Raw genomic sequence first — 54307 nt, forward strand, 5'->3', positions numbered from 1 at the left:
CCCTCGGGCCGGCTTTTTTATTGGTCGCTACCTTCGTTCAGACAGGCGCTGCGGTATCGATCGGTACGGCGGTCGGTGGCAGGGCCCCGATTTCCCGCTGGGTCTGTTCGACCCAGGCGAAGGCGCGGTCGTTGAGTTCGGCAATGGCACGTGGACCGGTGGACTCCGCATACAGCGCGGGGCCGATCACCACCTGGATGATGCCGGGGCGCTTGCTCCAGCCCTCTTTCGGCCAGAATTCGCCGGCGTTGTGGGCGATGGGCAGGACCGGCAGGTTGGCGTTGACGGCCAGTGCCGCCCCTCCCCGGGAAAACTTGCCGATCTGTCCGGCCGGTACACGGGTACCTTCGGGGAACACCAGTACCCAGGCGCCCTGTTCCAGCCTTTCGTGGCCCTGCTTGGCAAGTTGCTTGAGGGCTGCCTTGGGATTGCTGCGATCAATGGCGATGGGGCGCAGCAGCGCCATCGCCCAGCCGAAGAATGGGACGAACAGCAGTTCGCGTTTCAGCACCTGGCTCAGAGGCTCGAAGTAACCGGAGAGGAAGAAGGTTTCCCAGGTGCTCTGATGCTTCGCCAGGATCACGCAGGGGCGCTCGGGAATGTTCTCCAGCCCTTTTATTTCATAGCGGATGCCCACCATGACGCGGGCCAGCCAGACAGCCATGCGGCACCAAGCCTGGACGATGAAGCGGTAGCGTGCACGAAACGGCAGGAAGGGCCCGATCAGGACGCTGAGAATGCCCCAGAAAAAGGCGCTGGCAGAGAGCAGGAGGTAGAACAGGAAGGTCCTGATTCGCAGGGTGAAGCTCATCTATCGGTCCTTGAGCAAGTGGTCGACCACGGCGGCGAGGTCATCGAAGACCTGGGTACCCGGGGGCAGGTTGCTTTCCAGCGTGCGCAAGCCCTTGCCGGTCTTCACCAAGTAGGGCGTGCCGCCCAGCATAAGCCCGGCGTGCAGATCGCGGTGACTGTCTCCGACCACGGGTACGCCCTGGAGATCGGGAAGTTCGAAATGCTCGGCGATGGTACGGAACATGCCGGGCTTCGGTTTGCGGCATTCGCAGCCGTCCTTGGGCCCATGGGGGCAATGCACGATCAGATCGATACGCCCGCCCTGCTCCATCACCAGCTTCTGCATCTTCAGGTGCATGTCGGTGAGCATGGTCATATCGAACAGCCCGCGCGCCACGCCGGATTGGTTGGTGGCCACTGCTATCGTCCAGCCGGCCTTGGAAAGGCGCGCAATGGCTTCGATGGAACCGGGAATGGGAATCCACTCGTCCAGGTTCTTCACAAACTCATCGGAGTCCTGGTTGATGACTCCGTCACGGTCGAGAACGATCAGTTTCATACGTATTCGTGCAACGGGGCTCCAGATCTCGAAAGACCAGAGCCCGTGCTTTCAGCCCAGTAGCGAAATATCGGCAACGCCGAGGAACAACCCACGCAGACGCGCGAGCAACGCATAGCGGTTGGCCCGCACGGCGCTGTCTTCGGCGTTGACCAAGACTGCGTCGAAGAAGGCATCTACTGGCTCGCGCAGGCTCGCCAGGCGCTCCAGGGCCTCACGGTAGCAGCGTGCCGAGGCAAGCGGTGCCACGGCTTCGTCAGCCGCCGCCAGGGCCTGGGCCAGGACCTTCTCGGCGGGCTCCTGAAGCAGCGAGCCGTCGACATTCACCGGAACCTCGCCTTCGAACTTGGCCAGCAGGTTGGATACGCGTTTGTTGGCGGCGGCCAGGGTTTCAGCTTCCGGCAACTGACGGAACACCTGCACGGCCTGTACGCGCTGGTCGAAGTCCAGCGCGGAGCCGGGCTGCAGTGCACGCACCGAGAGGTAGGCGGCAACGTCGATGCCTTCGTCTTCGTAACGGGCACGCAGACGGTCGAAGACGAAGTCCTGGACCTGGGCCACCAGGCCGTCCGACTTGACCTTGTCGGCGTATTGCCGGGCGGCGAATTCGAGGGCGTCGGCCAGATTCAGGTCGAGCTGCTTCTCGATCAGGATGCGCAGTACGCCGAGGGCGGCACGGCGCAGGGCGTAAGGGTCCTTGCTGCCGGTGGGAAGCATGCCGATGCCGAAGATGCCGACCAGCGTATCCAGCTTGTCGGCAACCGCCACGGCAGCGCCTGTCAGCGTGGTCGGCAGTTCGGCGCCGGCGCCGCGTGGCATGTACTGCTCGTTCAGAGCGAGGGCAACATCTTCCGGCTCGCCGTCGTTGAGGGCGTAGTAGTAGCCGGCGATGCCCTGCATTTCGGGGAACTCGCCGACCATCTCGGTGGCCAGGTCGCACTTGGACAGCAGGCCGGCGCGGGCTGCGCGCTCGGCATCGCCGCCAACACGCTCGGCGATGAACGCGGCGAGTTTGGAGACCCGCTCGGCTTTCTCGAACACCGAGCCCAGCTGCGCCTGGAATACCACGTTGGCCAGACGCTGATTGAAGCTTTCCAGCTTCTGTTTCTTGTCCTGCTTGAAGAAAAACTCGGCGTCGGTGAGGCGCGGACGCACGACCTTCTCGTTGCCGGATACGATCTGAGCCGGGTCCTGGCTTTCGATGTTGGCCACGGTGATGAAGCGCGGCAGCAGCTTGCCCTTGGCATCCAGCAGGCAGAAGTACTTCTGGTTGTCCTGCATGGTGGAGATCAGCGCTTCCTGTGGTACTTCGAGGAAGCGTTCCTCGAAGGAGCAGACCAGCGGTACCGGCCATTCCACCAGGGCCGTCACTTCGTCCAACAGATCAGCCGGAACGATCGCACTGCCCTGCTGCGCGGCGGCCAGTTCGGCGACACGGCCAGAGATCAGCTCGCGGCGCTCGGCGAAATCGGCCAGTACATAGGCACCTCGCAGGTCTTCCAGATAGGTGGACGGACGCGAGATATGCACCTTGCCTGGACTGTGGAAACGATGGCCACGGGACTCGCGGCCGGCCTTCTGGGCGAGGATCTCGCACTCGACGACCTGATCGCCGAACAGCATCACCAGCCACTGGGTCGGACGAACGAACTCTTCCTTGCGTGCAGCCCAGCGCATGCGCTTGGGAATCGGCAGCTCGTTCAGTGAGGCCTCGACGATACCGGGCAATAGGCCGACGGCCGGCTGGCCGGGAATGGTCTGGCTGAATTTCAGCTTGGGTCCGCTCTTGTCGATCTGCTCCAGATCGACGCCGCATTTCTTGGCGAAACCGAGCGCAGCCTGGGTCGGGTTGCCGTTGGCGTCGAACGCGGCTTGCAGCGGCGGGCCGTCGACACTGTGGCTGCGGTCCGGTTGCTGGGTAGCCAGTTGCTCGATCAGCACGGCCAGTCGGCGCGGGGCAGCGAACACACGGGCTGACGCATAGGCCAGGCCGGCGCCCTTGAGGCCCTTCTCGATCCCGGCGAGGAAGGCGTCGCCGAGGGATTTCAGGGCTTTCGGCGGCAGCTCTTCGGTGCCCAGTTCGACGAGAAAATCTTGTGCACTCATTCCGCGGCCTCCTTCAGCTTGGCCATCACTTCTTCACGCAATTCGGGGGTGGCCATGGGGAAGCCGAGGCGGGCGCGCGCCTGCAGGTAGCTCTGCGCCACCGCGCGGGCCAGGGTGCGCACGCGCAGGATATAGCGCTGTCGCTCGGTCACCGAAATGGCACGGCGTGCATCCAGCAGGTTGAAGGTGTGGGAGGCCTTCAGCACCATTTCATAGGTCGGCAACGGCAGTTGCAGCTCGATCAGGCGGTTGGCTTCCGACTCGTAGAAATCGAACAGGCGGAACAGCTCCGGCACGTTGGCATGCTCGAAGTTGTAGGTGGACTGTTCCACTTCGTTCTGGTGGAACACGTCGCCGTAAGTAACGGTACCGAACGGGCCATCGGTCCAGATCAGGTCGTAGACCGAGTCGACGCCCTGCAGGTACATGGCCAGGCGTTCCAGGCCATAGGTGATCTCGCCGGTCACCGGATAGCACTCGATGCCGCCGACTTGCTGGAAGTAGGTGAACTGGGTGACTTCCATGCCGTTCAGCCAGATCTCCCAGCCCAGGCCCCAGGCGCCGAGCGTCGGCGATTCCCAGTTGTCTTCGACGAAGCGGATGTCATGGACCAGCGGGTCGATGCCGATGGCCTTCAGCGAGCCCAGGTACAGCTCCTGGAAGTTCTCCGGGTTCGGCTTGAGCACCACCTGGAACTGGTAATAGTGCTGCAGGCGGTTGGGGTTTTCGCCATAGCGGCCGTCGGCTGGGCGACGGGAAGGCTGCACGTAGGCGGCGTTCCAGATTTCCGGGCCGATGGCGCGGAGGAAAGTGGCGGTGTGGAAGGTACCGGCGCCTACTTCCATGTCGTAGGGCTGGAGCACCACGCAGCCCTGCTCGGCCCAATACTGCTGGAGGGCCAGGATCAGGTCTTGGAAGGTGCGCACGGCGGGCGTAGTCTGGCTCACGAATTTTCACCTGTGCTGGAGCTGGGAAGCGACGGGCGTATCCCAGCCGCTTCGTCGACGTCATAAAGCGCCGAAGTATACCCGATTAAACCTCGCCTCTACCGCATGGAAAGCCTTATGCCACGCTGCTTCTGGTGTACCGATGATCCTCTCTACATGGCCTATCACGACGAGGAATGGGGCGTGCCGCAACGCGACCCCGGCAAGTTGTTCGAGTTGCTCCTGCTGGAGGGCTTCCAGGCTGGACTGTCCTGGATCACTGTGCTGAAGAAGCGCGAGCGCTATCGTGAAGTCCTGTTCGGTTTCGATCCCGCCCGTCTGGCCGCGATGAGCGATGCCGAGATCGAGGAGCGGATGCAGGACCCCGGCATCATCCGCAACCGCCTGAAACTCAATGCCGCACGGCAGAACGCCCGGGCCTGGCTGGAACTGGAAGACCCGGTCGAGCTGCTCTGGTCCTTCGTCGGTGGTGAGCCGAAGATCAACCGTTTCCGCGACCGCTCCGAAGTGCCAGCGGTGACGCCCGAAGCCGAGGCCATGAGCAAGGCATTGAAGAAAAAGGGATTTACCTTCGTCGGCCCGACCATCTGCTACGCCTACATGCAGGCGGCCGGCATGGTGATGGACCATACCCAGGATTGCGATCGCTACGCGGCACTCGGGTAGGGAGCGCGACCGGAAGCCCGTTCAGGTCGCGGACGATCCGTTACAATGGCCGCCTTTTTTCGACATCTTCCGGGAGTTCGCTGTGGAGAAGTTCAAGGGCGCGCTGGTCGTGGGTTTTCTGCGCCTCTTCGCGCTGTTGCCCTGGCGCGTGGTGCAGGCGGTCGGTGCGGCGCTCGGCTGGCTGATGTGGCGCCTGCCGAACCGGTCACGCGAGGTTGCGCGCATCAACTTGGAAAAATGCTTTCCGGAGCTGGAAAAATCCGCCTTGGAAGACCTGTTGCGCCGCAGCCTGATGGATATCGGCCGGACGCTCACCGAAAGCGCCTGCGCCTGGATCTGGCCAGCGGAAAAGTCCCTGCGCCTGGTGCGCGACGTGGAGGGGCTCGAAGTCCTGCATTCCGCGTTGGCGTCCGGCAAGGGCGTGGTCGGCATCACTAGCCACCTGGGTAATTGGGAAGTGCTGAATCACTTCTATTGCTCGCAGTGCAAACCCATCATCTTCTACCGCCCGCCGAAGCTGAAGGCGGTGGACGAATTGCTGCAGAAGCAGCGCGTGCAGATGGGTAACCGGGTCGCCCCTTCCACCAAGGAAGGCATCCTCAGCGTCATCAAGGAAGTCCGCAAGGGCGGCGCCGTGGGCATTCCCGCCGATCCGGAACCGAGCCGGTCCAGCGGTGTGTTCGTGCCCTTCTGCGCCATCCAGGCGCTGACCAGCAAATTCGTGCCCGGCATGCTTGCGGGGGGCAAGGCGGTTGGTGTGTTCCTCCATGCTGTTCGTCTGCCGGACGGCTCGGGCTATAAGGTGATCCTCGAAGCCGCGCCGGAAGCGATGTACAGCGACGACACCGAAACCGCCGTGGCGGCCATGAGCGGCGTGATCGAAAAGTACGTGCGGGCCTATCCGAGCCAGTACATGTGGACGATGAAACGTTTCAAGAAACGCCCGGACGGCGAGAAAAAGTGGTACTGAGGGCCGGCCAACCCAGGGTTGGCTAGCCTGCGCCGTGTAATTGAGGTATTAACCGCTAACTTCCACGGATGGCAGCCCAGCCATGGCCAACCAGCGACAGTTCCCCCGTACACCGATGAAATGCCGCATCAAGATCAGCCACCCGAGCTTCGGCGAGCTGATCGCCCAGACTCGTGACCTGTCGGACGGCGGTGTCTACGTCCGACACCCCGAACTCGCTGCGCTGGAACCCGGCAGCCAGGTCACCGGCCAGGTGCAGGACCTGCCCATCGAAGCACCGATCCTGCAGATGGAAGTGATGCGGGTCGACGCCGAGGGTGCCGGCCTGCGCTTTCTCGGTGCCGATGAGTCTCACTGAGCTTCGTTCACCGCGCTGAGAAAACAGCGTGTGCGATCTTCCCGGGGGTTGCCGAAAAGCTCCGCCGGTGTGCCCTGCTCATGAATGCGGCCCTGATGAAAAAAGCAGATACGATCGGCGAATTCGCGCGCGAAGCCCATCTGGTGGGTGACCATCAGCATGGTCAGGCTGTGCTCGGCACCGAGTCGGCGGATCACGCTGAGCACTTCGCCGCATAACTCCGGGTCGAGCGCCGAGGTCACTTCGTCGAACAGCATTACTTTGGGTCGCATCGCCAGCGCGCGGGCAATGGCCACGCGCTGTTGCTGGCCACCGGAGAGCTGCGAGGGGTAATGATCGTGCTTTTCGCCGAGGCCGACCATGTCCAGCAGCTCGCATGCCCGCTCGCGGGCTTCCTTCCTGTCCAGGCCGAGCACCTGCACTGGCGCTTCCATCACGTTCTGCAAGGCGCTCATGTGCGGAAAGAGGTTGAAGCTCTGGAACACCATGCCGATCTTCCCGCGTACCTTCCGCTGGTGGCGTGCGTTGGCGCGCACCAGGCGGCCGTCCCGGGCAGGCATGTGGGTGAGGGGTTCGTCATCGACGGTAATGATGCCTTCATCGATGTCCTCGAGGGTCATCAGGGCTCGCAGCAGGGTCGACTTGCCCGAGCCGCTGGGCCCGATGATGGCGACCTTTTCCCCGGCTTCCACGTCCAGGTTGAGGTTGTTCAGCACGGTCAGGTTGCCGTAGCGCTTGGTGACGTCGGTGAAGCGGACGATGGGTTGTGGCATGGCTTTCTCCCTCAACGGTCAGCAAGGTGCAGGGAAGTCGGATTCATCGGGGGGCCAGCTCCAGGCGCCCTTCCAGCCGACGTACGAACCAGGCGAGGCCGAGGCTGAGAATCAGGAAGAACAGGCCGACCATGGTGATCGGTTCCAGATAGCGGAAGCTCTCCGAACCGATGTTCTTGGCCTGTTGCATGATCTCCACCACCGTGATGGCAGACAGCACCGGCGTGTCTTTCAGCATCGCTACCAGGTAGTTGCCCAGTGCCGGCAGGATCGGGCGCAGGGCCTGCGGCAGGATGATGTCGCGGTATGCGGTCAGTGGCGCCATGTTCAAGGCGGTCACGGCTTCCCACTGGCCGCGCGGTACGGCATCCAGCCCGGCACGATAGACCTCGGCGGTATAGCAGGCGTAATGCAGGGCGATACCGAGGATGCCCGCCTGCATCGCAGTGAGGTTGAGGCCGTAGTTGGGAAAGACGTAGAACAGGAAATACACCTGGATCAGCAGCGGTGTGCTGCGGATGAACTCGATCAACCCCGCGACCGGCCAGGACAGCCACAGGTGGCGGCTGCGTCGGCCGATGGCCAGCAGCAGGCCGGCCGCGACGGCAATGGCGAAACCGAGCAGGGTGATCGTCAGGGTATTCAGGGAAGCACGCAGCAGGTCGGGCAGGATATGCCAGGCGAAGGACCAGTCGAACAGGTTCATGACAGGCCCCCTTGCATCCGGCCGCGGCTCAGGCGGCGTTCCAGCATGCGCATGCCGAGGTTGATGACCTGCGCCAGGAGGAAATACAGCAGCAGCGTCAGGGCGAAGATTTCCAGGGTCATGAAGGTCGCCTGGTCCAGTTGTCGGGCACGGAACGCCAGGTCGGACAGGGTGATGAGCGATACCAGCGAAGTATTTTTCAGCAGCTCGATGAGCAGATTGGTGCCGGGAGGAATGGCCGCCAGCAGCGCCTGCGGCAGGACGATCCGGTAGAAGCGCTTGAACGGGCTCATGTTCAACGCCTGGCAGGCCTCGTACTGCCCCTTGGCCACCGAGCGGATGGCGCCCCGCATGACTTCTGCCCCGTAGGCGCCGATGTGCAGGCCCAGGCCGAGGATGGCCACGGCGAAGGCACTCATCTCAATATTGAATGGCGGCATCGGCAGAACGAAGTAGAGCCAGAACAGTTGCACCAGCAGGGACGTGCCGCGGAACACCTCGATGTAGGTGATCGCCAGCCAGCGTAACGCGGGGACCGACGAAAGCCGGCCGAGTGCGGCGACGATGGCCGATACGATGGCCAGCAGCGAACCCCAGAACGTTACCTGGACCGTCATCCAGGCGCCTTGCAGCAGAAGGGGAATCAATTCATTCATAACGCGTACCGATCAGGGCATGGCGAGCCGCAGGGAAAGCGCCCGCGAGGGGCGCCGGTGCTTCACTGCCCGCACAGCTCGGCGGCGGTCTTGTCGGTGAGGTTGGAGCGGTCGAAGCCGAATGGCTCGACGGTTTTCAGGTGCTCCTCGCTGCCGAGCCATTTCTTCAGCTCTTCGTTGACCGCGTCGCGAAGTGCCTTGTCCTCCGGGCGGAACGCCAGGGCGCCATAGCCGGTATGGGCCGGGTCGTCCTTGAACTCGGCGATGGCCTCCACCTTGTCGCCGCCCTTCTGGGCCAAGCCCTTCATGGTCAGCTGAGTGCCCACGGCGGCATCGGCGCGACCGCTGCGCACCGCTTGCAACTGGGCGGTGGTATCCGGCACCTGGAGGATCTGCTCGTCCTTGATACCTGCCTCCCGGGCGTAGCCGAGGTTCACCGTGCCGGACATGATCGCCAGCTTCACGTCGGGGTTGCCTGCGATATCCGCGTAGCTGCCGAGCTTCTTCGGGTTGCCCTTGGCGACCAACAGGGTATCCGGCAACTGATAGTGCGGATCGGTGAACACCACCTGTTTGCAGCGTTCGGGAGTGATGTACATGCCGGCGGCGATCAGGTCGAAACGTCCGGCGCGCAGGCCGGGAATCAGCGAGCCCCATTCGGTCAGTACCGGCTCGACGGTCTTGATGCCCATGCGCTCGAACACCTTACGCACGATCTCCGGCGATTCGCCGGTCACACTGCCGTCGAGCGCGGTGTAGGCGAATGGCGTTTCGTTGGCATAGCCGATGCGGACGCTGCTGGTTTCCTTGACCTTCGCCAGGGTATCGGCCTGCGCCAGGCAGCCGGCGAAGGCAATGCCGAGCGCGCCGAGGGCGACAGTCAGGCGACGGTAGGTGGTGGGAATGACGCGGCTCATCGTGAATCTCCTGTTTTATTGTGGGCCCGCCAAAGGGCGGAACGCTGTGTTAGGAGGCAGAGTGAAAGAGCGCTGGGCGGGGATTTTGTTCTCGTTTCGTCATTGGGATTTCCCGACCCTGGGCCGAGCATACAAAAGCGGGTTTCGTCGTGGTATTGCACTAGGACAATTGAAGGAGGCCCCGGGACGCGGGATGCTGTGCGCCAGTCAAGCCACTACGGGGTGCGAGGATGCAACGCTGGAAGGAGGCCCTGTCCGCCACGCGTTATGGCGAATCGAAATACAAGCGCCTGGTGCAGGCCATCGTCACCGACATCGAAGAGGGTGTCCTCAGCGATGGCCAGCGCCTGCCGCCACAGCGCCAGGTGGCCGATTCCCTGGGCATCAGCGTGCAGACGGTGACCAATGCCTACAAGGAGTTGGAGCGCCAGGGGCATGTGCGCTGCGAGGTGGGCCGCGGCAGCTTCGTGTCCCGGCGGACCAGCGAGAAGGTCGCCAGCTCCATGCTCGATCACAACGAGCGGGCCCTGCTGGACTTTTCCATCGCCCGGATCGTCCACACTGCGGATCATGATCGCCTCTGGCAGCGCACCTGCCTGGAACTGGCCGGCGAAGCCAACCAGCCCTGGATTCGTGCGTTCCGCCCGATCGCTGGTTTCGAAACGCATCGCGAGGCCGGGGTGCGCTGGCTGCGCCGCCTCGGGCTGGAGGTGGACAGCCAGGACCTGCTGCTTACCAATGGTGCGGCCCACGGTATCTTCCTGGCCCTCGCCTCCCTGGCCGGGCCCGACGACGTGGTGCTTTGCGAGGGATTGTCGGACCACGGCGTGATCGGCAGCTCCCAGGTACTCGGCTTCACCCTCAAAGGGCTGGAAATGGACCGCCATGGCCTCGACCCGGAACACTTCGAGGACATGTGCGGCAACGAGCGGATCACCGCGTTGGTTTGCACGCCGAACCTGAACAATCCCACCAGTTGCGTAATGCCGGATGCACGCCGCCGGGAGATCGCCGAAATCGCCCGGCGCTACGGCGTCCACGTGATCGAAGACGACGTCTACGGCCCATTGCTGGCCGGTCAACAGGAGGTCCGGCCGATCAGCCATTACCTGCCCGAATTGTCGTTCTACAGCACCAGCATGACCAAGTCGGTGATGGCCGGGCTGCGCATCGGTTACCTGGCCATGCCCAAGCGGCTGGCCCTGCGCACCGAAAGCATCCTGCGGGTGAACAGTTGGATGGCCACGCCGCTGCTCGGCGAGATCGCGACACGCTGGATCGATAGCGGCGACGCCGAGGCGTTGGTGAAGCGGCAACGCGTCCTGCTGGCCAATCGTCAGGCAGCGGTCGAGAAGGAGCTGGGCGACCATCTGCTCGGTAACCATCCCTATTCGCTGAACGCCTGGTTGCGCGTACCGGAACATTGGGAAACCGACAGCCTGCTGCGTGAACTGCGCCATCGGCACGTTGCCCTGACCTTGCCCGATCCGTTCATCCCACCCGGCATGCCCCGGCCACGGGCGGTGCGCCTGTGCGTCGGGGCCGAATGCAGCGAAGCGCAGGTGTACAAGGGGCTGCGGAGCGTGCGCGAGGTGTTCGGGCAGTATCCGAAAATCCACGATTTCTGATAGGCGACCGGCTCCGAACGGTTCGCCCCTCGCCCGGAAAAATAGCGTCCTAGTACATTCGGCGGTGGGAAAACCGCCTCTTACACTCGGCCCCCATCTATCCTTCGATGGGACTCGGTTCAGATGGCCGCCATTCCACTCGACGCGCTCCATGCCGCCCGCCAGCGCATCCAGGGCCTGGTACGGCAGACGCCTCTCGATCTCTCCCCCAGCCTCAGCCGCCGGCTGGGCGTTCCGGTGTGGCTCAAGCTGGAATCGCAACAGATCACCGGCAGCTTCAAGCTGCGTGGTGCGACCAATGCCCTCGCCCAACTGAGCGACGAAGAGAAGTGGCGTGGGGTCGTCACCGCATCCACCGGCAACCATGGCCGGGCCCTGGCCCACGCGGCGAGCCAGCTGGGGGTGAAGGCCGTCGTCTGCCTGTCGGACCTGGTGCCGGCGAACAAGGTCGAGGCGATTCGCAGCCTGGGTGCCGAGGTGCGCATCGTCGGGCACAGCCAGGACGACGCCCAGGCAGAAGCCGAGCGGATCGCCCGCGACCAGGGGGCGATCTTCCTGCCCCCCTTCGATCATCCGGCGATCATTGCCGGTCAGGGCACCCTCGGTCTGGAAATCCTCGATCAATGCCCGGATGTCCGCGACGTGCTGGTGCCGCTTTCCGGCGGCGGTCTGTTCGCCGGCATCGGGTTGGCGCTCAAAGGTATCGATCCGGACATCCGCCTGCACGGCGTCAGCATGCGCCGTGGCGCAGCCATGTACGCCAGCCTCCAGGCCGGTCATCCCGTCGAGGTCGAGGAATTGCCGACGCTGGCGGATTCCCTCGGCGGTGGTATCGGCCTGGACAATCGCCACACTTTCGCCCTCACCCGAGAACTCTGCGACCGGGTGCACCTGCTCGACGAGCCTTTGATCGCCGCCGGGATTCGCCATGCCTACCGCGAGGAACGCCAAGTGCTGGAGGGTGCGGCGGCGGTGGGTATCGCGGCCCTGCTCGAGGGCGTGGTCGAACCGCGTGGCCCAACGGTGGTTGTGGTGAGTGGGCGCAATGTGGATATCGAACAGCACCTGCGGGTGCTCAACGGCGCGGATCGTTGATGCGCGTCCGTCCCTCGGAACCCTGCGGGAGGCTCTATGGCTGACACCGTTCTGCTCAGTGAAAACGATCTGCGTGCCTGTGTGGCGCTCGACCTGGAAAGCCTTGCGGCGGTGGAAAACGCCTTCCGTCTGCTCGCCACGGCAGCCGTGGCGATGCCGCCGGTCCTGCGCCTGGACATTCCCGAGCACAACGGCGAAGTGGACGTGAAGACTGCCTACCTGCCCGGCGTGCCGCGGTTCGCCATCAAGGTCAGCCCGGGCTTTTTCGACAATCCGAAACGCGGCCTGCCCAGCCTGAACGGCATGATGATGCTGCTCAGCGCCCACACCGGCCTGCTCGACGCGCTGCTGCTCGACAACGGCTACCTGACCGCCGTGCGTACTGCGGCGGCCGGGGCGGTGGCGGCGAGCTGGCTGGCACGGGAAGACGCCGCCGAGGTGGCGATCATCGGTGCCGGCGAGCAAGCCCGGCTGCAATTGCAGGCCTTGCGGCTGGTGCGGCCGCTGCGCAGGGTTCGTGTCTGGGCTAGGGATGCCGTCAAGGCGCGGGGCTTCGCCGATTGGGCCGAAAGCGCGCTGGATCTGTCGGCGACCGCCTGCGATAGCGTCGACGATGCTTTGGCCAATGCCGATATCGCCGTGACCGCCACCCCCAGCAGCGAGCCGCTGATACAGCCCCATCACCTGCGGCCGGGCCTGCACATCACCGCCATGGGTTCGGACGCCGAGCACAAGAACGAGATCGCCCCCGCCGTCCTGGGCGCTGTCGACCGCTACGTCGCCGACCGCCTGAGCCAGACCCGCGTGCTTGGCGAACTGCACCACGCCCTGGTTGCGGGAACCGTCGCCGATCTTTCCACCTGCATCGAACTGGGCCAGGTGATCGCCGGGCAACGGCCAGGCCGTACCGATGCCGGTCAGATCACCCTGTGCGACCTGACCGGCACCGGCGCCCAGGACACCGCCATCGCCAACTTCGCTTTCGAGCGGGCGCGAGCGGCGGGCAAGGGCTTCGTCTTTTCCAGCTGAACCACATTCACCTCGCGAGGGCACCGCATCATGTCCGAGATCGTCGTCAACCTCCCCTTTTCCCGAGAGGAATATGCCCAACGCCTGATCAAGGTGCGCACGGCCATGCAGGCCCGCGGTATCGAACTGCTGATCGTCACCGATCCGTCGAACATGGCCTGGCTGACCGGCTACGACGGCTGGTCGTTCTATGTCCACCAGTGCGTGCTGCTGGCGCTGGACGGCGAGCCGGTCTGGTTCGGTCGCGGGCAGGATGCCAATGGCGCGCGCCGCACGGTGTTCATGGAGCCGGCCAATATCGTTGGCTATCCCGACCACTACGTGCAGTCCACGGAGCGGCATCCGATGGACTACCTCGCGCACGAAGTGATCGCCGCGCGGGGCTGGGATGGCCTGGCCTTGGGCGTGGAAATGGACAACTACTATTTCAGTGCCGCCGCCTACCGTTCCCTGCAGCAGCACCTGCCAGGCGCACGCTTCGTCGATGCCACCGGGCTGGTCAACTGGCAGCGGGCGGTGAAGTCGAGCCAGGAAATCGCCTACATGCGCGTAGCCGCGCGCATCGTCGAGAAGATGCATGCGGCGATCTACGAGCGGATCGAGCCGGGGCTGCGCAAGAACGAACTGGTGGCCGAGATCTACCGCGTCGGCACCCTCGGTGCCGATGGATACGGCGGCGACTATCCGGCCATCGTGCCGCTGCTGCCGACCGGCGCGGACGCCAGCGCGCCGCACCTGACCTGGGACGACAGCCAGTTCCAGCCGGGCGCCGGTACCTTCTTCGAGATCGCCGGCTGCTACAAGCGCTACCACTGCCCGCTGTCGCGCACCATCTATCTGGGCAAACCGCCGCAGCACTTCCTCGATGCCGAGAAAGCCGTGGTGGAGGGCATCGCCGCCGGCCTGGATGCGGCCAAGCCCGGCAACACCACGGGTGACATCGCCCGCGCCTTCTTCGGCGTACTGCAGAAGTTCGGCATCCACAAGGACAGCCGTTGCGGCTATCCGATCGGTATCAGTTACCCGCCGGACTGGGGCGAGCGCACCATGAGCCTGCGCCCGAGCGACGACAGCGTGCTGCAGCCGGGCATGACCTTCCACTTCATGCCGGGCCTGTGGATGGACGACTGGGGCCTGGAAATCACCGAAAGCATCCTGATCACCGAGACCGGTGTGGACACCTTCTGCCAGGTACCGCGCCAACTGTTCGTGAAGGACTGAAGATGAGAGAACTGCGCGACAACCCCATCAGCCCCACGGTCGATTTCGATCGCGACGGCGTGCAGCACGGCTTCCTCAAACTGCCCTACTCCCGCGACGACTCGGCCTGGGGCGCGGTGATGATTCCGCTGACGGTGGTGAAGACCGGCACCGGCCCCACCGCTTTGCTCACGGGCGGCAACCATGGCGACGAATACGAGGGACCGCTGGCGCTGAGCAAGTTGGCCCAAGGGCTGGATGTCGATGCGGTGAGCGGACGGGTCATCATCGTGCCGTTCATGAACGCGCCGGCGGTGCGGGCCGGCACGCGCACCTCACCCATCGACAAGGGCAACCTCAACCGCAGCTTTCCCGGCAAGCCGGACGGCACGGTGACGGAAAAGATCGCCGACTACTTCCAGCGCTATTTGCTGCCCATGGCGGATGTGGTGCTGGACATCCACTCCGGTGGCAAGACGCTGGACTTCCTGCCGTTCGCCGCCTGCCACGTATTGCCGGACAAGGCCCAGCAGGCCCGCTGCGAAGCCGGCATGCGGGCGTTCTCCGCGCCCTACTGCATGCGCATGCTGGAGCTGGATGCCGTGGGCATGTACGACTGCGCCGCCGAAGAGCAAGGCAAGGTGTTCGTGACCACCGAACTCGGCGGCGGCGGTTCCAGCACGGCGAAAAGCCTGGCCATCGCCGAACGCGGTGTGCGCAACGTGCTGATCCACTTCGGCTTGCTGCGTGGCGAGGTCGATACGGCCAAGTCGGTGATGCTGGACATGCCGGATGGCGACTGCTTCGTTGCCAGCGAAGACGACGGTCTGCTGGAGATGTGCCGCGATCTTGGCGACAGCGTGATCAAAGGCGAGGTCGTCGCCCGTGTGTACAGCCTCGGGCGCACCGGCGTTCCGGCTGCGGAATACCGCGCGCAGCGCAGTGGCCTGCTGGCTGCCCGACATTTTCCGGGGCTGGTGAAGAGCGGCGATACCCTGGCGGTGATCGCCGATATCGTTGGCTGAGCGCCAGGAATGAAACCGTGCACAAGCTCGATCGCTACGACCTGAAGATCCTGCGCATCCTCGCCGAGGAAGGGCGGACCACCAAATCCGCCTTGGCCGAGGCGATCAATCTTTCGGTCACGCCGGCCTGGGAGCGTGTGCGCAAGCTGGAAGCGGCCGGTCTGATCAAGGGCTATCGCGCGCAGATCGACTGGGGAGCGCTGTTCAAGAGCCAGCAGGTGCTGGTGGAAATCACCCTGGCCCGGCATACCGCCCAGGACATGCGCCGTTTCGAAGAGCGGCTGGCGTCCGCGCCGGAGATCGCCTTCTGCTACGCCACCGGCGGCGGCGTGGATTACCTGGCGATGGTCCGCGCGCGCGACATCGATCATTACCAGCGCTTCATCGACCAGCTTTTGCTGGAAGACCTCGGCATCGAGCGCTACTTCACCTATATCGTCACCAAAACCATCAAGACAGACGAAGGCAGCGTGCCGGCGGAACTGATCGCCGACCAGTAACCTATCCCAGGAGTCAGGAAATAGTTAGAATGCGCGCCGCACGCAGCCATCCCGGTTGCGGCAATGGGTTCCCTCACCCCATGACTCAAAAAGGATGCGCTCCATGCACACGCTTTCCCCTTCGCACCGACGCGGCACCCTGGCCGGGCTGATCGCTTTCCACATCGTCATCATCATTGCCAGCAACTACCTGGTGCAGTTGCCGATGACCCTGTTCGGCTGGCAAACCACCTGGGGCGCGTTCAGCTTCCCGTTCATCTTCCTCGCCACCGATCTCACCGTACGCCTGTTGGGCAAGGCCCCGGCGCGGCAGGTCATCGCCCGGGTCATGCTGCCGGCGCTGCTGGCATCCTATGTCGTCTCGGTGCTTTTCCAGGACGGTGCCTTTCAGGGCGCCGCGTCGCTGGGCGAATTCAACAGCTTCGTCGGCCGGATTTCCCTGGCCAGCTTCCTGGCCTACGTACTGGGACAGGTGCTCGACATCCAGGTCTTTGATCGGCTCCGTCGCCTGCGCCAGTGGTGGATCGCCCCGGCGGCTTCCACCGTGCTGGGCAATTTGCTGGATACCTTCGCGTTTTTCTCCGTGGCCTTCTGGCATAGCAGCAACCCTTTCATGGCCGAGCATTGGGTGGAAATCGCCACCGTGGACTACGGCGTCAAGCTGAGCGTCAGCCTGCTGCTGTTCGTGCCGCTCTACGGGATGCTGCTGAACGGCCTGATGCGCCTGTTGCCGCAACGGCCAGCGCTGGCCTGAGCGGCGCGCATAGAAAAAAGCGGCGAGCAGGCCCGGCACAACAGAAAGAACTGCGGTCATGGCCGCCCGCTAAGGAAAAAAGCGCAGGGCGATTCTCCCTAGGATGGTTCCACGCCATCCGGCCGGAGAATCGCCATGCCCCTGACTCATCCCCTGCTGTTCAAATCGCTCTGCTACGTCGATGGCCAATGGGTCCACAGCGGCAGCGGTGCCAGCATCGCCGTGCAGAACCCGGCGACCCGCGAGACCATCGGCCATGTGCCGATGCTCGAACAGGCGCAGATCGTTGCCGCCATCGACGCGGCCGAACGCGCTTTCCCCCGCTGGCGCGACGAGCGTCTGGATATCCGTGCCGGGCTGTTGCGCCGCTGGGCCGAGTTGATCCTCGAACACGAAGAAGACCTGGCGCGCATTCTCAGCGAGGAGCAGGGCAAGCCGCTGCGTGAGGCGCGGGGCGAGATTCGCTACGCCGCGAGCTTCATTCCCTGGTTCGCCGAGGAAGCGCGCCGCCTTTACGGCCAGAACATCCCCAGCCACATCCCCGGTGCACATTTGGGGACCGTGAAGGAGCCGGTGGGGGTCTGTGCCCTGCTTACACCGTGGAATTTCCCCAGCGCGATGATCACCCGCAAGGCCGCTGCGGCGCTGGCCGCCGGCTGCACGGTGGTGGTCAAACCCGCCCACGAAACGCCCTATTCGGCCTTCGCCCTGGCCCAACTCGCCGAGGAGGCGGGTTTTCCCGCGGGTGTCTTCAATGTGGTGCTCGGCGAGCCGCAGATGGCCATGGAAACCCTGGTCGGCGATACCCGCGTCCGCGCGGTGAGCTTCACCGGTTCGACGCGGGTGGGGAAACTCGTGCTCCAGGCCGCCGCCTACGACGTGAAGAAAGTAGCGCTGGAGCTGGGTGGTAACGCGCCGTTCATCGTCTGCGCCGATGCCGATCTCGATCATGCTGTCCAGGTGGCGGTGGAAGCCAAGTTCCAGACTTCCGGGCAGGACTGCTGTGCGGCGAACCGCATCCTGGTGGAGCGCCCCGTCTACGAAGCCTTCCTGCAGCGCTTCGCCAAGGCGGTGCGGGCACTGCGTGTCGGCCCCGGGCTGGACGAGCGCAGCCAGATCGGCCCGTTGATGCACCAGGCGGCCGTCGATGCCACTGCCGCTCGTGTGCGCGATGCCCTCGACAAAGGGGCGCGGCTGCTGGCCGGCGGTGAACCCCATGGCCTGGGCGGCTGGTTCTGGCAGCCGACGTTATTGGCTGACGTCACGCCGGACATGCGCATTTATCGCGAGGAAAACTTTGCACCCATCGCCGGCGTGCTGCCGTTCGACAGCCTGGACCAGGCCGTGACCCTGGCCAACGACACCGAGTACGGCCTGGCTGCCTATGTCTGCTCGAATCGGCTGGATGTCACCTGGACGCTGCTGCGCCGGCTGGCCTTCGCCATGATCGCGGTGAACGGCACCCAATTCACCGGCCACCCGATCCCTTTCGGGGGGATGAAGGCATCCGGACTGGGCCGCGAAGGCGGCAGCGAAGGCTTCGAGCCCTTCGTCGAGACCAAGTATTTCTGCCTGCACCACCAGGGGCAGCGCTACTGAACCCCATCAGCCGACAGGCATACCACCGGGCCGAGGCCCGCCGAGGAGATCGCCATGGATAATCTGCAAACCCTGTTCGAGCAGGACCGCGCCCACTTCATGCACCCGTCCACCCACGCCCATGACCATGCCTCCGGCGCACTGCCGGGGCGGATCATTACCGGGGCGTCCGGGGTGCGCATCCGCGACCACCAGGGTCGCGAATATCTCGATGCCTTCGCCGGCCTGTACTGCGTGAACATCGGCTACGGTCGTACCGAGGTGGCCGAGGCGATCTATGAGCAGGCCAGGCAGTTGGCGTATTACCACACCTATGTGGGCCATTCGACCGAGGCGATCATCGAGCTGTCCAGCCGCATTATCGACTGGGCGCCGCAAGGCATGAAGAAGGTCTATTACGGCCTCTCCGGCTCGGATGCCAACGAAACCCAGATCAAACTGGTGCGCTACTACAACAACGTCCTCGGCCGTCCGCAGAAGAAGAAGATCATCTCGCGTCAGCGCGGCTATCACGGTTCGGGGATCATGACCGGCAGCCTGACCGGCCTTCCCAGCTTCCACCAGCATTTCGACCTGCCGGCCCCGGACATCAAGCACGCCGCCTGCCCGCACTTCTACAAGGCGCCGGCCGGCCTGGACGAGGCCGCCTTCGTCCGTTACTGCGCCGAGGACCTGGAAAAGCTAATCCTTGCCGAGGGACCGGATACCGTCGCCGCTTTCATTGGCGAACCCGTGATGGGCACCGGCGGCATCATCGTTCCGCCCAAGGGCTACTGGGAGGCGATTCAGGCGGTGCTGGCCAAGTACGACATCCTGCTGATCGCCGACGAAGTGGTCTGCGCCTTCGGCCGTCTCGGCGACAAGATGGGCAGCCAGCGCTACGGCATGCGCCCGGACCTGATCACCACCGCCAAGGGCCTGACCAGCGCCTATGCACCGCTGTCGGCGGTCATCGTCGGGGAGAAGGTCTGGAGCGTGATCGAAAAGGCTTCCGAAACCCAGGGCGCCATGGGCCACGGCTGGACCTACTCGGGCCACCCGATCTGCGCCGCCGCGGCCCTGGCCAATCTGGACATCCTGGAGAAGGAAAACATCACGGCCAATGCCGCCGACGTGGGCAGCTATCTCAACCGCCAGCTCCGGCAGACATTCGAAGGTCACCCCCTGGTGGGAGAAGTGCGCGGTGATGGCATGCTCGCGGCGATCGAGTTCATGGCCGACAAAGCGGCGCGGACACCGTTCGATCCGGCGTTGAAGGTCGGTCCGAAGGTCTCGGCCGAATGCCTGTCGCGCGGCATGATCGCCCGCGCCATGCCCCATGGCGACATCCTCGGCTTCGCCCCGCCGCTGGTGCTGACCAAGGCCGAGGCGGATGAAATCGTCGATATCGCCAAGGCGGCGGTGGATGCGGTGGCGCAACAGGTACTCTGAGCCGAGGGAGGGCGCGAATGATTTCGCGCCCGCCAAGCACAGGCCTGGCTACGGCTTGCTGCGCTTCTCCAGCTTGCGCAGGAACACGGTCATTTCCTTCTCCGCCTGCTTGTCGCCGTGGCCGCGGGCGGCCTCCAGGCCCTTCTCCCAGGCCTGACGGGCGCCGTCCGGGTCGGCCTGGGCGTCGAGCGCCTTGCCGAGCAGCTTCCAGGCGGCCGAGTAGTTCGGATCGAACTCGACGCAACGCCGCAGATGTTTGGCGGCCCGCGCCGGTTCGCCGGCGTCCAGATAGCCCTTGCCCAGGCCGAAGCGCAGCAGGGCGTTGTCCACGCCCTTGGTCAGCATCTTTTCCAGGGATTCGATCATCGGAAGATCCTTCGAGAGCTGTCAGCGGCAAGCATCGAGCGTGCCGCTAGAAGAATGTCAGTCCCACCTGGAACAACCGTTCGACGTCGCGGATGTGTTTCTTGTCCACCAGGAACAGGATTACGTGGTCGCCGGATTCGATCACGGTGTCGTCGTGGGCGATCAGCACTTCCTCGTCGCGGATGATCGCGCCGATGGTGGTGCCCGGCGGCAGGGCGATGTCCTCGATGGCACGACCGATGACCTTGCTCGACTTGGCGTCGCCGTGGGCGATGGCTTCGATAGCCTCGGCCGCGCCCCGGCGCAGCGAGTGCACGCTGACGATGTCGCCGCGCCGCACGTGGGTCAGCAGGGTGCCGATGGTGGCCAACTGCGGGCTGATGGCGATATCAATCTCGCCGCCCTGTACCAGGTCGACGTAGGCCGGGTTGTTGATGATGGTCATCACCTTCCGCGCGCCGAGACGCTTGGCCAGCAGCGAGGACATGATGTTGGCCTCGTCGTCGTTAGTCAGGGCGAGGAAGATGTCGGCGTCGTTGATGTTCTCTTCGACCAGCAGATCCTTGTCCGACGCGCTGCCCTGCAGAACGATGGTGCTGTCCAGGGCCTCCGAGAGGTAACGGCAGCGGGCCGGGTTCATCTCGATGATCTTTACTTGGTAGCGGCTCTCGATGGCCTCGGCCAGGCGCTCGCCGATGTGCCCGCCGCCGGCGATCACCACCCGCTTGTAGCTGTCCTCGAGGCGGCGCATCTCGCTCATCACCGCGCGGATGTGGCCCTTGGCGGCGATGAAGAACACCTCGTCGTCGGCCTCGATCACCGTGTCGCCCTGCGGCAGGATCGGCCGGTTGCGGCGGAAGATCGCGGCCACGCGGGTGTCCACGTTGGGCATGTGCTGGCGCAACTGGCGCAATTCCTGGCCGACCAGCGGACCGCCGTAGTAGGCGCGCACCGCCACCAACTGCGCCTTGCCTTCGGCGAAGTCGATCACCTGCAGGGCACCGGGGTATTCGATCAGGCGCTTGATGTAGTTGGTCACCACCTGTTCCGGGCTGATCAGCACATCCACCGGAATGGCTTCGTTGTCGAACAGGCCGGTACGGGTCAGGTAGGCGGCCTCACGGACCCGGGCGATCTTGGTCGGGGTATGGAACAGGGTGTAGCCGACCTGGCAGGCGACCATGTTCACTTCGTCGCTGTTGGTCACCGCGATGAGCATGTCGGCGTCGTCGGCGCCGGCCTGGCGCAGTACGGTCGGAAAGGAGCCTTTGCCTTGCACGGTGCGGATGTCGAGGCGGTCGCCGAGGTCGCGCAGGCGGTCGCCATCGGTGTCCACCACGGTGATGTCGTTGGCCTCGCTGGCCAGATGCTCGGCAAGGGTTCCGCCGACCTGGCCGGCGCCGAGGATGATGATCTTCATCGGTTCCTTTCCTCAGCCGCGGGATGACGCGGCGATCTTGATCAGTTTTGCGTAATAGAAGCCATCATGCCCGTTTTCCTGGGCCAGCAACTGGCGCCCGTGGGGCTGCTTGAGACCGAAGGTACCGGCGACGTCCAGCTCCCGCGCACCGGGCGTACGGGCAAGGAAGGCCTCGATGACCTCGGTGTTCTCGGTCGGCAAGGTGGAGCAGGTGGCGTAGAGCAGCACACCGCCGACCTCCAGCGTAGGCCAGAGCGCATCGAGCAGTTCGCCCTGGAGCATGGCCAGGGCCGGGATGTCGTCGGCCTGGCGGGTCAGCTTGATGTCAGGGTGGCGCCGGATCACGCCGGTGGCCGAACAGGGTGCGTCCAGAAGGATGCGCTGGAACGGCTTGCCGTCCCACCACGTGGCGGTATCGCGCGCATCGGCAGCGATCAGGCGAGCGTCGAGGCCAAGCCGCCCGAGGTTCTCCCGCACGCGTTCGAGCCGCTTGGCTTCCAAGTCGATACCCACCACTTCGGTAAGCTTCGGCTCCGCCTCCAACAGGTGGCAGGTCTTGCCGCCCGGTGCGCAGCAGGCGTCCAGCACGCGCTGGCCGGGGGCCAGTTCGAGCAGGTCGGCGGCCAGTTGGGCAGCTTCGTCCTGCACGCTGACGTGGCCCTCGGCGAAGCCCGGCAGGGTCGTGACATCGCGCGGCTCGTCGAGAACGATGCCGTCGCGGCTGAAGGCGCAGGCGTGGGCGGGAATCCCGGCGGACTGCAACTCCGCCAGGTAATCCTCGCGGCTGCCGTGGCGGCGATTGATCCGCAGGATCAGTGGCGGATGGGCGTTGTTTGCCGCGCAGACCGCCTCCCAATGCTCGGGCCAGTGGGCTTTCAAGGATTTCTGCAACCAGCGCGGATGCGCGGTGCGAACCACCGGATCGCGTTCCAGCCCGGCCAGCAGGGTTTCGCCTTCGCGCTGCACGCGGCGCAACACGGCGTTGAGCAGGCCCTTGGCCCAGCTTTTCTTCAACGCGTCGGCACAGCCCACGGTCTCGCCGATGGCGGCGTGGGCGGGGATACGGGTGTAGAGCAATTGGTAGAGGCCGATCAGCAGCAGTGCTTCGACATCCTTGTCGGCGGCCTTGAACGGCTTCTGTAGCAACTGTTCGGCCAGCGCCGCGAGGCGCGGCTGCCAGCGGGCGGCGCCGTAGGCGAGATCCTGGGTGAGGCTGCGGTCGCGTGGCTCGACCTTGTCCAGTTGCGCCGGCAGGCTGCTGCCCAGCGATGCCTTGCCGGACAGCACGGCGGCCAGGGCGCGGGCGGCGGCCAGACGGGGGTTGGGACTCATGCGCCCAGCACCTGGCCCGGGGCGAACTGTTCGCGGCGGCTGTTGAACAGATCGGCGAAGGCCAGCGGCTTGCCGCCGGGGAGTTGCAGGCGGGTCAGACGCAGGGCGCCTTCGCCGCAGGCGACGGTCAGGCCATCCTTGCTGGCGGCGAGGATGGTACCGGGGGCACCTCGGCCTTCGCCTGGGGCCGCAGCCAACACCTTCAGCGTTTCGCCGTTCAGGGTGGTGTGACAGACCGGCCAGGGCATGAAGGCACGGATGCGGCGCTCCAGCTCGACGGCCGGGCGGCTCCAGTCGAGACGGGCTTCGTCCTTGTTCAGCTTGTGCGCGTAGGTGGCCAGGGCATCGTCTTGCACCTCGCCCACCAGCGTGCCGGCGGCCAGGGCATCGACAGCTTCGGTCACGGCTTTCGAACCCAGGGCGGCGAGGCGGTCGTGCAGGCTGCCGCCGGTGTCGCCGGTTTCGATGGGGGTGCTCGCCTTGAGCAGCATCGGGCCGGTGTCCAGGCCGGCTTCCATGCGCATCACGGTGACCCCGCTTTCCGCATCGCCGGCTTCCACGGCGCGCTGGATCGGCGCCGCGCCACGCCAGCGCGGCAGCAGCGAGGCATGGCTGTTGATGCAGCCGAGGGGGGGAATATCCAGCACCGCCTGGGGCAGGATCAGGCCGTAGGCCACCACCACCATCAGGTCCGGCTGCAAGGCGGCCAGTTCGGCCTGGGCATCCGGGTCGCGCAGGGTCTTCGGCTGGAGGACGGGAATGTCGTGCTGAACGGCGAGCTGCTTGACCGGACTCGGCATCAGCTTCTGTCCGCGACCGGCGGGGCGGTCGGGCTGGGTATAGACGGCGACGATCCGGTGCGGGGTGTCGAGGAGGGCCTTGAGATGTTCGGCGGCAAATTCCGGGGTGCCGGCGAAGACGATGCGCAGGGGCTGGGTCATGGTCTCTCGCTGAGGGCTGAAAGAAAAAGGCTTGCCGGAGCAAGCCTTCAGTATGAGCGCATCAGGCCTGTTGCCTGTGCTGTTTCTCCAGCTTCTTGCGGATGCGATCACGCTTGAGGCTGGACAGGTAATCGACGAACAGCTTGCCGTTGAGGTGGTCGCACTCGTGCTGGATACACACCGCCAGCAGGCCTTCGCAGATCATTTCGAAGGCTTCGCCATTGCGGTCGAGGGCCTTGACCCGGACACGTTGCGGACGCTCGACGTTCTCGTAGAAGCCGGGTACCGACAGGCAGCCTTCCTGGTACTGGTCCAGTTCATCGGTGAGCGGTTCGAACTCGGGGTTGATGAACACCAGCGGCTGGGTCTTGTCCTCGCTGACGTCGATCACCACCAGGCGCTTGTGCACGTTCACCTGGGTCGCGGCCAGACCGATGCCAGGGGCGGCGTACATGGTCTCGAACATGTCGTCGATCAGTTGGCGCAGCGAGTCGTCCACCGTCTCCACCGGTTTGGCGATGGTACGCAGCCGCGGATCGGGAAATTCGAGGATGTTCAGGATCGCCATATACGTTTGTGATGCACTTATGGAATTAAGTAAAAATCCACTGCTAAGATGATGAGCAGCATTGAAAAACGGCTTCACGCCGCGTTCCCTGGGGATTTCCGCGGCGCTAGGGCGCTCCACGTGAATACACATAATAAAGGGATTCACCGCATGAGGAAATCACTACTCGCCCTGCTGCTCCTCGCCGCGGGCGGTCTGGCGCAGGCTGCGGTAGAGCTGAAGGATGGTCATCCGGACCGCTATACCGTGGTGAAGGGCGACACGCTCTGGGACATTTCCGGCAAGTTCCTCCGCGAGCCGTGGAAGTGGCCGGAAATCTGGCACGCCAACCCGCAGATCCAGAACCCTCACCTGATCTACCCGGGCGATACGCTGAGCCTGGTCTATGTCGATGGCCAGCCGCGCCTGATGCTCAACCGCGGCGAATCGCGCGGGACCATCAAGCTGTCGCCGAAGGTGCGCAGCACGCCGATGGCCGAAGCGATCCCGACCATCCCGCTGGAAAAGATCAACAGCTTCCTGCTGTCCAACCGTATCGTCGATACGCCCGAGCAGTTTGAGGGCCAACCCTACATCGTCGCCGGCAACGCCGAGCGCGTGGTGAGCGGCGCCGGTGATCGCATCTATGCCCGCGGCATCTTCGAGGAAGGCCAGCCCGTGTACGGCATCTTCCGCCAGGGCCGCATCTACACCGACCCGGATACCAAGGAATTCCTCGGCATCAACGCCGATGACATCGGTACCGGCGAAGTGGTCGCCGAGGAAGGCGACATCGCCACCATGAGCCTGCTGCGCACCACCCAGGAAGTTCGTCTGGGCGACCGCCTGTTCCCCACCGAGGAGCGTGCGGTGAACTCCACCTTCATGCCCAGCGCTCCGTCGAGCGACATCCAGGGCCTGATCCTCGATGTGCCGCGTGGTGTGACGCAGATCGGCCAGTTCGACGTGGTCACCATCAACAAGGGCAAGCGCGACGGCCTGGCCGAAGGCAACGTCCTGGCGGTGTACAAGACCGGCGAAACCGTACGCGACCGCGTGACCGGCGAATCGGTGAAGATCCCGGACGAGCGTTCCGGCCTGCTGATGGTGTTCCGCACCTACGAGAAACTCAGCTACGGCCTGGTGCTCGCCGCCAGCCGCCAGCTCGCGGTCATGGACAAGGTCCGCAACCCGTAACAGCCGAAGCCCCACCTCGCGTGGGGCTTCTTCTTTTCCCCTGCCGCATTTGCGGCGCGACAGATCAAGGATGATCGCGATGTCGCTCGCGACGACTACTTCCCTCACTCCCGCCGAACTCGAAGCCCGCCTGCGCCTGCACAGCCTGCCGGAACTCGGCCCTCGACGTTTCCGCCGCCTGCTCGATGCCTTCGAAAGCGCCTCCGCCGCCCTCAGCGCACCGGCCAGTGCCTGGCGCTCCCTGGGTTTGCCCGCCAGTTGCGCCGAGCCTCGGCGCAGTGCGGAAATCCGCGAACGTGCCGCCGCTGCCATGGCATGGCTGGAGCAGCCGGGGCATCACCTGCTGACCTGGGACGACCCACGCTACCCTGCCCTGCTTGGCGAACTGCCCGACGCGCCTCCCCTGCTGTTCGTCGAAGGCGATCCCGCCATTCTCGAACGGCCTCAACTGGCCATGGTCGGCAGCCGTCGCGCGTCCGCCCCTGGGCTGGACACTGCCCGCGCCTTCGCCCGCAGCCTGGCCGGTGCCGGGTTCGTGATCACCAGCGGGCTGGCTCTGGGGATCGACGGCGCCGCGCACCAGGGAGCGCTGGATGGCGACGGGCTGACCGTCGCGGTGCTCGGAACAGGGCTGCGCTGCCTCTATCCGCATCGGCACAAGGCGCTGGCGCAACGGATCGTCGCCCGCGGCGGTGCGCTGGTGTCGGAGCTGCCGCTGGATTGCCCGCCCCAGGCGAGCAACTTCCCCCGGCGCAACCGCATCATCAGCGGCCTGTCGCTGGGCGTGCTGGTTGTCGAGGCCAGCCCGTCCAGCGGCTCGTTGATCACGGCGAAGCTGGCGGCCGAACAAGGTCGTGAGGTCTATGCCATTCCCGGTTCCATCCACCATCCGGGCGCACGCGGTTGTCATCAGTTGATACGGGAAGGCGCCACCCTGGTGGAGACCATCGAACACATCCTCGAAGCCCTGCGCGGCTGGCAGGTCCAGGCGCCGGCTGCCGCTCCCTCCGCCCAGGCTGGGCATCCGCTGCTGGCGCTGCTGCGGGCCGCACCCCAGAGCAGCGAAAGCCTGGCGATGAACCTCGGCTGGGAGCTGCCACGGACCCTGGTCGCCCTCACCGAGCTGGAGTTGGCGGGCCAGGTGGCCTGTGAAGCCGGCTGCTGGGTGTATCGTGCTGGTTGAGCCTTGTACACTGCCGCCCAGTCAGTATTCGGGGGCCGGAACATGGTCAGCAGTTGGCGTGCGCAGTACGTGGCGCGTGTAGTGCGGGAGGGGGGCGTAGTGGCTTATCCGACCGAGGCGGTGTGGGGACTGGGTTGCGATCCCTGGAACGGGGAAGCCGTCTATCGATTACTGGCGCTGAAGGATCGGCCCGTGGAAAAAGGCCTGATCCTAGTCGCCGACTCCATCCGCCAGTTCGATTTCCTCCTGGAGGACCTGCCGGAAGCCTGGCAGGACCGCCTGGCCAGCACCTGGCCGGGGCCGAACACCTGGCTGGTTCCCCACCAGAACCGTCTGCCCGAGTGGATCACCGGCCAGCACGACAGCGTCGCCTTGCGCGTATCCGATCATCCGCTGGTGCGCGACCTCTGCGCCCTCACCGGCCCGCTGGTGTCCACCTCGGCCAATCCGGGCGGCCGACCGGCGGCGCGCACGCGGTTGCGGGTCGAGCAGTACTTCCATGATCGCCTCGACGCCGTGCTCGGCGGCGCCTTGGGCGGTCGGAAGAACCCCAGTATCATCCGTGACTTGGTCAGTGGGCGGGTAGTAAGAGGATAAGGTGTGAGGCGTGAGGGGTAAGGAGTAAAAGCCTTTACCCCTCCCCCTCTCTCCTCACCCCTTACGGCACAAGTACCGTCGAGCCGGTGGTACGGCGGCCGGCCAGTTCCGTTTGTGCCTTGGCCGCGTCCTCGAGGGCGAAGCGCTGGCCAATTTCCACGTGGATCTTGCCGCTCTCGATCATCGAGAACAGCTCGTCGGCCATGGCCTGCAGGTGTTCCGGGGTATCGGCATAGCCAGCCAGGGTCGGTCGGGTGACGTACAGCGAACCCTTCTGCGCCAGGATGCCGAGGTTGATGCCGGTGACAGCGCCGGAGGCATTGCCGAAGCTGACCAGCAGGCCGCGCGGGGCCACGCAGTCCAGCGAGGTTTCCCAGGTGTCCTTGCCCACCGAGTCGTAGACCACCGGGCACTTCTTGCCATCGGTCAGTTCCAGCACCCGCTTCACCACATCCTCGCGGCTGTAGTCGATGGTCGCCCAGGCACCCAGGGCCTTGGCGCGTTCGGCCTTTTCCGCCGAACCCACGGTGCCGATCAATTGCACACCGAGGGCCTTGGCCCACTGGCAGGCGATGCTGCCGACACCGCCGGCGGCAGCGTGGAAAAGGATGGTCTCGCCGCCTTTCAGCGGATAGGTCTGGCGCAGCAGGTATTGCACGGTCAGGCCCTTGAGCATCACCGCTGCCGCCTGTTCGAAGCTGATCGAGTCGGGCAACCGGACCAGCTTTTCCGCCGGCAGCACGTGCAGTTCGCTGTAGGCGCCCAGCGGGCCGGTGGCATAGGCGACGCGGTCGCCCACCTTGAACTGGGTCACCTCGCTGCCCACCGCCTCGACCTCGCCGGCGCCTTCGCTGCCCAGGCCGGACGGCAGGGCCGGTGGCGCGTAGAGGCCGCTGCGGAAGTAGGTGTCGATGAAGTTGAGGCCGATGGCCTTGTTGCGCACGCGGACTTCGCGTGGACCCGGTTCCGCCGGGGTGTAATCGACGAATTCGAGGACTTCCGGCCCGCCGTGGGCCTTGAACTGGATACGCTTGGCCATCGGAAAAAGACTCCTTGATGAATGCACGCGAAGGGAGGCGCCGGTCCGCCGCCGAAAGGAATAAAGCACGGCACACCGCGCGGAAAGGGCCTATCCAAACCCCAGCGCTTGACCCGCGTCAACAACGAAAGCGCCGGCAGCGATGCTATGCTAGCGCCCCTGTTCGGCCGCCAGCCCGCATGGGCTCTGCCTCCGCCCTGTTGCAAGGTGATTCTCGTGAGTATTCAAACCGAGGCCGTGAAGGCCTATCTGCTCGATCTGCAGGACCGTATCTGCGCCGCCCTGGAAGCCGAAGACGGCGGCGCGCGTTTCAGTGAAGACGCCTGGACCCGCCCGGCCGGTGGCGGTGGTCGTACCCGGGTGATCGCCGACGGTGCCGTGATCGAAAAGGGCGGTGTGAATTTCTCCCACGTGTTCGGTGCCGGCCTGCCGCCGTCGGCCAGTGCCCATCGTCCCGAACTTGCCGGTCGCGGCTTCGAAGCCCTGGGTGTGTCCCTGGTGATCCACCCGGAAAACCCCCACGTACCGACCTCCCACGCCAACGTGCGCTTCTTCAGCGCGGAGAAGGAAGGCGAGGCGCCGGTCTGGTGGTTCGGCGGCGGCTTCGACCTGACGCCCTACTACGCCGTCGAAGAGGATTGCGTGCACTGGCACCAGGTTGCCCGCAAGGCATGCGAACCCTTCGGTGCGGATGTCTACCCGCGCTTCAAGGAATGGTGCGACCGCTATTTCCACCTCAAGCACCGCAACGAGCCGCGCGGCATCGGCGGCCTGTTCTTCGACGACCTGAACCAGTGGGATTTCGAGACCTGCTTCGCCTTCATCCGGGCTATCGGCGATGCCTACATCGAGGCGTACCTGCCCATCATCCAGCGCCGCAAGCTGACCCCCTACGGCGAGCGCGAGCGCGAGTTCCAGGCGTTCCGCCGTGGCCGCTACGTCGAGTTCAACCTGGTCTACGACCGCGGCACCCTGTTCGGCCTGCAATCCGGCGGTCGTACCGAATCGATCCTGATGTCGCTGCCGCCGCAGGTGCGCTGGGGCTACGACTGGAAGCCCGAGCCGGGTACCCCGGAGGCGCGTCTGACGGACTATTTCCTGACCGATCGCGATTGGCTCGCCGGCCAGTCGTGATGGCGGGGCGCTGAAGCACTTTCACCGAGGATTTCCATGGACCGCTACGGCGTTTTCGGCAACCCCATCGGCCACAGCAAGTCGCCGCTGATCCACCGGCTGTTCGCCGAGCAGACCGGCCAGGCGCTGACCTACGAGGCCCTGCTCGCCCCGCTGGACGATTTCACCGGGTTCGCCCGTACCTTCTTCCGCGACGGCAAGGGCGCCAACGTCACCGTGCCGTTCAAGGAAGAGGCGTTCCGCCTGGCCGACAGCCTGACCGCCCGCGCCGAACGCGCCGGGGCGGTGAATACCCTGAAGAAGCTCGACGACGGCAGCCTGCTCGGCGACAACACCGACGGTGCCGGGCTGGTGCGCGACCTGACGGTGAACGCGGGCTGCTCATTGACTGGCAAGCGCATCCTGCTGCTCGGTGCGGGTGGCGCGGTGCGTGGCGTGCTGGAGCCGTTCCTGGCGGAGCGCCCGGCCAGCCTGGTCATCGCCAACCGCACGGTGGAGAAGGCCGAGGCGCTGGCCCGGCAGTTCGCCGACCTGGGTCCGGTGGTGGCCAGCGGTTTCGACTGGATCGACGAGCCGGTGGACCTGATCGTCAACGGCACCTCCGCCAGCCTGGCCGGCGACCTGCCGCCGATCTCGCCGAGCCTGATCCGCCCGGGCCACACGCTGTGCTACGACATGATGTACGGCAAGGAACCCACCGCCTTCTGCCGCTGGGCCAGCGAACACGGCGCGGCGCGGGCGCTGGATGGCCTGGGCATGCTGGTGGAGCAGGCCGCCGAGGCATTCTTCCTCTGGCGCGGCGTGCGTCCGGACAGTGCGCCGGTGCTGGCCGAGGTTCGCAGACTGGTTCTGGCCGGCTGATCAGGTTTCGAACAGGACCGGGCAATGCTCCGGTCCTTCCAGTTTCAGCAACTCCTCCACAACCTGCGGGCGGGCTTGGCGTAGCGTCAGGCTGCGGTTCTGGCCGAGCAGGCGGCGGGCTTCCTGGTGCAGCATCTCGACCCCGGCGTAGTCGATGAAGTTGACCTGCTGCGCCTCGACGATCACCCGTGCTCCTTCGCAACGTTGCAGGCGGTGCTGCAGATAAGGGCAGGCGCCGAAGAAGATCGAACCCTCCAGGCGCAGTACGTCGTCTTCCCCTTCCCGCCATTGCTGCACCCGTGGTCGCGACGTGCGCTTGAGGTAGAAGAACAGCGACGCCAGCACCCCGGCGTAGATGGCGGTCTGCAACTCCAGCAGCAGCGTGGCGGCGAAGGTCAGGCTCATCACCAGGAATTCCGAACGGCTCACCCGCCAGAGCGCGCGAACGCCATGGATGTCCACCAACCCCCAGCAGATCAGCAGGATGCTCGCCGCCATGGCCGGCAGCGGGATGTGTTCGATCAGGCGGGCGCCGAACAGGGTGAACAGGGCGACCCAGAGCGCGGAGAACACCCCGGCCAGTGGCGAGTGGGCACCGGCCTGCTGGTTCAGCGCCGAGCGGGTGAACGAGCCCGCCGACAGCGAGGCCGAGAACCAGGCGCCGACCATGTTGGACAGGCCCTGGCCGCGCACTTCCAGGTTGGCGTTGAGCATCTGCTGCGAGCGGCCGGCCAGGGCACGGGCGATGGACAGGCTGGTGACCAGCCCGAGCATGCCGCAGGCGACGGCGGCCGGCAGCAGGCGCAGCAGGGTATCCAGATCGAACTGCAGCGGGCTGAAGGGCGGCAGCCGGCCTTCGAAGGCGCTGACCAGCGGCACGCCGCTCATCCACTGCGGCAGGGCCGCCACCAGCGCGCCACCGGCCAGGATGCCCAGCAGCAACGCCGGCCAGCGTGGCAGCAAACGCCGCACCAGCAGCGCCACGGCCAGTGCCACCAGCGCCACCAGCAGCGACGGCCAATGGATTTCGCGCAGGTGCCCGCCCAGCGCCAGCAGGCTTTGCAGCGCGGTGGCCTGGCTGGGCAGGTCGAGGCCGAACAGGTTGGGTACCTGGCCGAGGGCGATCACCACGGCTGCGCCAAGGGTGAAGCCGAGGATCACCGAGTGCGAAACGAAGTTGACCAGCGCGCCGAAGCGCAGCAGGCCGAGCAACCACTGGAACAGCCCGGCGAGGAAGGTCAGCAGCAGGACCAGCCCGACGTAATCGGCGCTGCCGGGAGCCGCCAGCGGGCTGACGCTGGTGAACAGTACGATGGAAATGGCCGCGGTCGGCCCGCCGATCAGGTGCCAGGACGAGCCCCACAGGCAGGCGACGATTACCGGCACGATGGCCGCGTAGAGGCCGTATTCCGCCGGCAGGCCGGCGATCAGTGCGTAGGCGATGGATTGCGGCAGGGCGAGGATGGCGCCGGTCAGGCCGACCAGCAGGTCCTGGCCGACGCTGGCGCGGTTCTGCCGGGGCAACCAGGCAAGGAAGGGGAGCAACGTGATCAGGTCGGGACGGTGCATGGACAATCTCGGGCACGGAAGCCGTTACCGCACCATGCCGGGCGGCGAGGGTCAAGGCATTGGAGGTGCGAATCGCGGATTAATCCGCTCCCAAGGGCTCGAGTACTGGGAGCGGGATCTTTCATCGGCCGGAGCTGCGGGCGAATGAATTCGCCCCTACAACCGTGGCCCGGCAAGCGCCGCGTAGTCCGGATTCACATCTTGGCCTTCACCGCTGCCAGGGCTTCGCCGCCGTCGCGAGTGGTCACGCCTTCCAGCCATTGGTCAAGCACCTCGGGATGCGCCGCGATCCAGGCTTTCACCGCCTCGGCGTTGCTGCCCTTCTTCTCCAGCGCGGAGGCCATGATGCTGTTCTCCATTTCCTGGGTGAAGCTCAGGTTGGCGAGCAGCCGGGCGGCGTTCGGGCAAGCCTGCCGGTAGCCCTTGCGGGTCAGGGTGTAGACGCTGCCGCTGCTGCCGAAGTAGGCCTCGCCGCCCTTCAGGTAGCGCATGTCGATCTGCACGTTCATCGGATGCGGCGTCCAGCCGAGGAAGACAATGAAGCGCTGCCGCTTCACCGCGCGGGACACCTCGGAGAGCATGGCCTGTTCCCCCGACTCCACCAGCCGCCATTTGCCCAGGTCGAACTCGTTCTTGGCGATGATCTGCTGGAGCGACTGATTGGCCGGTGCGCCCGAGCCAATGCCGTAGATCTTCTGGTTGAAGCGGTCGGCGAATTTGTTCAGGTCGGCGAAATCCTTCACCCCGGCTTCCCAGACATAGGTCGGAACCGCCAGGGTGAATTCGGTGCCCTCCAGGTTTTTCGCCAACTGCTCCACATCGCCGTTGGCGACGAATTTGTCGTGGTAGCTCTGCTGGGCCGGCATCCAGTTGCCGAGGAAGGCATCCACCAGACCGTCCTTGAGCCCGCCGAAGATGATCGGCACCGCGAGGGTATCGACCTTGGTCTGGTAGCCCATGCCGTCGAGCAGGAAGGTCGCGATGCCGTTGGTCACGGCGATGTCGCTCCAGCCCGGATCGGCCAGCTTCACCGTGGCGCAGCTGGCGTCCTCGGCCTGGGCGTGGAACGTGGCGGCCGACAGCAGACAGCCGCCGGCGAGTACTGCGTTGAGTCTTTTCATGCCTTCCTCCCCTGGTTTTTCTCGGATGGGCGATGCGCCCGTTTTGTTTTTCTACGGCCTGGGATAGCGCGCCCGGCGCTCCAGATCGTCCAGATCGATGTGATTGCGCATGTACTGCTGGCTGGCATCGACCCAAGGCTGGTGGTCCCAGCTGGTGCGCGTACCCTGCTCCAGCGCGGCGGCGACGAAGCGACGGCGGCGCTGGCTGGCCAGGGTCGCCGCATGGATTGCCGGGATGTCCCAGCGGGTGCGGGCCTCGCCGATGAAGTCGTCGAGCAGTGCGCGATAGGCCGGATAGAGCGCCAGATTGCGCTGCTCCTGCGGGTCTTCGAGCACGTCGAAGAGCAACGGCGCGTCCTGCTCCGAGTGCATGTATTTGTAGCGCCCGCGCCGGATCATCATCAGCGGGCTGGTGGTGCCTTCGGCCATGTATTCGCCGAACACTTCGTCGTGGCCGCCCTCGCCCGCCAGGTGCGGCAGCAGCGAGCGGCCATCCAGCGGCAGGTGCGGTTCCAGGCTGCCGCCGGCCAGTTCGACCAGGGTCGGCAGCAGGTCGATGGTCGATACCGCCGCGCCCACCCGATGGGCTGCGAAGCGGCGCGGCGCATGAATCAGCAGCGGTACCCGCGCGGCCATCTCGAACCAGTGCATTTTGTACCAGAGTCCCCGCTCGCCCAGCATGTCGCCATGGTCGCCGGAGAACACGATCAGGGTGTCGTCGGCCAAGCCGCAGGCTTCCAGGGTGCCGAGCAGCTTGCCGATGTTGTCGTCGATGTAGCTGCAGGCGCCGAAGTAGGCGCGGCGGGCGTCGCGGATCTTTTCTGGCGGCAGCGGCTTGTCCCAGAGGTCGATGACCTTGAGCAGGCGCTGCGAGTGCGGGTCCTGCTCGGCCTGGGGAATCGTCTGGCGCGGCAGCGGAATGTCGTCGTCCTGGTAGCGGTTCCAGTATTCGGCCGGGATGGTGTAGGGGTCGTGGGGATGGGTCATCGACACTGTCAGGCAGAACGGCCGGGTATCGTCGCCGCGTACGTGGTCGTAGAGATACTGCTGCGCCTTGAACAGCACTTCTTCATCGAAATCCAGCTGGTTGGTGCGCACGCAGGGGCCGGCCTGCAGCACCGACGACATGTTGTGGTACCAGCTCGGCCGCACCTCCGGCTCGTCCCAGTTCACCGCCCAGCCGTAGTCGGCCGGGTAGATGTCGCTGGTCAGGCGTTCCTCGTAGCCGTGCAACTGGTCCGGGCCGCAGAAGTGCATCTTGCCGGACAGCGCGGTGCGGTAGCCGAGGCGGCGCAGGTAGTGGGCATAGGTCGGCACGTCGGCCGGGAAGTCGGCGGCGTTGTCGTAGGCGCCGATCTTCGACGGCAACTGGCCGCTCACCAGGCTGAAACGCGAGGGCGCGCACAGCGGGCTGTTGCAGTAGGCGGCATCGAAGACCACGCCCTCGGCGGCGAGCCGGCCGAGGTTCGGCATCTTGATCGGCGAGGCCGGGTCGTGGATCGGCAGGATCGGCGCGGCCATCTGGTCGGCCATGATGAAGAGGATGTTCGGGCGCTTCATTGCCTGGGTTATCTCATTCACTGTAGTTATGCGATAGTGCTGGCAGCCATCATTGGCCTCTCGGCCAGTACGGGTAAACCACACACGAATGGATGACTCGGATAAGCACGGCTTATGCAAGAAACCTCTTCCGCGATGCCGCTCGACCTGCTGAGGGTGTTCGAGTCCGCCGGCCGCCAGTTGAGTTTCACCGCCGCCGCCCTGGAGCTGGGTACCACCCAGCCGGCGGTGAGCCAGCAGATCAAGCGGCTGGAAAAGCAGCTCGGCGCGCGGCTGTTCGATCGGGTTTACCGGGGTATCGAACTCACCGAAGCCGGCCGCGTCCTGCTGGAGCATGTGCAAGCCGGGCTGGCGGCCATCGAAGAAGGCATCGAGGCGGTCACCGCCCGGCCGCAGCACGAGGTGTTGCAGGTGGCCACCGACTTCGCCTTCGCCGCCTACTGGCTGATGCCGCGTCTGCCGCGCTTCCACCAGCTCCACCCGGAGATCGATGTCAGTCTGGTGACCAGCGACCGCGGGCTCAACCTGCTGCGCTCCGACATCGACGTCGCCGTGGCTTTCGGCGACGGCCGCTTCAAGCACGGCGAAGCGCAACTGCTGTTCATCGAAGAGGTGTTCCCCATCGCCAGCCCGCGCCTGCTGGAAGGCCGGCAACTGCCCCTGGCGCCGTCGGCCCTGGCAGATTTTCCGCTGCTGCATTTGAAGCCGGAAACGCGTAGTCGCTGGTTCGACTGGAGCGGCCTGTTCCGCGCCCTCGGCATCGCCCAGGCACCCGCGCCGGGTCTGCTGCGCTTCGACAACTACACCCTGCTGATCCAGGCGGCGCTCGCCGGGCAGGGCGTGGCCATCGGCTGGCGCCACTTGGTCGATGACCTGCTGGAACAGGGGCTGCTCTGTCCGCTGCTGAAAGAGCGGGTACGCTCGTCGTACGGCTATTACCTGGTGCTGCCGGAGCGCAAGCGGCGTCAGCGGTTGACCCAGCGCTTCGTCGACTGGTTACAGGCGGAGCTGGCCGAAGAGAACGCAACGTCGTCGGGAGCCGTATAGCGGATCGTAATCCGCTGGCGCAGGTGCTGCGGCGACTCCAGTTCGTCGGCCAGGGCGGCGGCGAAGCGGCGCAGGCGATACAGCTCGCTATCCGGGTCGGCATGCGCGGCATTGCGGAAATCGTCGAGGTCGAAGCGCCAGGTGATCGGCGGCGGCGTGACCAGGGTCCAGTCCAGCGGGCCGTCGAGCAGCAGATGTCGCTCGGCGTCGCCGATCAGGTCGGCCTCGATGATCAGCAACAGGTGTTTCACCCCGACCCGGGGCAGGCCGACGTTCAGCGCCGCCAGCATGTCCAGGGGAGAACCGGCACTGTTCGGCGGTCTGTCGGCGGCGCCGTCGGGCAGGTTCGGCGCCTGGTGATAGATCACCACGGCATCCATCCCGGCCACGCTCTCGCTGACGCTCAGCGGGTCGTACAGATCGCCGAGCTTGGCGCGCAGGCCGGGGTGTACGTCGATGGCGTTAAGGTCGCCGACCACCGCTACCGCTTCATGTTGACGGCTGAGCCACTCGCTCAGCAGCGCGCTGCCCAGGCTCGAATGCGCCCCGTAAAGGGCGAGTTTGAGCACACGGGTTTCAGCGTTCTTCATGCCGTCGGGCTATCCGCTCAACGCCGCGACAACATCAGGCCGACCAGGGTGGCGGCGCCGACGATCAGGCCCAGGCCGAGCACGGCGGTGGACCAGGGATGCTCGTGGGCGTACTGGTTGGCCAGTTGCCCCGCCCGGCGCGTTTGCAGCGACATGCGCTCCAGGCGCGGGGAGGAATATTCCCAGAGGTGTTCGGCCCGCGCCCGCAGGTTGTCCAGGGTGTGCCGCGATTCCTTGCTGGCGCCTTGCTTGAGTTCGTCGAGGGCGGCCATCAGGTTGTGGATTTCTCGCTCGATCTGCTCGGCCGTAGTGGGCTGGTGTGAATTGAACAGGCCCATGGCATGGTCTCCCGTGTCGATGAGTGTGGTGTTTTTGACCGCCGCTACGGCCAGAGGTGCCTCCATTCATCGTAAAACACGGGGCTCTCAGACTTCGTAGAGTTCCAGCGGCAAATGGTCCGGGTCGGCGAAGAAGGTGAAGCGCTTGCCGGTGAGCGCATCGCTACGCACCGGTTCGGTGGCCACGCCCTGGGCATTGAGTTCGGCGATTGCCGCGTCCAGGTCGTCCACCGCGAACGCCAGGTGTCGCAGCCCACGGGCCTCCGGGTAGGACGGCCGGGGCGGCGCGCCGGGGAAGGAGAACAGTTCCAGTTGGCTGTCGCCCAGGCGCAGGTCGAGCTTCCAGGAGTCGCGTTCGGCGCGGTAGGTCTCGGCGATCACTTCCAGCCCCAGCACCTGGGTGTAGAAGTGCTTCGAGCGCGGGTAGTCCGAGCAGATCAGGGCGACGTGATGGAGTTTTTTCAGCGGCATGGCGATCTCCGGGCATGGAACCGGATGGACCGGAGCGGCAGGCGAAGGTTTCGCACTTTCCGTCGGGCATGAAAAAACCGCTGCTCCCTTGGCGGGAGACAGCGGTTCGTTCGACAAGCGGTCAGCGTGCGGCGCGCACGCCTTCGGCCAGTTCGCGACACAGGCCGAGGACATCCTCGACGGCCTGCCCGGGCGTTTCCGCCTTGGCGATGCGGTCCACCAGGGCAGAACCCACCACCACGCCGTCGGCCAGACGGGCGACACTCGCCGCGTGCTCCGGGGTGCGGATGCCGAAGCCGATGCACACCGGCAGCTCGGTATGCCGGCGCAGGCGGGCGACGGCCTGCTCGACGTGCTCCAGGGTCGCCGCATTGGCGCCGGTGACGCCGGCCACCGAGACGTAATAGACGAAGCCGGAGCTGCCGTTCAGCACCTTGGGCAGGCGCTTGTCGTCGGTGGTCGGGGTGGTCAGGCGGATGAAGTCCAGCCCGGCGGCCTGGGCCGGTTCGCACAGGTCGACGTTATGCTCCGGCGGCAAATCGACCACGATCAGGCCGTCCACGCCGGCTTCCTTGGCGTCGGCGATGAAGCGCGGCACGCCGTACTTGTGGATCGGGTTGAAGTAGCCCATCAGTACCAGCGGGGTGCTCTGGTCGTCCTGGCGGAACTCGCGGACCATCCGCAGCGTCTTGACCAGGTCCTGCTTGGCCGCCAGAGCGCGGATGTTGGCGAGCTGGATCGACGGGCCGTCGGCCATCGGGTCGGTGAACGGCATGCCCAGTTCGATCACGTCGGCACCGGCTTTCGGCAGGCCCTTGAGGATCGCCAGGGAAGCGTCGTAGCCGGGATCGCCAGCGGTGACGAAGGTCACCAGGGCGGCGCGGTTCTGTTCTTTCAGTTCGGCGAAGCGCGTCTGCAGGCGGCTCATACGACGGACTCCTTCTGTTCCTGCATGTGGTGCATGACGGTCTGCATATCCTTGTCGCCGCGGCCGGACAGGTTGATCACCATCAGGTGGTCCTTGGGCAGCGTCGGCGCGCGCTTGAAGGCTTCGGCCAGGGCGTGGGACGACTCCAGCGCGGGGATGATACCCTCCAGGCGGCAGCACTGGTGGAAGGCGGCCAGGGCCTCGTGGTCGGTGATCGAGGTGTACTCGACGCGGCCGATGTCGTGCAGCCAGGCGTGTTCCGGGCCGATGCCCGGGTAGTCGAGACCGGCGGAGATCGAGTGAGCATCGATGATCTGGCCGTCTTCGTCCTGCAGCAGGAAGGTGCGGTTGCCGTGCAGTACGCCGGGCACGCCGCCGTTCAGGCTGGCCGCGTGCTTGCCGGTCTCGATGCCGTGGCCGGCGGCTTCGACGCCGACGATCTTCACGCTGGCATCGTCGAGGAACGGGTGGAACAGGCCCATGGCGTTGGAGCCGCCGCCGATGCAGGCGACCAGGCTATCGGGCAGGCGCCCTTCCTTCTCCATCAGCTGCTCGCGGGTCTCCTTGCCGATCACCGCCTGGAAGTCGCGGACCATGGCCGGGTACGGATGCGGGCCGGCGACGGTGCCGATCAGGTAGAAGGTGGTCTCGACGTTGGTCACCCAGTCGCGCAGGGCTTCGTTCATCGCGTCCTTGAGGGTGCCGGTGCCGGCGGTGACCGGGATCACCTCGGCGCCCAGCAGCTTCATGCGGAAGACGTTGGCCTGCTGGCGGTCGATGTCGGTGGTGCCCATGTAGATCACGCACTGCAGGCCGAAGCGCGCGGCCACGGTGGCGGTGGCCACGCCGTGCATGCCGGCGCCGGTCTCGGCGATGATGCGCTGCTTGCCCATGCGCCGGGCCAGGAGGATCTGGCCGATGCAGTTGTTGATCTTGTGCGCGCCGGTGTGGTTCAGCTCTTCGCGCTTGAGGTAAATCTTCGCGCCGCCGCAATGTTCGGTGAGGCGTTCGGCGAAGTACAGCGGGCTCGGCCGGCCGACGTAATCGCGCTGGAAGTAGGCGAGTTCCTCGAGGAACGCCGGATCGGTCTTGGCCTTCTCGTACTCGGCGGCCAGGTCGTGGATCAGCGGCATCAGGGTTTCGGCGACGTACTGCCCGCCGAACTGGCCGAACAGGCCGGTGGCGTCGGGGCCGGTGCGGTATGAGGTCATGGCAGCGCTCCTGCGTTGTCCCTTCCAGTGGAAAGGGCGGGTGTTAGCGATGGGGTCATTCTACCTGTGCGTGTTTGTGGGAAAAGCGATTAGAGCGCGACGATATGTCAGAAAACCTCACGAGTCAGTACTCCCTCTCTCGTCCGTAGTGAAACTAAGAAAGTGTGATTGATTTAACGCTATGCGCAGAACTTCGGTTCATGCTGGACGGTCGCAGTCACACGGCACCGGGCCGGCAACGGAGAAACGTTATGAAGCACGGAATGAAGATGGCGGGAATGACACTTGCTGTGATGGTGGGAGCGGCCCAGGCACAAACGACGGAGCTGGATGGGATCGGCGTATCCCGCGACGTTCCCTGTAACGGCCAGGACGTGAGCATCAGCGGCAACGGCAATCGGTTTCGCCTGAGTGGCGGCTGCGGCCAGGTGATAGTGCATGGCTCGGAGCAAAGGATCGAACTTGGCGACGCCAGCCGTGTGGAAATCACCGGCGTTGGAAACCAGGTACAAGCCGGAAGGATTAACCAACTGGATGTGAGCAGCACCGGGCATCGGGTGAAGGCCACTCTGCATGGTGAGGCCGAGCGGCCGGCGCAAGTCATGGTATATGGCGCGGAGAATATTCTGACCCTCGGCTTCGAGGGCCCCGCGCAGGTGGATATCAGTGGTACTGGCCAGCAGCTCGACTGGCGCGGAGACGAGCCGCAAATCTCCACCAGCGGTGTCGATCATCGGATCGAGCGACACTAGTGCCTTGGTGGCGGCTTGCTGGGAAAGCGAATAGAGTGCCCTGACCTGTCAGGAAAACTCCCATTCATATGAGCCGAGACCTACCTCCGCTGAATGCCTTGCGAGCCTTCGAGGCTGCTGCTCGCCTGCAAAGCATCAGCCGCGCCGGCGCGGAGTTGCACGTCACCCACGGGGCCATAAGCCGACAGATTCGTGCGCTGGAAGAACAACTAGGGGTCAGTCTGTTCGACAAGGATGGCCGTGGGGTGAAACTTACCGGTGCCGGCGTGCGCCTGCGTGATGCCGCGTCCGATGCATTCGAGCGGTTGCGCGGTGCTTGCGCCGAGCTGAAACGGCACCAGGCCGATGCCCCGTTCGTCCTCGGCTGTCCGGGCAGCCTGCTGGCGCGCTGGTTCATTCCGCGCCTGGACCGGCTCAACCGCGCCTTGCCGGAACTGCGCCTGCAACTCTCGTCCAGCGAAGGCGACCTCGACCCGCGCCGCCCCGGCGTGGACGCCACCCTGCTGTTCGCCGAAAAGCCCTGGCCGGCTGATATGCAGGTCTTCGAACTGGCGGCCGAATGCATCGGCCCGGTGCTCAGCCCCCGCTATGCCCGATCAGCCGAACTGAGCGGCGCGGCACCGGACGCATTGCTGAGCGAGGCCCTGCTGCACACCGCCTCGCGCCCGCAGGCCTGGCCGAACTGGGCCGCCGCCAACGGCCTGCCACCCACGGCGCTGCGCTACGGACAGGGATTCGAGCACCTGTACTACCTGCTGGAGGCGGCGGTGGCGGGCCTCGGCGTGGCCATCGCCCCCCAGCAACTGGTGGCGGACGACCTCGCCGCCGGCCGTCTGATCGCCCCCTGGGGCTTCGTCGAAACCCCGGCGCGACTGGCACTGTGGGTGCCGGCCCGGCACAACGACCCCCGTGCCGAGCGGTTGGCGGCGTGGTTGCGGGCTCAACTGAGGCCCGCTTCGGAAGCTGATCTACGGAGTAAAAAAAGGGCGCAAGATGCGCCCATGCTGCCCAAGTCGCCTTAGCTGGCCAGCGAAACCTTGACCTTCTCCGGCTTGCGGGCCGGTTCGCGGTAACCGTCCGGGTTTTGCGTCTGCCAGCGCCAGGCGTCGCTGAGCATGGCGTGCAGGTCGCGTTCGGCGCGCCAGCCCAGTTCGCGCAGGGCCTTGCCGGGGTCGGCCCAGCACTGGGCGATGTCTCCCGGCCGGCGGGCGACGAAGCGGTGCGGTAGCGGCCGGCCGATCACCTCTTCGAAGGCGCGCACCATTTGCAGCACCGAGTAGCCCTGGCCGGTGCCGAGGTTCCAGACCGAGACGCCCTGCTGGCGGTCGAGTCGTTCCAGGGCCTTGAGATGCCCCTTGGCCAGGTCCACCACATGGATGTAGTCACGCACGCCGGTGCCGTCGGCGGTGGGGTAGTCGTTGCCGTAGATGCTGAGGCGCTTCAGGCGCCCCACCGCCACTTGCAGCATGTAGGGCAGCAGGTTGTTGGGGATGCCGTTGGGGTCTTCGCCGATCCGGCCGGACGGGTGGGCGCCGATGGGGTTGAAGTAGCGCAGCAGGCCGATGGACCAGCACGGATCGGAGTTGGCCAGTCCCTTGAGGACGTTTTCCGCCATCAGCTTGGATTGGCCATAGGGGTTGGTGGGGATGCCGGTAGGGCAGTCCTCGCGGATCGGCATGCTCACCGATTCGCCGTAGACGGTCGCCGAGGAGCTGAAGACCAGCTTGTAGACCCCCGCGCTGCGCATTGCCTGGCACAGCGCGATGCTGCCGCCGACGTTGGTTTCGTAGTAGTGCAGCGGCTCGCGGACGCTCTCGCCCACCGCCTTCAGCCCGGCGAAGTGCATCACGGCTTCGATGGGATAATCGCGGAAGACGCGCTCCAGCAGGTCGCGGTCGAGGATGTCGCCGAGGACGAACTCGACCCGTTTCCCGGTCAGTTGCTCCACGCGCTCCAGCGCCAGCCGCGAGCTGTTGCACAGGTTATCCAGCACCACGACCCGGTGGCCGGCTTCGAGCAGTTCCAGCACGGTATGCGAACCGATGTAACCCGCACCCCCGGTTACCAAAATCATCGCTGCTACCCCCTTTTCGAGCAGGTCGGTCGTTCGTCATGCCCGATCGCTGCGTTCCGTCCCGGACCCGAGCCGAGCGCGTCGGCGCAAGCCGCCCCCTACCCCGTGGCGGCAGGCGCAACAGGGTGTGGCATGAGTGCCAGGGCTCGATCAGTTACAGGGATTCCGACGGGCCAAGGGCCGTTTGAGTTCCGGTGGATTCGTCTCGCAGGGGCCGTTGCGGCTTCGGATGACCGGAAGGAACCCAGGGCCGTTTCCGCCATCCACTAAGAGGCGGCTGGGTCCGACCCGATTCCCGGATGGACTCCCGATCCGGCCGCCACGTCGTTCAATCATCCGTGGACGCTGCCCACGAGGGCGGCAGGGAAGCCTTGCGTGCCGCTCGTACTACGAGGAAGAACCATGAGCTGGGCGGGGCCTTTCCAATACGACCTCGGTAAATCCCGCACGTCGAATGCCGGTGCAGCGCCGGCGCCGGACGTTCAGTACGCACCCGACGCACCGATCCTGCTGTGCCTGTCGCACTTGCGCTGGAGCTTCGTCTACCAGCGGCCGCAGCACCTGATGGCGCGTTTCGCCCGCGACTATCCGGTGCTGTTCTTCGAAGAACCCATCGCCAGCGATGAGCCCCGACCCTGGCTGGAATCCCGCCGCGAGGAAGGCGGTGTCGAGGTGCTGGTGCCGCGTCTGCCGCATGGCTGGGCAGGACGGGAGGCGGAACAGGCGCAGCGCGAACTGCTCGATGGCTTCCTTGCCGAACGCGGCCGGGAGCGGTTGATTCTCTGGTACTACACGCCGATGAGCCTGGCCTTCACCGATCACCTGAAGGCGGACGCGGTGGTCTACGACTGCATGGACGAACTGTCCGCCTTCCGCGGCGCGCCGCCGGAGCTGGTGACGCGCGAACGTGAGCTGCTGGCCCGGGCCGACCTGGTGTTCACCGGCGGCTACAGTCTGTACGAGGCCAAGCGCGAGCTGCATGCCAACGCCCACCCCTTCCCCAGCAGCGTCGACATCGCCCATTTCGGTGCGGCCCGCGATCCGCAGCCGGACCCGGCCGACCAGGCGTCGATCGGTCGTCCGCGCCTGGGCTTCTACGGGGTGATCGACGAACGCTTCGACGTCGAGCTGCTCGCCGCCGTCGCCGAGCGGCGACCGGACTGGCAGTTCGTGATGATCGGCCCGGTGGTGAAGATCGACCCGGCCAGCCTGCCGCAGCGACCCAACGTGCACTTCCTCGGCGGCAAGGTCTACGACGAGCTGCCGCAGTACCTGGCCGGCTGGGACGTGGCGTTGATGCCCTTCGCGCTGAACGAATCGACCCGTTTCATCAGCCCGACCAAGACCCCCGAATACCTCGCCGGCGGTTGTCCGGTGGTGTCCACGCCGATCACCGACGTGGTGCGTACCTACGGCGACAGCGGCGTGGTGCGCATCGCCGGGAGCGCCGACGAATTCGTCGGCGCCTGTGAAGCTGCCTTGCGCGACGCCGCCGACCGCGACCGCCTGCTGCGCACCGCCGATGCGGTGCTGGCCGACATGTCCTGGGATACCACCTGGGCCCAGATGAAGGAGAAGATCGAATGCGCGATGAACTGAACGCGGTCGGCCGCAAGGGCTTCGACTACCTGATCGTCGGCGCGGGGTTCGCCGGCAGCGTGCTCGCCGAGCGGCTGGCGGCCGGGCTGGGCAAGCGGGTCCTGCTGGTCGACCGCCGCCCGCACATCGGCGGCAACGCCTACGACCACTACAACGACGACGGCATCCTAGTGCACCGCTACGGGCCGCATATCTTCCACACCAATGCCCCGCGCATCGTCGAATACCTTTCGCGCTTCACCGAATGGCGTCCCTACGAGCACCGGGTGCTGGCGGAGGTGGACGGCCAGCAGGTACCGATCCCGATCAACCTCACCACCCTCAACCGCCTCTACGGCCTCGATCTCGACGAGGCTGGCGCGGAGCGTTTCCTCGCCAGCCGTGCCGAGCCGGTGGCGGATATCCGCACCTCCGAGGACGTGGTGATCAACCAGATCGGCCGCGAGCTGTACGAGAAATTCTTCCGAGGCTATACCCGCAAGCAGTGGGGCCTGGATCCCTCGCAACTGGACAAGTCGGTGACCTCGCGGGTGCCGACCCGCACCAACGCCGACGACCGCTACTTCGGCGACAGCTTCCAGATGATGCCCCTGCACGGCTACACGCGGATGTTCGAGAAAATGCTCGACCATCCCAACATCAAGGTGATGGTCAACACCGACTTCAAGGAAATCCGCGACGAGGTGCAGTACGACCACCTGGTGTACTGCGGGCCCATCGACGAATACTTCGGCTACTGCTACGGCAAGCTGCCCTACCGCTCGCTGCGGTTCCAGCACGAGACCGTCGACCGGGAGCGCTTCCAGCCGGTGGCGGTGGTCAACTACCCCGCCGAGGATGTGCCTTACACCCGCATCACCGAGTACAAGCACCTCACCGGCCAGCAGCACCACAAGACCAGCCTGACCTACGAATACCCCTCCGCCGAGGGCGATCCCTACTACCCGATCCCGCGCCCCGAGAATGCCGAGCTGTACAAGCGCTACCAGGCTCTCGCCGACGCCACGCCGGGGGTGACCTTCCTCGGCCGGTTGGGCACCTATCGTTACTACAACATGGACCAGGTGGTCGGCCAGGCGCTGGCGCTGTACAAGCGCATCGAGGAGGCGGAGCACCCTCAGGCCGAGGTCGAGCTGGAAGAGCCCTTGGCCCGGCAGGCCACCTGACGGAATCGCGAAACAGGCAGGAGAGACGATGTACCTACCCTCCCTATTCGACAGCTTCTTCATGGGCGGCTTCGAATGCTCTACTCACCGGCGCCATGATGGTCGCCGGCTCGACCTGATCGCCGCCACCGGCCACGACCGCCATGCACCGGCGGACTACGCCGCCCTGCGCCGCCAGGGCCTGCGCAGCGTGCGCGATGGGGTGCGCTGGCATCTGATCGAGACGGCACCCGGACGCTATGAGTGGTCGAGCCTGCTGTCCATGCTGCGTGCCACCCGCGAGCAGCGGGTACAGGTGATCTGGGACCTCTGCCACTACGGCTGGCCGGACGACCTCGACATCTGGCAGCCGGCCTTCGTCGAGCGCTTCGCCCGTTTCGCCGGTGCCGTGGCGCGACTGGTGCGCGATGAGGGCATCGAGGTGCCCTTCTATGCGCCGGTCAACGAGATTTCCTACTGGGCCTGGGCCGGTGGCGACCAGGCGCACTTCAACCCCATGGCCCAGGGGCGTGGGCAGGAACTCAAGCACCAACTGGTGCGCGCCAGCATCGCCGCCATCGAGGCGATCCGCGCCGAGGCGCCGAAGGCACGCTTCGTCCAGATCGACCCGGTGATCCATGTGGCGCCTGCCAGCGACCGTCCCGACGACCAGGCCGCCGCCGAGGCCTATCGCCAGGCCCAGTACGAAGCCTGGGACCTGCTCACCGGGCGCGCCTGGCCGGGACTCGGCGGGCGGCCGGAGTACCTCGACATCCTCGGCATGAACTACTACTCGGACAACCAGTGGTTCCACGGTGGCGCGACCATCCCGCCCGGGCATCCGGCCTACCGCCCGTTCCAGGGCATCCTCGCCGAGGTCTACCAGCGCTATCGGCGGCCGCTGCTGGTGGCCGAAACCGGAGCCGAGGGCGAGGCGCGCGGTCCCTGGCTGCGCTACGTCGCCGAGCAGGTGATGGCGGCCCTGGAGCGTGGCGTGCCGGTGGAGGGCATCTGCCTGTATCCGGTGCTCGACTATCCCGGCTGGACCAACGAACGCCACTGCCCGGCGGGCCTGCTCGGCTATCCCGATGCGGACGGCACACGGCCGGTCTGTGCGGAGCTGGAGCAGGAGCTGCGTCGTCAACAAGCGCGCCTGGAGAGGCTGCGCGAAGAACGGGGCCGGCTGGCCTCGGCGTTGTCGTGAACATCATGGCCCGCCCGCTCGGCCGGCGCGAGCAAGTGCTGCCGAGCCGGCCGATCCCGTTCCTCTGGCGCTACGTGCGCCTGCGCCCCTGGCATTTCGGCGTGCTCGCCGCGGTGATCGTCGGTGCTGCCGCCAGCGCGGTGGCGGTGCAGTACGGCATGAAGCTGCTGGTGGATGCCATGGCGGCCGGAGGCGAGCGCCGCAGCGCCGATGTGTGGACGCCGCTGGCGCTGTTCCTCGGCCTGATCGTGCTGGAAAACGCCCTCTGGCGGACGGGTGGCTGGCTCGGCTGCCGGACCGTGGTGGCGAGCTGCGTGGACCTGCGCATCGACCTGTTCAAGTACCTGACCGGCCACCCGATGCGCTACTTCAACGAGCATTTCGCCGGTGCCCTGGGCAACCGCATTACCGCCACCGGTACGGCGGCGGGTTCGATCTACGGTGGCCTGGCCTGGAAGATCACCCCGCCGGTGGTGGACTTCCTCGGTGCCGTGGTGGTGCTGTTCACCGTCGATTGGCGCATGGCCGTGGCGCTGATCGGCTTCGTGCTGCTGGTGGCGCTGCTGATCACCGGTTTCGGCATCCGTGGCCGCTCCCGACACCAACGCTACGCGGCGCAGGCGGCGCACGTCGGCGGCGAGCTGGTGGATGCGGTGTCCAACGTCTGGACCATCAAGGCGTTCTCCGCCCGTGACCGCGAGAGCGAGCGGCTGGCCCAGGAGATCGGCATCGAGGCCCGCGCCCATCGGCGCAGTTGGATGTACCTGGAAAAAGCGCGGGTGATCCACGACCTCTGCTTGGCGGTGATGGCCGGCGGCATGCTGCTCTGGGCCATCGTGCTCTGGCGCGCCGGACGGGTGACGCCCGGCGACGTGGTGCTGGTCAGCGCCCTCACCTTCCGCATCCTCCACGGCTCGCGCGACCTGGCCCTGGCCCTGGTGGACGCGACCCAGCAGCTCGGCGCCATCGCCGACACCCTGCGGGTGATCGTCCAGCCCCACGCGCTGGACGACCCCGACCGGCCGCTGGAGGCTGCCGACGGTACCCTCGATCTGATCGACGTGCGTTTCAGCTACCCGGACGGCCGCGAGGTTTTCCGTGGCCTCGACCTGCACATCCCGGCCGGGCAGAAGGTGGGGATCGTCGGCCCATCCGGCGCCGGCAAATCGACCCTGGTGCACCTGATCCAGCGTCTCGACGATGTCGGCGGCGGGCGCATCCTCATCGACGGCCACGACATCCGCGCGGTCAGCCAGGACAGCCTGCGCGCTATGATCGCCGTGGTGCCGCAGGAGACCGCGCTGTTCAACCGCAGCATCCGCGAGAACATCCGCTACGGCCGCCCGGCCGCCAGCGACGCGGAGGTGGAAGAGGCCGCGCGGATGGCCTTCTGCGACAGCTTCATCCGCGACCTGCCGGAGGGCTACGACACCCTGGTGGGCGAGCGCGGGGTGATGCTCTCCGGCGGCCAGCGGCAGCGCCTCGGCATCGCCCGGGCCTTCCTCAAGGACGCGCCGATCCTGATCCTCGACGAGGCCACCTCGGCGCTGGATACCCATTCCGAGGCCGAGATCCAGGTCGCCCTGGCCGGGCTGGTGCGGGGCCGCACGGTGCTGGCGGTGGCGCACCGCTTGTCCACGGTGGCCAACTTCGACCGCATCCTGGTGCTGCACGACGGCCGCATCGTCGAAGACGGCCCGCCGGGTCGTCTGCTGGAGCAGGGCGGGCTGTACGCGACCCTGTGGCGGATGCAGGTGGAAGGCTTCCGCCGGGATGCCGGGCCGGAGTGAGGCCATGCAGCGCGCCCGGGTCAACTCCTCCAGCCTGCGCTCGGTCGGCTACGACCCCGAGCGGCGCGTGCTGGAGGTGGAGTTCAGCAACGGCAGCCTCTACCAGTACGAGGGCGTTCCGGGGGAGATCGTCCGCGAGCTGCTTGCCGCCGACTCCCTCGGGACCTACTTCAACCAGGTCTTCAAATCCTGCGACTTCCCCTATCGGCGGCTAGAGTGAAAACCAGGCTCCGGCGCCGCCGGTCCCGTGTATCCACCCATGAGGAGACGGCCATGTCCGACCATCACACCTACAAGAAGATCGAACTGGTGGGGTCTTCCACCACCAGCATCGAAGACGCCATCAACAACGCCCTGGCCGAAGCTTCGAAGAGCCTGCAGCTCCTCGAATGGTTCGAAGTGACCGAGACCCGTGGACACATCCGCAACGGCGCGGTGGCGCACTTCCAGGTGACCGTGAAGGTGGGTTTCCGCATCGCCGACAGTTGAAACATCTACCCGAGGCAGAACCAACCGGAGCCGGCCCTGTCTGTGCTTAAGCGCCTTGTGGCGTTTTGCTGGCGCGGTCCTGTAAGGGCCGTCGTGTTCATGGAGCGAAGGAGCGTTATCGATGAAAAAACTGATAGGGGTGTTGGCGCTGTCCAGCCTGGCCGGTACGGCGCTGGCTGCCGGTAAGCCATGCGACGAACTGAAGGCGGAAATCGACGCGAAACTCCAGGCCAAGGGTGTCAGCGCCTACAGCCTGGAGGTCGTGGACAAAGGCAGCGCGACCGACAAGCAGGTGGTCGGCAGTTGTGAAGGCGGTACCAAGGAGATCGTCTACCAGCGCGGGTGAGGCAGCGGACGGTGGGAGCGAATTCATTCGCGAATGGGTTCGCTCTCACTGTTTCGGTTGAGAGTCGTCTGGGTGACCTGGGGTTTTGCTGCTGGGTTGATGGGTGGAAGGTACAGCGCACATTTCAAACGCCGTGCTGACCCTACCTCCGCCCCCTCACCCTGGCCTCCCCAAAGGGGCGAGGGGGAAATGTCCCCGCATCTGCGAGCCCACACGAATCACCCCTTCGTCCCTTGGGACAGGTGATCTCTAGCAGCAAAGAGATCAGGTCTACTCCGAACTTGCGAGCCCACACGAACTACCCCCTCGCCCCTCTGGGGAGAGGGCTGGGGTGAGGGGGCGATCTACCAGGCACCCAATCAGCCCACGATCAAACACCCCACCCTGCCCTTCAATGACCCCTCACCTCAACCCCGCCAGAATCTCGAAACTACGCCGACGATGCTCCTGCTCGTACAGATCGCAGGTAAAGATCAGCTCATCCGCCCGGGTCTGCTCCAGCAGGATGTCCAGCCGCGCCCGCACCTTCTCCGGCCCGCCGATCACCGCCATGCCGAGGAAACTGCCCACCGCATCCTGCTCGTGGGGTAGCCACAGGCCCTGCATGCTCCGCACTGGCGGGCGCAGCACCAGGCTTTCCCCGCGCAGCAGCGCCAGCACCCGCTGGAACGCGGTGGTCGCCAGGTATTCGGCTTCTTCGTCGGTGGGGGCGGCGACCAGCGGTACGCCGAGCATCACGTAGGGCTTGTCGAGTACATCCGATGGCTGGAAGTTCTCCCGGTACAGGCGGATCGCCTCGTGCATGTAGCGCGGCGCGAAGTGCGAGGCGAAGGCATACGGCAGGCCCTTGGCTGCCGCCAACTGGGCGCTGAACAGGCTGGAGCCGAGCAGCCAGATCGGCACCTGGCTGTCCACGCCCGGCATGGCGATCACCCGCTGGCCGGGTTGGCGCGGGCCGAGCAGGTGCTGCAACTCTTCGACATCCTTCGGGAAATCGTCGGCCGTGCCGAGCCGGTCGCGGCGCAGGGCGTGGGCGGTGTACTGATCGGCGCCGGGCGCGCGGCCGAGCCCCAGGTCGATCCGCCCCGGATAGAGCGCCGCCAGGGTGCCGAACTGCTCGGCGATCACCAGAGGCGAATGGTTGGGCAGCATCACCCCGCCGGCGCCGAGGCGGATGCGCGAGGTGCCGGCCGCCAGGTAGCCGATCAGCACGGCCGTGGCGGAGCTGGCGATGCCCTCCATGTTGTGGTGCTCGGCGACCCAGAAACGGGTGAAGCCGAGCTGCTCCACATGCCGGGCCAGGGCCAGCGAATGGTGCAGGGCCTGGGCGGCGTCGCCATCGTCTCGCACCGGCGCCAGGTCGAGGATGGAAATCGAGATATCGGACAGTCGGCTCATGGGCTTCCCCTTGCATGAGTCAGGGATGTGCGGGCGGCGATGGGCAAACACAAGGGCAACCCGTCGCCCACCTCATTCGCGCGGCTTGGCGCATTCCGGCAACGAGGGCCCGTTGCGCCGCTCGTAGCGTTCCAGCAGCGGCTGGGTGCTCAGCCCATGGACCAGGATGCTCAGCGCCACCACCGACAAGGTCAGGCCGACCACCTCGGTGGTGGCCGGGTCGTGCAGGCCGTGGGTCAGCGCGTAGGCGAGGTAATACAGGCTACCGATGCCGCGGATGCCGAACCAGCCGATCAGCCGGCGCTGCTCGGCGCTCACCACCGAGGCGGGCATCAGCAGACGCACCCCCAGCGGACGGATGACGCAGAACAGGGCAAGGCCGAGCCACAGCGCGCGGCTATCCCAGTGGGCAGGCAGGAGCACGCCGAGCAGGGTAACCAACAGCACCTCCAGGCTGCGCTCCAGCAGGTTGCCGAAGGTCAGGATGTCGCCGATCAGCACCCCGGCGGCGATCTTCGGCTCGGCGATGCGCTGGCCGTCGATGGGCGCGGCTTCGCCGGACGCGCGCGGCACCGAGTGCAGGGTCAGCTCCTCGGCTGGTACCGGCGAGCGGCCGGAAGAGTCCACCTCGGCGCGACGCAGGCCGACGCCGGCGGCGAAAGTGGAAAGGAAGCCCCAGGCGCCGATCATCTCGGCGCCGGCGTAGGACAGGGCGATCAGCGCCAGGGCGAGGAAATCGTTCGGCGACATGGCGGTGTCCGCATGCCGGGCGCGCAGGTAGATCGCCAGCCGGCCCACCACCCGGCCGAGGAAGAAGCCCAGCAGCAGGCCCGCCGGAATCGCCCAGAGCAAGCGGTGCAGCGTCCACTGCCCGAGCCAGTCGGCGGTCAGCCGGTCATGCTCGATTACCAGCAAGGCCAGCACCACGAAGGGGAAGGCCATGCCGTCGTTCAGCCCGGCCTCGCCGGTCAGTCCGTAGCGCACCCGGTCGCAGTCGCGGGCGTGGTTCACCTGCACCAGGCTGGCCAGTACCGGATCGGTGGGTGCCAGCAGCGCGCCGATCAGCAGCGACACGCCCCAATCCAGGCCGAACAGGTAGCGACAGCACAGGCACACGCCGAGGATGCTGACCAGCATCACCGGCCCGGTCAGCAGGGCGGCGCCGACCCATGCGGGATCGCGAAAGCGCAGGCGCAGCTTGAGCCCGCTGAAGAACAGCGAGACCAGCACGGCGACTTCGGTGAGGTGCTCCAGCCAGGGCGTCACGGCGAAGAAATCCACTTGCCAGAGGCCGACGCCCATCTGGCTGATCAGCAGGCCGAAGCCGAGGTAGATCACCGAGGTGGTGACCGGCAGCCAGCGCAGGTATGCGGACGCCAGGGCAAGGATAAGCAACAGCGTGCCCAGTACCGTCATCCATTCGAGGAAATTCATGCGCCTGCCTTGGAAGCGAGCGGAAAGCAGCGCTTGCACGCGCGGTAATCGTCACGTGCAAGCGCGGGACCCTCGCAAGCGACGGCCCTGTTCATTCGAGTGAAGGCGTTCGCGTAGGTTCAGTGCGATCAGAACGTCCCGCAGCGCAACACCTTGCCCCGGGCCAGCACGTTGCGCTGGTCGTCGTACAGCCAGGCCTGGGCCTTCATGATCATGGGGCGTGCCTCCAGGCGATAGCGTTTTCCGGCAACGAAATTGTCGTAGCGGATTTGCAGTTCACAGGTCATCTGCATGGGTTCGCTGACATTCGACAAGGCGCCCCCTCCGGCCACCTCGAAGCGCAGAGTGACCTCCAGCTCGTGGGCGCCGGGGCTGACTTGGAAATAGCGACCGTCGCCCCAGCGCTTGTCATCCAGGCGCTGGGCCATCAGCAGGTTGTCGGCGGTGGTGTAGAGGTCGATCCAGGCCTGTTGCGGGTCATGGCGCGGCAGCGGGCTGGCGCAGGCGGTCAGCAGGGTGGGCAGGAACAGGGCGGGCAGCAGGCGCATGGCGATCTCGAGGCGGTGGTGGCGGGTTTTTCCAGCATAGCGTTTCAGACCCCGCCGCAGCGCATCTCCTGCCCTCGTGCCAGCAGGCGGTCGTCCTGATCGTAGAGCTTCACCCAGGCGCGGAAGCCCACCTGGCCAGCCTGCAGGCGATAGCGCTGGCCGGCGCCGAAACTGTCGTAGCGCAGACGCAGGCGGCAATCGCGCTGGTGCGGCTGGCTGTCCAGGCCGATATCGTCGCCGCTGACCTCGAACTGGTAGCGCATGCCCAGCTCATGGGCACCGGGCGGTACCTGGAAATAGCGGCGGTCGTCCCAGGGCCGCTCGTCCACTTCGGCGGCGTGCAGGCGGCTGGCGTGGGCGGGATCGAGATCGACCCAGGCCTGGTTGGGATCGGGGCGCGGCATCAACAGGCCGCAGCCGGAGAGCGCGAGCAGGCCGATGAGAATGAAAGAGACAGAAAAACCACGCATGCTGAACTCCGCAGAGGCAGTGAGGATCAGGTATGGACATTCGCCACGCGGAGCGCTCAGGCTTGCGCTGCCGCGTCGCTCTTCGAGCATGGCAAAGACCTGTTTGGACTCAAGGACCGCAGATGCCGCGCCTTCCAGCCCCCTCTCTCGACCGTTTCGCCCGGCCCTGGGTTCCCTTGCTGCTCGTCGTCTGGCTGAACGGTTGTTCCAGCGTCGCCTACTACGGCCAGTTGCTGGAAGGCCAGCTCGACCTGCTGAGCCGTCGCGAACCGATCGCCGGGCTGGTGAGGGACGACAGCCGCGACGCCCGCCTGCGCCAGCGCCTGGCCCTGGCGCTCCAGGCCCGTACCTTCGCCAGTGCCGAACTGGGCCTGCCGGACAACGACAGCTACCGCCTCTACGCCGATATCGGCCGGCCCTACGTGGTGTGGAACGTCTTCGCCACACCGGAGCTGTCCCTGGAACCGCTGACCCACTGTTTCCCGGTCGCTGGCTGTGTCGCCTACCGCGGCTACTATCGCCAGGGTACGGCCCGCGGTGCGGCGGCCGTGTTGCAGCAAGACGGCTGGGACACCTACGTCGCCGGCATCCCGGCCTACTCCACCCTCGGCTGGTTCGACGACCCGATCCTCAACTCCATGCTGCACTGGGACGACGACCGCCTCGCCGCGACGATCTTCCATGAACTGGCGCACCAGATGTTCTACGTGCGTGACGACACCGCCTTCAACGAATCCTTCGCCAGCTTCGTCGAGCGCGAAGGCCTGCGCCAATGGGGCGCCCACCGCGGCCTGCCTCCGGCCGACCCGGCCGCGCTGCGCCAGCGTGAACAATTCACCGCCCTCGTCCTCGCCACCCGCGAAGCACTGCAACGGCTCTACGCCAGCGACCTGCCGGACGCCGAGAAGCGCCAACGCAAGGCCGCCACCTTCGAACGCCTGCGCCAGGACTATCGCCACCTGCGCGACAGCCAATGGCACGGCGACCGCCGCTACGACACCTGGATCGAAAGCCCTCTCAACAACGCCAAACTCCTCCCCTTCGGCCTCTACGACCGCTGGGTCTCCGCCTTCGCCGCACTGTTCGAACGGGAGGGGAAGGACTGGCAGAGGTTCTACGGGGCGGTGGAGCGGTTGGGGAGGTTGTCGGCGGAAGAGCGGCAGCGGAGACTGCAGCAACTGGAGGCCGGCGGGGAAACGCCGGCCTCGGCAACAGCCGACTGAACAACGAGGAGCCGTTCATGCCCCGCTACCCCCTTGCCCTGACCCTCAGCCTCCTGGCCACGCCGCTGCTGGCCGCGCCCAAGCCCTGTGAGGCGTTGAAGGAAGAGATCGAAGTGAAGATTCAGGCCGCGGGCGTCACGACCTACACCTTGGAGATCGTGCCCAACGACGAGGTGGAGGATCAGAGCATGGTGGTGGGCAGTTGCGACAACGGCACCCGGAAGATCATTTACCAGAGGAACGGCTGACGGCGCGCCGCCAGCCATCCCGCCTCACCCCTGATACCCCTCCACCAGGTGCTGGTCCTTCAGCCGTACGTAGTTGTCGGCGCTGTAGCGGAAGTAGCTGCGTTCCTTGTCGGTGAGCGGGCGGGCCTGTTTGGCGGGGCTGCCGACGTAGAGGTAGCCGCTTTCCAGGCGCTTGCCCGGCGGGACGAGGCTGCCGGCACCGAGGACGACTTCGTCTTCGATCACCACGCCGTCCATGACGATGCTGCCCATGCCGATCAGCACGCGGCTGCCGATGCTGCAACCGTGGAGGATGACCTTGTGGCCGATGGTCACGTCGTCGCCGATGGTGAGGGGGTAGCCGCCGGGGTTGAAGGGGCCGGCGTGGGTGATGTGCAGCACGCTGCCGTCCTGCACGCTGGTGCGTTCGCCGATGCGGATGCTG

The 54307-nt window shown here is 65.9% G+C and carries 57 protein-coding genes (1 of these 57 cut by a window edge); 29 read left to right on the forward strand and 28 right to left on the reverse strand.

The annotated features are described in order from the left end of the window. Positions 1 to 37 precede the first annotated feature (37 nt). From PIN01S_RS21600 to glyQ, 4 genes are read right to left on the reverse strand one after another with little or no spacing between them, the layout of a single operon-like run. Positions 38 to 811 (reverse strand): lysophospholipid acyltransferase family protein, encoded by a 774-nt coding sequence (locus tag PIN01S_RS21600; protein WP_084338864.1) that lies wholly within the window; start codon positions 809 to 811, stop codon positions 38 to 40. Further along, positions 812 to 1351, reverse strand: coding sequence for a D-glycero-beta-D-manno-heptose 1,7-bisphosphate 7-phosphatase (gmhB, locus tag PIN01S_RS21605; protein ID WP_084338866.1), 540 nt, complete (start codon positions 1349 to 1351; stop codon positions 812 to 814). Positions 1352 to 1402: 51 nt separating this feature from the next. Continuing rightward, complete coding sequence (glyS, locus tag PIN01S_RS21610) at positions 1403 to 3457, reverse strand: glycine--tRNA ligase subunit beta (protein ID WP_084338868.1); 2055 nt, start codon at positions 3455 to 3457, stop codon at positions 1403 to 1405. Beyond that, on the reverse strand, positions 3454 to 4404 hold the full coding sequence (gene glyQ, locus PIN01S_RS21615) for a glycine--tRNA ligase subunit alpha (RefSeq protein WP_084338870.1): 951 nt from the start codon (positions 4402 to 4404) through the stop codon (positions 3454 to 3456). Before glyQ ends, glyS begins: the two co-directional genes overlap by 4 nt. 117 nt (positions 4405 to 4521) lie before the next feature. Here glyQ and PIN01S_RS21620 point away from each other — a divergent pair, with 117 nt between their 5' ends. The 3 genes from PIN01S_RS21620 to PIN01S_RS21630 all read left to right on the forward strand — a co-directional run bounded on the left by PIN01S_RS21620 (position 4522) and on the right by PIN01S_RS21630 (position 6398). Beyond that, positions 4522 to 5070 (forward strand): DNA-3-methyladenine glycosylase I, encoded by a 549-nt coding sequence (locus PIN01S_RS21620; RefSeq protein ID WP_084338872.1) that lies wholly within the window; start codon positions 4522 to 4524, stop codon positions 5068 to 5070. An 82-nt stretch (positions 5071 to 5152) separates the two neighbouring features. After that, positions 5153 to 6040 (forward strand): lysophospholipid acyltransferase, encoded by an 888-nt coding sequence (locus tag PIN01S_RS21625; RefSeq protein WP_084338874.1) that lies wholly within the window; start codon positions 5153 to 5155, stop codon positions 6038 to 6040. A gap of 82 nt (positions 6041 to 6122) precedes the next feature. Continuing rightward, positions 6123 to 6398, forward strand: coding sequence for a PilZ domain-containing protein (locus PIN01S_RS21630; RefSeq protein ID WP_084338876.1), 276 nt, complete (start codon positions 6123 to 6125; stop codon positions 6396 to 6398). On the opposite strand, the gene ehuA is transcribed toward PIN01S_RS21630, so the two are convergent. The 4 genes from ehuA to ehuB all read right to left on the reverse strand — a co-directional run bounded on the left by ehuA (position 6392) and on the right by ehuB (position 9450). Next, a complete protein-coding gene (gene ehuA, locus PIN01S_RS21635) occupies positions 6392 to 7171 on the reverse strand; it encodes an ectoine/hydroxyectoine ABC transporter ATP-binding protein EhuA (protein WP_084338878.1) in 780 nt (259 codons plus the stop codon). The two genes, PIN01S_RS21630 and ehuA, sit on opposite strands and share 7 nt — an antisense overlap. 43 nt (positions 7172 to 7214) lie before the next feature. Continuing rightward, positions 7215 to 7877, reverse strand: coding sequence for an ectoine/hydroxyectoine ABC transporter permease subunit EhuD (gene ehuD, locus PIN01S_RS21640; protein WP_084338880.1), 663 nt, complete (start codon positions 7875 to 7877; stop codon positions 7215 to 7217). Then, entirely contained in the window at positions 7874 to 8533 is a 660-nt protein-coding gene (gene ehuC, locus PIN01S_RS21645) for an ectoine/hydroxyectoine ABC transporter permease subunit EhuC (protein ID WP_084338882.1), read from the reverse strand. The genes ehuD and ehuC overlap by 4 nt, the downstream gene beginning before the upstream one ends. 62 nt (positions 8534 to 8595) lie before the next feature. Continuing rightward, the gene (gene ehuB / locus PIN01S_RS21650) at positions 8596 to 9450 is read right to left on the reverse strand and encodes an ectoine/hydroxyectoine ABC transporter substrate-binding protein EhuB (RefSeq protein WP_084338884.1); all 855 of its coding nucleotides are present in this window, start codon (positions 9448 to 9450) and stop codon (positions 8596 to 8598) included. 230 nt (positions 9451 to 9680) lie between these two features. Here ehuB and ehuR point away from each other — a divergent pair, with 230 nt between their 5' ends. The 9 genes from ehuR (at position 9681) to PIN01S_RS21695 (ending at position 19711) form a co-directional block, all read left to right on the forward strand. Next, the gene (ehuR, locus tag PIN01S_RS21655; protein ID WP_084338886.1) at positions 9681 to 11078 is read left to right on the forward strand and encodes a MocR-like ectoine utilization transcription factor EhuR; all 1398 of its coding nucleotides are present in this window, start codon (positions 9681 to 9683) and stop codon (positions 11076 to 11078) included. A gap of 123 nt (positions 11079 to 11201) precedes the next feature. Beyond that, positions 11202 to 12173: a hydroxyectoine utilization dehydratase EutB gene (gene eutB, locus PIN01S_RS21660; protein ID WP_084338888.1), complete on the forward strand. Its 972-nt coding sequence runs from the start codon at positions 11202 to 11204 to the stop codon at positions 12171 to 12173. Between the two features lie 36 nt (positions 12174 to 12209). After that, a complete protein-coding gene (locus PIN01S_RS21665) occupies positions 12210 to 13202 on the forward strand; it encodes a cyclodeaminase (RefSeq protein WP_084338890.1) in 993 nt (330 codons plus the stop codon). A 30-nt stretch (positions 13203 to 13232) separates the two neighbouring features. After that, positions 13233 to 14423, forward strand: a complete 1191-nt coding sequence (gene doeA, locus PIN01S_RS21670; protein ID WP_084338892.1) for an ectoine hydrolase DoeA — start codon at positions 13233 to 13235, stop codon at positions 14421 to 14423. 2 nt (positions 14424 to 14425) lie between these two features. Further along, entirely contained in the window at positions 14426 to 15427 is a 1002-nt protein-coding gene (doeB, locus tag PIN01S_RS21675) for a N(2)-acetyl-L-2,4-diaminobutanoate deacetylase DoeB (protein WP_084338894.1), read from the forward strand. A 17-nt stretch (positions 15428 to 15444) separates the two neighbouring features. After that, positions 15445 to 15927 carry an Lrp/AsnC family transcriptional regulator gene (locus tag PIN01S_RS21680; RefSeq protein WP_084338896.1) on the forward strand — a complete coding sequence of 161 codons (483 nt, stop codon included), beginning with the start codon at positions 15445 to 15447 and terminating at the stop codon, positions 15925 to 15927. A 103-nt stretch (positions 15928 to 16030) separates the two neighbouring features. After that, the gene (locus tag PIN01S_RS21685; RefSeq protein WP_084338898.1) at positions 16031 to 16681 is read left to right on the forward strand and encodes a 7-cyano-7-deazaguanine/7-aminomethyl-7-deazaguanine transporter; all 651 of its coding nucleotides are present in this window, start codon (positions 16031 to 16033) and stop codon (positions 16679 to 16681) included. 135 nt (positions 16682 to 16816) lie between these two features. Then, entirely contained in the window at positions 16817 to 18280 is a 1464-nt protein-coding gene (locus PIN01S_RS21690) for an NAD-dependent succinate-semialdehyde dehydrogenase (RefSeq protein ID WP_084338900.1), read from the forward strand. A 54-nt stretch (positions 18281 to 18334) separates the two neighbouring features. Continuing rightward, positions 18335 to 19711 (forward strand): aspartate aminotransferase family protein, encoded by a 1377-nt coding sequence (locus tag PIN01S_RS21695; RefSeq protein WP_084338902.1) that lies wholly within the window; start codon positions 18335 to 18337, stop codon positions 19709 to 19711. 48 nt (positions 19712 to 19759) lie between these two features. Here PIN01S_RS21695 and PIN01S_RS21700 read toward each other — a convergent pair whose 3' ends face one another. From PIN01S_RS21700 to def, 5 genes are all read right to left on the reverse strand, one after another. Beyond that, positions 19760 to 20077: a tetratricopeptide repeat protein gene (locus tag PIN01S_RS21700; RefSeq protein WP_084338904.1), complete on the reverse strand. Its 318-nt coding sequence runs from the start codon at positions 20075 to 20077 to the stop codon at positions 19760 to 19762. Between the two features lie 46 nt (positions 20078 to 20123). Beyond that, positions 20124 to 21497 (reverse strand): Trk system potassium transporter TrkA, encoded by a 1374-nt coding sequence (trkA, locus tag PIN01S_RS21705; RefSeq protein WP_084338906.1) that lies wholly within the window; start codon positions 21495 to 21497, stop codon positions 20124 to 20126. Positions 21498 to 21509: 12 nt separating this feature from the next. Further along, entirely contained in the window at positions 21510 to 22829 is a 1320-nt protein-coding gene (gene rsmB, locus PIN01S_RS21710) for a 16S rRNA (cytosine(967)-C(5))-methyltransferase RsmB (RefSeq protein WP_084338908.1), read from the reverse strand. Then, positions 22826 to 23770, reverse strand: a complete 945-nt coding sequence (gene fmt / locus PIN01S_RS21715; protein WP_084338910.1) for a methionyl-tRNA formyltransferase — start codon at positions 23768 to 23770, stop codon at positions 22826 to 22828. The genes rsmB and fmt overlap by 4 nt, the downstream gene beginning before the upstream one ends. 61 nt (positions 23771 to 23831) lie before the next feature. Next, the gene (gene def / locus PIN01S_RS21720) at positions 23832 to 24338 is read right to left on the reverse strand and encodes a peptide deformylase (RefSeq protein WP_084338912.1); all 507 of its coding nucleotides are present in this window, start codon (positions 24336 to 24338) and stop codon (positions 23832 to 23834) included. Positions 24339 to 24488: 150 nt separating this feature from the next. Here def and PIN01S_RS21725 point away from each other — a divergent pair, with 150 nt between their 5' ends. From PIN01S_RS21725 to tsaC, 3 genes are all read left to right on the forward strand, one after another. Beyond that, positions 24489 to 25514: a LysM peptidoglycan-binding domain-containing protein gene (locus tag PIN01S_RS21725; protein WP_084338914.1), complete on the forward strand. Its 1026-nt coding sequence runs from the start codon at positions 24489 to 24491 to the stop codon at positions 25512 to 25514. Positions 25515 to 25593: 79 nt separating this feature from the next. Beyond that, positions 25594 to 26697, forward strand: a complete 1104-nt coding sequence (dprA, locus tag PIN01S_RS21730; RefSeq protein ID WP_084338916.1) for a DNA-processing protein DprA — start codon at positions 25594 to 25596, stop codon at positions 26695 to 26697. 42 nt (positions 26698 to 26739) lie between these two features. Then, positions 26740 to 27294, forward strand: a complete 555-nt coding sequence (gene tsaC / locus PIN01S_RS21735; RefSeq protein WP_084338918.1) for an L-threonylcarbamoyladenylate synthase type 1 TsaC — start codon at positions 26740 to 26742, stop codon at positions 27292 to 27294. 61 nt (positions 27295 to 27355) lie between these two features. Here the strand turns inward: tsaC and PIN01S_RS21740 are convergent, their stop codons facing one another. Further along, complete coding sequence (locus PIN01S_RS21740) at positions 27356 to 28333, reverse strand: NADPH:quinone reductase (protein ID WP_084338920.1); 978 nt, start codon at positions 28331 to 28333, stop codon at positions 27356 to 27358. A 216-nt stretch (positions 28334 to 28549) separates the two neighbouring features. On the opposite strand from PIN01S_RS21740, the gene hemF reads away from it, so the two are divergent. Together hemF and aroE are read left to right on the forward strand one after the other, a co-directional pair. After that, entirely contained in the window at positions 28550 to 29467 is a 918-nt protein-coding gene (gene hemF / locus PIN01S_RS21745) for an oxygen-dependent coproporphyrinogen oxidase (RefSeq protein ID WP_084339012.1), read from the forward strand. Positions 29468 to 29503: 36 nt separating this feature from the next. Beyond that, entirely contained in the window at positions 29504 to 30328 is an 825-nt protein-coding gene (gene aroE, locus PIN01S_RS21750) for a shikimate dehydrogenase (protein WP_084338922.1), read from the forward strand. On the opposite strand, the gene PIN01S_RS21755 is transcribed toward aroE, so the two are convergent. From PIN01S_RS21755 to betC, 3 genes are all read right to left on the reverse strand, one after another. Beyond that, a complete protein-coding gene (locus tag PIN01S_RS21755; protein WP_084338924.1) occupies positions 30329 to 31897 on the reverse strand; it encodes a SulP family inorganic anion transporter in 1569 nt (522 codons plus the stop codon). A gap of 194 nt (positions 31898 to 32091) precedes the next feature. Then, positions 32092 to 33018 carry a choline ABC transporter substrate-binding protein gene (choX, locus tag PIN01S_RS21760; protein ID WP_084338926.1) on the reverse strand — a complete coding sequence of 309 codons (927 nt, stop codon included), beginning with the start codon at positions 33016 to 33018 and terminating at the stop codon, positions 32092 to 32094. Positions 33019 to 33069: 51 nt separating this feature from the next. Next, positions 33070 to 34578: a choline-sulfatase gene (gene betC / locus PIN01S_RS21765; RefSeq protein ID WP_084338928.1), complete on the reverse strand. Its 1509-nt coding sequence runs from the start codon at positions 34576 to 34578 to the stop codon at positions 33070 to 33072. A 114-nt stretch (positions 34579 to 34692) separates the two neighbouring features. On the opposite strand from betC, the gene PIN01S_RS21770 reads away from it, so the two are divergent. Then, positions 34693 to 35625, forward strand: a complete 933-nt coding sequence (locus PIN01S_RS21770) for a choline sulfate utilization transcriptional regulator (protein WP_084338930.1) — start codon at positions 34693 to 34695, stop codon at positions 35623 to 35625. On the opposite strand, the gene PIN01S_RS21775 is transcribed toward PIN01S_RS21770, so the two are convergent. The 5 genes from PIN01S_RS21775 to trpB all read right to left on the reverse strand — a co-directional run bounded on the left by PIN01S_RS21775 (position 35544) and on the right by trpB (position 39163). Next, on the reverse strand, positions 35544 to 36215 hold the full coding sequence (locus tag PIN01S_RS21775) for an NAD(P)-dependent oxidoreductase (RefSeq protein ID WP_084338932.1): 672 nt from the start codon (positions 36213 to 36215) through the stop codon (positions 35544 to 35546). The genes PIN01S_RS21770 and PIN01S_RS21775 overlap by 82 nt on opposite strands. 17 nt (positions 36216 to 36232) lie before the next feature. Then, positions 36233 to 36553, reverse strand: coding sequence for an ElaB/YgaM/YqjD family protein (locus PIN01S_RS21780; protein ID WP_095598949.1), 321 nt, complete (start codon positions 36551 to 36553; stop codon positions 36233 to 36235). Positions 36554 to 36640: 87 nt separating this feature from the next. Then, positions 36641 to 37024, reverse strand: a complete 384-nt coding sequence (gene gloA2 / locus PIN01S_RS21785) for an SMU1112c/YaeR family gloxylase I-like metalloprotein (protein ID WP_084338936.1) — start codon at positions 37022 to 37024, stop codon at positions 36641 to 36643. 121 nt (positions 37025 to 37145) lie between these two features. Then, positions 37146 to 37952, reverse strand: coding sequence for a tryptophan synthase subunit alpha (gene trpA / locus PIN01S_RS21790; protein WP_084338938.1), 807 nt, complete (start codon positions 37950 to 37952; stop codon positions 37146 to 37148). Then, positions 37949 to 39163: a tryptophan synthase subunit beta gene (gene trpB, locus PIN01S_RS21795; RefSeq protein ID WP_084338940.1), complete on the reverse strand. Its 1215-nt coding sequence runs from the start codon at positions 39161 to 39163 to the stop codon at positions 37949 to 37951. Before trpB ends, trpA begins: the two co-directional genes overlap by 4 nt. Positions 39164 to 39414: 251 nt before the next feature. On the opposite strand from trpB, the gene PIN01S_RS21800 reads away from it, so the two are divergent. Together PIN01S_RS21800 and PIN01S_RS21805 are read left to right on the forward strand one after the other, a co-directional pair. Further along, positions 39415 to 39915 (forward strand): DUF3060 domain-containing protein, encoded by a 501-nt coding sequence (locus PIN01S_RS21800; RefSeq protein ID WP_169715864.1) that lies wholly within the window; start codon positions 39415 to 39417, stop codon positions 39913 to 39915. Between the two features lie 68 nt (positions 39916 to 39983). Beyond that, positions 39984 to 40937 carry a LysR family transcriptional regulator gene (locus PIN01S_RS21805; protein ID WP_139198574.1) on the forward strand — a complete coding sequence of 318 codons (954 nt, stop codon included), beginning with the start codon at positions 39984 to 39986 and terminating at the stop codon, positions 40935 to 40937. On the opposite strand, the gene galE is transcribed toward PIN01S_RS21805, so the two are convergent. Then, positions 40934 to 41989, reverse strand: coding sequence for a UDP-glucose 4-epimerase GalE (gene galE / locus PIN01S_RS21810; RefSeq protein WP_084338942.1), 1056 nt, complete (start codon positions 41987 to 41989; stop codon positions 40934 to 40936). The genes PIN01S_RS21805 and galE overlap by 4 nt on opposite strands. 402 nt (positions 41990 to 42391) lie before the next feature. On the opposite strand from galE, the gene PIN01S_RS21815 reads away from it, so the two are divergent. From PIN01S_RS21815 to PIN01S_RS21845, 7 genes are all read left to right on the forward strand, one after another. Continuing rightward, complete coding sequence (locus PIN01S_RS21815) at positions 42392 to 43588, forward strand: glycosyltransferase family 1 protein (protein WP_084338944.1); 1197 nt, start codon at positions 42392 to 42394, stop codon at positions 43586 to 43588. Then, a complete protein-coding gene (gene glf / locus PIN01S_RS21820) occupies positions 43573 to 44754 on the forward strand; it encodes a UDP-galactopyranose mutase (RefSeq protein ID WP_084338946.1) in 1182 nt (393 codons plus the stop codon). Before PIN01S_RS21815 ends, glf begins: the two co-directional genes overlap by 16 nt. 28 nt (positions 44755 to 44782) lie before the next feature. Beyond that, on the forward strand, positions 44783 to 45937 hold the full coding sequence (locus PIN01S_RS21825) for a glycoside hydrolase family 1 protein (RefSeq protein WP_084338948.1): 1155 nt from the start codon (positions 44783 to 44785) through the stop codon (positions 45935 to 45937). Between the two features lie 5 nt (positions 45938 to 45942). After that, positions 45943 to 47727 (forward strand): ABC transporter ATP-binding protein, encoded by a 1785-nt coding sequence (locus tag PIN01S_RS21830; protein ID WP_090257271.1) that lies wholly within the window; start codon positions 45943 to 45945, stop codon positions 47725 to 47727. 4 nt (positions 47728 to 47731) lie between these two features. Continuing rightward, positions 47732 to 47947: a KTSC domain-containing protein gene (locus tag PIN01S_RS21835; RefSeq protein WP_084338952.1), complete on the forward strand. Its 216-nt coding sequence runs from the start codon at positions 47732 to 47734 to the stop codon at positions 47945 to 47947. A 53-nt stretch (positions 47948 to 48000) separates the two neighbouring features. Continuing rightward, positions 48001 to 48216: a dodecin gene (locus tag PIN01S_RS21840; protein ID WP_084338954.1), complete on the forward strand. Its 216-nt coding sequence runs from the start codon at positions 48001 to 48003 to the stop codon at positions 48214 to 48216. Between the two features lie 121 nt (positions 48217 to 48337). After that, on the forward strand, positions 48338 to 48562 hold the full coding sequence (locus PIN01S_RS21845) for a DUF1161 domain-containing protein (protein WP_084338956.1): 225 nt from the start codon (positions 48338 to 48340) through the stop codon (positions 48560 to 48562). Positions 48563 to 48964: 402 nt separating this feature from the next. Here PIN01S_RS21845 and PIN01S_RS21850 read toward each other — a convergent pair whose 3' ends face one another. The 4 genes from PIN01S_RS21850 to PIN01S_RS21865 all read right to left on the reverse strand — a co-directional run bounded on the left by PIN01S_RS21850 (position 48965) and on the right by PIN01S_RS21865 (position 52412). After that, complete coding sequence (locus PIN01S_RS21850) at positions 48965 to 49960, reverse strand: LLM class flavin-dependent oxidoreductase (RefSeq protein WP_084338957.1); 996 nt, start codon at positions 49958 to 49960, stop codon at positions 48965 to 48967. 72 nt (positions 49961 to 50032) lie between these two features. Further along, entirely contained in the window at positions 50033 to 51394 is a 1362-nt protein-coding gene (locus PIN01S_RS21855) for a cation:proton antiporter (protein ID WP_084338959.1), read from the reverse strand. A gap of 128 nt (positions 51395 to 51522) precedes the next feature. Continuing rightward, positions 51523 to 51942, reverse strand: coding sequence for a PA0061/PA0062 family lipoprotein (locus PIN01S_RS21860; RefSeq protein WP_084338961.1), 420 nt, complete (start codon positions 51940 to 51942; stop codon positions 51523 to 51525). Positions 51943 to 51986: 44 nt separating this feature from the next. Continuing rightward, positions 51987 to 52412, reverse strand: coding sequence for a PA0061/PA0062 family lipoprotein (locus PIN01S_RS21865; RefSeq protein WP_084339016.1), 426 nt, complete (start codon positions 52410 to 52412; stop codon positions 51987 to 51989). Between the two features lie 122 nt (positions 52413 to 52534). On the opposite strand from PIN01S_RS21865, the gene PIN01S_RS21870 reads away from it, so the two are divergent. Then, positions 52535 to 53635, forward strand: a complete 1101-nt coding sequence (locus PIN01S_RS21870; protein WP_084338963.1) for an aminopeptidase — start codon at positions 52535 to 52537, stop codon at positions 53633 to 53635. A gap of 17 nt (positions 53636 to 53652) precedes the next feature. Continuing rightward, positions 53653 to 53883, forward strand: a complete 231-nt coding sequence (locus PIN01S_RS21875) for a DUF1161 domain-containing protein (RefSeq protein WP_084338965.1) — start codon at positions 53653 to 53655, stop codon at positions 53881 to 53883. A 24-nt stretch (positions 53884 to 53907) separates the two neighbouring features. Here PIN01S_RS21875 and PIN01S_RS21880 read toward each other — a convergent pair whose 3' ends face one another. After that, positions 53908 to 54307, reverse strand: partial view of a gamma carbonic anhydrase family protein gene (locus PIN01S_RS21880; RefSeq protein ID WP_084338967.1) — the 3' portion only. It continues 143 nt past the right edge of the window; only the last 400 of its 543 coding nucleotides appear in the window; its start codon lies beyond the right edge, outside the window — the gene reads right to left on this strand; its stop codon occupies positions 53908 to 53910.

This window comes from Pseudomonas indica NBRC 103045 (genome assembly GCF_002091635.1).
In the GTDB taxonomy this organism is placed as follows: domain Bacteria; phylum Pseudomonadota; class Gammaproteobacteria; order Pseudomonadales; family Pseudomonadaceae; genus Pseudomonas_M; species Pseudomonas_M indica.

What these genes read in the sequence shown, in the direction of transcription:
- PIN01S_RS21600 (WP_084338864.1), bottom strand. Translation starts at nt 811, where the DNA reads ATGAGCTTCACCCTGCGAATCAGGACCTTCCTGTTCTACCTCCTGCTC.
- gmhB (WP_084338866.1), bottom strand. Translation starts at nt 1,351, where the DNA reads ATGAAACTGATCGTTCTCGACCGTGACGGAGTCATCAACCAGGACTCC.
- glyS (WP_084338868.1), bottom strand. Translation starts at nt 3,457, where the DNA reads ATGAGTGCACAAGATTTTCTCGTCGAACTGGGCACCGAAGAGCTGCCG.
- PIN01S_RS21620 (WP_084338872.1), top strand. Translation starts at nt 4,522, where the DNA reads ATGCCACGCTGCTTCTGGTGTACCGATGATCCTCTCTACATGGCCTAT.
- PIN01S_RS21630 (WP_084338876.1), top strand. Translation starts at nt 6,123, where the DNA reads ATGGCCAACCAGCGACAGTTCCCCCGTACACCGATGAAATGCCGCATC.
- ehuA (WP_084338878.1), bottom strand. Translation starts at nt 7,171, where the DNA reads ATGCCACAACCCATCGTCCGCTTCACCGACGTCACCAAGCGCTACGGC.
- ehuD (WP_084338880.1), bottom strand. Translation starts at nt 7,877, where the DNA reads ATGAACCTGTTCGACTGGTCCTTCGCCTGGCATATCCTGCCCGACCTG.
- ehuC (WP_084338882.1), bottom strand. Translation starts at nt 8,533, where the DNA reads ATGAATGAATTGATTCCCCTTCTGCTGCAAGGCGCCTGGATGACGGTC.
- ehuB (WP_084338884.1), bottom strand. Translation starts at nt 9,450, where the DNA reads ATGAGCCGCGTCATTCCCACCACCTACCGTCGCCTGACTGTCGCCCTC.
- ehuR (WP_084338886.1), top strand. Translation starts at nt 9,681, where the DNA reads ATGCAACGCTGGAAGGAGGCCCTGTCCGCCACGCGTTATGGCGAATCG.
- eutB (WP_084338888.1), top strand. Translation starts at nt 11,202, where the DNA reads ATGGCCGCCATTCCACTCGACGCGCTCCATGCCGCCCGCCAGCGCATC.
- PIN01S_RS21665 (WP_084338890.1), top strand. Translation starts at nt 12,210, where the DNA reads ATGGCTGACACCGTTCTGCTCAGTGAAAACGATCTGCGTGCCTGTGTG.
- doeA (WP_084338892.1), top strand. Translation starts at nt 13,233, where the DNA reads ATGTCCGAGATCGTCGTCAACCTCCCCTTTTCCCGAGAGGAATATGCC.
- doeB (WP_084338894.1), top strand. Translation starts at nt 14,426, where the DNA reads ATGAGAGAACTGCGCGACAACCCCATCAGCCCCACGGTCGATTTCGAT.
- PIN01S_RS21685 (WP_084338898.1), top strand. Translation starts at nt 16,031, where the DNA reads ATGCACACGCTTTCCCCTTCGCACCGACGCGGCACCCTGGCCGGGCTG.
- PIN01S_RS21690 (WP_084338900.1), top strand. Translation starts at nt 16,817, where the DNA reads ATGCCCCTGACTCATCCCCTGCTGTTCAAATCGCTCTGCTACGTCGAT.
- PIN01S_RS21695 (WP_084338902.1), top strand. Translation starts at nt 18,335, where the DNA reads ATGGATAATCTGCAAACCCTGTTCGAGCAGGACCGCGCCCACTTCATG.
- PIN01S_RS21700 (WP_084338904.1), bottom strand. Translation starts at nt 20,077, where the DNA reads ATGATCGAATCCCTGGAAAAGATGCTGACCAAGGGCGTGGACAACGCC.
- trkA (WP_084338906.1), bottom strand. Translation starts at nt 21,497, where the DNA reads ATGAAGATCATCATCCTCGGCGCCGGCCAGGTCGGCGGAACCCTTGCC.
- rsmB (WP_084338908.1), bottom strand. Translation starts at nt 22,829, where the DNA reads ATGAGTCCCAACCCCCGTCTGGCCGCCGCCCGCGCCCTGGCCGCCGTG.
- fmt (WP_084338910.1), bottom strand. Translation starts at nt 23,770, where the DNA reads ATGACCCAGCCCCTGCGCATCGTCTTCGCCGGCACCCCGGAATTTGCC.
- def (WP_084338912.1), bottom strand. Translation starts at nt 24,338, where the DNA reads ATGGCGATCCTGAACATCCTCGAATTTCCCGATCCGCGGCTGCGTACC.
- PIN01S_RS21725 (WP_084338914.1), top strand. Translation starts at nt 24,489, where the DNA reads ATGAGGAAATCACTACTCGCCCTGCTGCTCCTCGCCGCGGGCGGTCTG.
- dprA (WP_084338916.1), top strand. Translation starts at nt 25,594, where the DNA reads ATGTCGCTCGCGACGACTACTTCCCTCACTCCCGCCGAACTCGAAGCC.
- tsaC (WP_084338918.1), top strand. Translation starts at nt 26,740, where the DNA reads ATGGTCAGCAGTTGGCGTGCGCAGTACGTGGCGCGTGTAGTGCGGGAG.
- PIN01S_RS21740 (WP_084338920.1), bottom strand. Translation starts at nt 28,333, where the DNA reads ATGGCCAAGCGTATCCAGTTCAAGGCCCACGGCGGGCCGGAAGTCCTC.
- aroE (WP_084338922.1), top strand. Translation starts at nt 29,504, where the DNA reads ATGGACCGCTACGGCGTTTTCGGCAACCCCATCGGCCACAGCAAGTCG.
- PIN01S_RS21755 (WP_084338924.1), bottom strand. Translation starts at nt 31,897, where the DNA reads ATGCACCGTCCCGACCTGATCACGTTGCTCCCCTTCCTTGCCTGGTTG.
- choX (WP_084338926.1), bottom strand. Translation starts at nt 33,018, where the DNA reads ATGAAAAGACTCAACGCAGTACTCGCCGGCGGCTGTCTGCTGTCGGCC.
- betC (WP_084338928.1), bottom strand. Translation starts at nt 34,578, where the DNA reads ATGAAGCGCCCGAACATCCTCTTCATCATGGCCGACCAGATGGCCGCG.
- PIN01S_RS21770 (WP_084338930.1), top strand. Translation starts at nt 34,693, where the DNA reads ATGCAAGAAACCTCTTCCGCGATGCCGCTCGACCTGCTGAGGGTGTTC.
- PIN01S_RS21775 (WP_084338932.1), bottom strand. Translation starts at nt 36,215, where the DNA reads ATGAAGAACGCTGAAACCCGTGTGCTCAAACTCGCCCTTTACGGGGCG.
- PIN01S_RS21780 (WP_095598949.1), bottom strand. Translation starts at nt 36,553, where the DNA reads ATGGGCCTGTTCAATTCACACCAGCCCACTACGGCCGAGCAGATCGAG.
- gloA2 (WP_084338936.1), bottom strand. Translation starts at nt 37,024, where the DNA reads ATGCCGCTGAAAAAACTCCATCACGTCGCCCTGATCTGCTCGGACTAC.
- trpA (WP_084338938.1), bottom strand. Translation starts at nt 37,952, where the DNA reads ATGAGCCGCCTGCAGACGCGCTTCGCCGAACTGAAAGAACAGAACCGC.
- trpB (WP_084338940.1), bottom strand. Translation starts at nt 39,163, where the DNA reads ATGACCTCATACCGCACCGGCCCCGACGCCACCGGCCTGTTCGGCCAG.
- PIN01S_RS21800 (WP_169715864.1), top strand. Translation starts at nt 39,415, where the DNA reads ATGAAGCACGGAATGAAGATGGCGGGAATGACACTTGCTGTGATGGTG.
- PIN01S_RS21805 (WP_139198574.1), top strand. Translation starts at nt 39,984, where the DNA reads ATGAGCCGAGACCTACCTCCGCTGAATGCCTTGCGAGCCTTCGAGGCT.
- galE (WP_084338942.1), bottom strand. Translation starts at nt 41,989, where the DNA reads ATGATTTTGGTAACCGGGGGTGCGGGTTACATCGGTTCGCATACCGTG.
- PIN01S_RS21815 (WP_084338944.1), top strand. Translation starts at nt 42,392, where the DNA reads ATGAGCTGGGCGGGGCCTTTCCAATACGACCTCGGTAAATCCCGCACG.
- glf (WP_084338946.1), top strand. Translation starts at nt 43,573, where the DNA reads ATGCGCGATGAACTGAACGCGGTCGGCCGCAAGGGCTTCGACTACCTG.
- PIN01S_RS21825 (WP_084338948.1), top strand. Translation starts at nt 44,783, where the DNA reads ATGTACCTACCCTCCCTATTCGACAGCTTCTTCATGGGCGGCTTCGAA.
- PIN01S_RS21830 (WP_090257271.1), top strand. Translation starts at nt 45,943, where the DNA reads ATGGCCCGCCCGCTCGGCCGGCGCGAGCAAGTGCTGCCGAGCCGGCCG.
- PIN01S_RS21835 (WP_084338952.1), top strand. Translation starts at nt 47,732, where the DNA reads ATGCAGCGCGCCCGGGTCAACTCCTCCAGCCTGCGCTCGGTCGGCTAC.
- PIN01S_RS21840 (WP_084338954.1), top strand. Translation starts at nt 48,001, where the DNA reads ATGTCCGACCATCACACCTACAAGAAGATCGAACTGGTGGGGTCTTCC.
- PIN01S_RS21845 (WP_084338956.1), top strand. Translation starts at nt 48,338, where the DNA reads ATGAAAAAACTGATAGGGGTGTTGGCGCTGTCCAGCCTGGCCGGTACG.
- PIN01S_RS21850 (WP_084338957.1), bottom strand. Translation starts at nt 49,960, where the DNA reads ATGAGCCGACTGTCCGATATCTCGATTTCCATCCTCGACCTGGCGCCG.
- PIN01S_RS21855 (WP_084338959.1), bottom strand. Translation starts at nt 51,394, where the DNA reads ATGAATTTCCTCGAATGGATGACGGTACTGGGCACGCTGTTGCTTATC.
- PIN01S_RS21860 (WP_084338961.1), bottom strand. Translation starts at nt 51,942, where the DNA reads ATGCGCCTGCTGCCCGCCCTGTTCCTGCCCACCCTGCTGACCGCCTGC.
- PIN01S_RS21865 (WP_084339016.1), bottom strand. Translation starts at nt 52,412, where the DNA reads ATGCGTGGTTTTTCTGTCTCTTTCATTCTCATCGGCCTGCTCGCGCTC.
- PIN01S_RS21870 (WP_084338963.1), top strand. Translation starts at nt 52,535, where the DNA reads ATGCCGCGCCTTCCAGCCCCCTCTCTCGACCGTTTCGCCCGGCCCTGG.
- PIN01S_RS21875 (WP_084338965.1), top strand. Translation starts at nt 53,653, where the DNA reads ATGCCCCGCTACCCCCTTGCCCTGACCCTCAGCCTCCTGGCCACGCCG.